This window comes from Shewanella sp. 125m-1, from assembly GCF_052977065.1.
Genome location: NZ_JBRILT010000010.1, coordinates 57,672 through 108,505 on the forward strand (window position 1 = coordinate 57,672; position 50,834 = coordinate 108,505).

Below are 50,834 nucleotides of genomic sequence, written 5' to 3' on the forward strand. Positions count from 1 at the left end.
CAGGGTAACTTTGAAGTCGGCTATCAACTGCCAGTGCACGCTTGGGGTCAAGGTATTGCCACTGCGGCCTGCAAGTTTTTAACTCATCTTGCCTTTAGTGAGCTCGATGCCCATAAAGTGACTGCCGATTGCCACATTAGTAACACCGGCTCATATAAAACCATGCAAAAGTGCGGTTTTGTGCATGAAGGTACCCAAAAAGATTATTTCAAAATGGCGCTGGGGTTTGACGACCGCGTGCACTATGGCATCACCAAGGCGCAATTTCAGGCTTTATAAGCATGATTATTACCCGCGCAGTTAATGCTTCAGCGCTGCTATAAAGGCGCTTTACCAAAGTCGAAATCGGTAAAACTTGGCATACTGTCGATTTAGCTTGGTATAAAAACCGTGATGAGTGTTAAAATCTAGGCCTATTGATTTTAGCCAATATAAAGGTAATGCAATGAACCCGATTCTTGCGATCTTAAAAGAGCACAATGTAAGTGATGAACAAGCTAAAGAGCTGTTCCAAACTCTGACTGAAAACCCAATGATGGCTATGGCAGTGATTGGCCAACTTGGTATTCCACCAGAGAAGCTACAGCAGCTAATGGGTCTTGTTATGCAAAACCCAGCTTTAATTAAAGAAGCTGTTGAAGAGCTAGGCCTAGACTTTGCCAAAGTTGAAGCGGCAAAAGCCCAGCTGCAAAAGTAATAGTTGCAAAAGTAAAGCACCAGCTCTTGCAGTAAGCAGCTTGAATACTGCAACAGAAGTTATCCTAAACGCCTTGCGCAGCCTTTGCTACAAGGCGTTTTTGTTTCTAACGGCCATTCATTAGGCGTTGCTAAGCGATACACTCAAGCACAGATGAAAATGCTTATATCAAACCAATTATAATCATCAGTTTTTCCAGCGCTTTAATCATCAATCTTTTAACCACAAGCTTTTAATCATCAAGCTTTAATCACGCGCCATTATCTTAGGCTCTGCAAACTTAGGGATAGTCAAATCATTAGGAATTAGCGGTAGCACTGCACCAATCACATCGTGACCATCGCTGGCATCAACAAACTTCCACGTTTTACCAATATCGGCAGAGTATCCCAATAAAGCAGAGTTCCTGAATATCTTGCCTTCTGCAGTTTGTGTACTAATTGTCATCGGCAAATAAGCGCAATATTCATCACCATCAATAAACATTTGGGTGGGCTCAGTAAATGTCGCTGAATCTTGACTAAAAGCGCCTGACTTCATCTTTTCGGTGAACTGCCAAATAATACGTTGATAAGCGACCCTTGCACCTTCAAACATTATCTCTTCATCGAGAATAAAGCCCATAAAGGTATCAACATCGTTATCTGTAATACTTTGCTGAAACAGCTTGGCGGCGGCGAGAGCCTTGGCAACCATTCGCTGACCTTGAAGGTCGTAATACTTCTGCTCACCACTGGGCTGCCCATTAATAACCGCCGTGTCCCACTTCAGTTGCCCGTTAGGCCAAAACTCTTGTAATGTGCCATTACCTTGAGCATCGAAATTGGCTCGTTGATCTAGTGTTCCATCCTCTGAATAAGATTCAGCGAAGCCGACTATCTGGCCATCTTTAAAGTTACGCTTAGCTCTAAGGCTGCCGTTGTCGTGGTAATCTGTAAATTCGCCCTGCTCTAGCCCTTCATCAAAAAATCCCTCTTGTGCGAGCAGACCATTTTCATGAAAACGCTTTCTTATTCCCGCAGGGTAGCGCTCGTCATAATGTAGTGTGCCGTCCTCATAAAAAGTCTGCCAATGACCCACCCTATCAATTCCTAGCTCATAGCCGCGGAGCTTCAACTGGCCATTATCAAAGAAATATTCAACTAACTCAGGTTCTAGTTCGACTTTTGGCTCAACGGGGAAATCGGCTGTTTTCATAATAAAGTCTGTATTGAATGACTCGCCTTTCTCTTGTTCCTCTTCAGAAAGTGTCGCCAAAACAGGCAATAATGCTTCGATTGAACCTTGTAACTCCTGCTTAGCAAGTGCATCAAATGTCGCTGAACCGCTCGACTTTTTAACCTTAGTTTGTACTTCAGTACTTTTACCAACGTCATAATCTACTGCAACCACTACTTTGAGCTGGCTAAACTCAGTGTGGCTTTGCAGCGCTTCTTCCCCGGCTATCAAGCTCAATACATAGCAGCGCTCAAAGGTATTGCACTCAATGGGTTTACGCTTTGCTTGATCGCTGCAACCCACAAATAATAAGCTGATGAACATAAAGCCAAGAGTAATAATAGATTTAATAAAATTCATAGGGTTACAACTAACAGCGATAGATGCTGTGCATCCTAAAGTAAAAATCAACCAGGCGAAAGTACAGTATGTAAACTGAGAGGGATAGCTCGCTATAAGTGGCTAGTACGGGACTTATTGTCATATGTGTAAAACAAGGCCAACAACTTTGCAGGCCTTGCGGTGCAATAAGCTTGGGATGATTTATCATCTTTAATTCGCAAGACGTAAACCTGAGAATAAATCTAAGGCATTAAATCTAATTGGTTACCCCCTCTCCAGCGCCTTCAAACCCTGCTAACCAGGTTTTCAACAGTAGGTTTAGCGCGGGTTGTTCAGCATCTGACAACTGTTCAACTAATTTGTGTTGGATCCGCACATGGTCTTCAATGGCTTTATCTATGGTGTTAAAGCCTTTTTCAGTTAAGCCCACCGATACACTGCGGCGATCTTGTTTACTGTGCACTCGCTCTATTAAGCCTTTGGTTTCAAGCTTATCTAAACGGTTGGTCATGGCTCCCGAGGTGAGCATCATCGATGACAACAAGGCTGATGGTGTGAGATTAAACGGTTCTCCTGAGCGCCTTAATGTCGCTAAGACATCGAACTCGCCCATGGTCAGGCCGTATTGTTTATGACAAGCTGCAATCTCAGCCTCGATGTGTTTTTGCAAACGCATAATACGCCCGAAAATAGCCATCGGCAGCGTATCTAAATGCGGCTTCTCTTTGGCCCACTGTGCTATAACCTTATCGATATCTTCCATTTTTCACCTTTAATTTGCGTCAAGCAGGCACACCACTAATAAACTTAACGCTCAGATACTTTATGAAAAGATACTTTATAAGAAGAGACTTTACAAAAATAAACTATCGGTCCACAATGAAATATATCTTTACATAAAGATACCTAATACAAAGGTAGTTTATGAATGTGTTTATTGCCATGATCCCGGCATTTTTTTGGGGCACAACCTACGCCATGACGCAGCTTACTCTGCCCGACTGGCCGCCACTGCTACTAGGAGCGATTCGTGCCTTGCCTGCTGGATTAATTTTACTGGCAATTAAACCTAGCCTACCGAATAGAGCTGACTGGCCAATTTTAGTTAAACTCGGTGCCATCAATATTGCCATCTTCTTCAGCCTCATTTTTGTAATGGCTTTGACACTGCCCTCGGCATTATCAGGTGTAGGTATGGTTTCGGTGCCCGTATTTGCCATGCTATTTCATTGGCTGATTAATAAAAAACGCCCTAATCTACTACAAGCTATATCCGGTCTCGTTATTGTGATCTTGGCTTGGCAGCTGTTTGACCCAAGCTCCATCAGTTTAAACCCTGTCGGGCTGTTCGCTATGTTGGCCGCAATAAGCTGCATTATTGTTGGCAGCACCATGACTAAAGAACTCGGCACACGTATTCATTGGTGGACGGTACTGACGTGGCAGCTCATTATTGGCGGCAGCTTGCTACTTTTGGTCTCAGGCATTGAGGCTTTATTCTCAGCAGATAAGTATCTAGCTATAGCCTCTGGATTTAGTCTAATGAATAGCTTTGGGATTGGCTGGATTGTGCTGCTAAACACAGTGCTCGGTTACGGCTTATACGTATGGTTATTACAGCGTATGAGTGTGGTCGACTTTACCTTTGGCAGTATTGCGAATCCAATAGCAGGGATTATCAGTGGCATTTTGTTAGTCAATGAATCTTATAACTCACATCAATATCTACTGATGGCAGGGATGATACTAGCTTCAGTTTCCCCCGCGTTAATCCAAATGCTTAGGCGACGCTTTACGCTGGCATCGACAACTAATAAGTAAGGCTGCCAAGTAATAAGGTCAGCCTTTGCCGCTGACCTTGTTACTGTTGTTTTTGTTATCGCTCTTATTGTTATAGCTGTTTTTGCAAAAAAGCATGATCTATTGCACATTTCCCCCCGTCTTGCTTGCGCCCCACCAGCAGCTGCGTACAATCCGCGCCAACAATTTATTGTGCTGTATATCGCTGGAAATTTGGTCCAGAAGTCTCTACCACAAGACCTAATCTTGTGACTACAGCCCAATCACCGTCCGTTGCCAAACACTTGGCAGCCCAGTGGTATCTGCCAATAAATTTATTGAATTTCTAATGTAAGAAGAATACGTGAGCGCTGCATAGAGCCTCATGTATGAAGAACGCATTAATAACGCATCAATAAAATAAGGCATCACTGTGGCGATCTCTAGCTTACTTCTACGTACGGGGCAGTCCCGTTTTATGGAATCGACGTTCCAACTTTCACAGCGCAATGCCAATGTTGGCACCGAGCTCTACGCCGGTTTTATCACCTTTTTAGCCATGAGTTATATTTTGGCGGTGAATCCGGCGATCTTGGGCAGCATAGAGGGAATGGATAAAGGCGCGATCTTTACCGCCACCGCCTTAGCTGCCGCGTTAGCCACCTTGATAATGGGTTTTTTCGGTAACTACCCAGTCATGTTAGCGCCCGGCATGAGCATGAATAGCTTCTTTAAGGGCATGTTAGCGTCGAGCTCAGTTGGGCTAATTTGGCACGAAGCCCTGTTCGGTATTTTTCTGTCCGGCATCGTCTATCTGATCTTTTCCATGACTAAGATCCGCAAACAGATGATCGAGTCGATCCCAGAAGATCTTAAGCTCGCAATCACGGTTTCATTGGGATTATTTATCGCTTTTCTCGGCTTAAAAAATGCAGGCATTATTGTCGCCCACCCAGCCGTGCTCGTCAGTATGGGAGACATTACTCAGCCTCAAGTTGCAATAGCCTTTATCAGCCTTTTTGTCGCGGTAGGTTGTATGGTGAGAAACATCAAGCTGGCCACTTTTATCGCCTTTATCGCCTCTATTGCGCTCACTCTCATCAGTGATGCTGTGCTCGGTACTCAGTACGCGCCGATCCCCGAAACCTGGTTTAGCGCACCACCAAGCATAGAGCCCAGTTTTGGTAAGGTGTTTAATTTTGAGTTTCTAACCGCTGACAAGTTATTTGATCTGCTGTTTATCGTGATCATCTTTTTTATCGTTGATTTCTTCGATGGTTTATCGACCATTGTCGGTGTGGGTAAAGATGCAGGTATTATCGATAAAGACGGTAAAGTACCTAACGCTCGCGCCGCATTAGTGGCTGATGCTGGCGGCACCGTCATTGGCAGTGTATTAGGCACCACTTCCATTACCGCTTTTTCAGAGTCAGGCATCGCCTCGGCTCAAGGGGCGAAGACGGGGCTAGCTGCGGTTGCTACTGCGTGTTTATTCCTATTGGCACTCTTCTGTTATCCGGTATTTTCAATGTTCTCAACCGCAATTGTTGCCCCTGCGATGATTGTTGTCGGTATTTACATGGTGGGACGTTTAGGCAAAATTAATTGGGATCATAAGCCATCATGCATTGCAGCCTTCTTTACCATCATGTTCACGATTTTAAGCTTCTCACCAGCCAACGGCATGGCGATGGGCTTTATCAGCTATGCGTTCTCCATGGTAGTTGCAGGTAAAGGCCGTGAAGTGCATCCGATTATCTATGTTTTATCGATCATTTTTATCGCTTATCTGGTGATGCTCTAAGCTAACACCTGCAAGAATAGAAAGGCCTGTGCAATTAAGCTATGGCCTTTTATCCTTGCTGCAACACACTTAAATAAAAAGCACATAAATAAAAAGCACTCTAAAAAGAGTGCTTGTTATTTAGCTATAAACGCAAAAATGAAGCGTCAACCTTAGGACTTATCGCAAGTAGAGCTATAGTGATTAAGCTCAATAAGGCCACGTAATATAATGCCGTGATAGCGGGCTTTAACCAATTGATAATCCATAGAAGGTGCAAAGTAATAAGTCACCTCTTCGCTGCCCGTTTGCTTAACCGGAATGACGCTTAACTCACCCCAAGGGGCAATATTTGTTGTCAGCGGTTCTTGTACATAATATTGATACGGCTCTATTGCATCGGATGCCTGCCTGATTAAGCGAAATTGTTGTCGCCCTTGTAGCAAAAACTCACGCATCTGAATGGCCAAGGTATCGACATCGCGGAGCGGAATATCAGTAGAGTCGTAACGCTCGATATCACCACCAATATCCACCTGAGAGCTCAGGCCATTAGCGCTAAAGCTGGCCCGCATATCTCGGGCGCGAAACCCGGTCACTTTTTGATGAAACTGGCTGGTAAGCCACTGACGGGTTAGGTTCGACCAAGCAAGCGTTGCAGTTTGATGGTATTGAGTACCAATACCTAGAATACTGGCCTCACTTTTAGTAATCACCTGCGCGGTTTGGCCTTGCCAATTCTCCGTACGATCCATCGTGCCTGTATGGATGCCACTGACGTAAATATCGTATTTAGCGTTACGGCTACACTGCTTAGGCTCTGCGGCCATTACTGCGTCTTTTGCTGCTGCATCACTAGCAAAAACATTAGTGCTAGCGACACCAAAGAGTCCGTACAGGCTTATCATGATGGCAAGATTACGACTCATGATTAAAAGACTTCGTTCACATTAAGGTAGAAGTTAGTTTCGTTCTCACCCACACCAATATCTAGGCGTAAATTAATATTGTCTTTGATTTTAAAGCGGAAACCAGTGCCGTATGAAGTCATTAACTCTTCATTAAGATCGCTCACCTTTGATGCTACGCTACCCACACCGCCCCAAAACACCATGCCATAACGCTGAAAAATAGGTAAACGGTATTCAACTTGGCCCATCATCATCTGCTCGTCGCGGTAACGGCCTTTGATATAGCCACGCATCGCTCCTGAGCCACCGAGGTCTGGCAACATGTTCCAAGGCACATCGCCATTGGTAAAATGCCCCTGTACCTGCCAAGCGATAAGACCTGGCGCCGAACTCAGCAAAGAGGTTGAGCTCAAGTCGATATAATTTGCTAACTCAAGATTGTAAGTCGAGAACGTCGAATATTCGCTGTTTTGATACAGACCGGCATCGATTTGGAATAACCAACCTTTAGTGGCATTTAAGCGGTAATCACGCGAATCATAGATACTGGTTACCACCACTCCCGAGCTAAAATTATTTGGCAGAAGTGTATCTGAATCTACTGGCATCTCTGTTTCGACCAGCTCTAATTTTTCAGCACTGGCGTAAGTGAAATCTGCGCCCACACCTAGAAAGTAGTTATCGGCAATTTCCGTCATCCAGCGTGGTTTAAAACTATAAACTTGCTCTTCAAACTCATGGTGATTAGCGTCGATATTACCTTGTTCGATACCCTGTCCATAATAAACAGCCGCTTCGTTATGTAGCTCTAGCCCCAGCTGTAAACGCTGCTTACCACCGTTGAAAAAGGTCATATTTTCAACTTCAACACCATAAGAGTTGTTCATCGACACAAACGAATTCAATACTAACGACGAAGGCTGCTCATCACTCGCGGCGCCGTCTGTTTTATATAAGCCCACCATCAGCAAACCCACACCAAACTTCTTCTCTGGTGTGTAATACGCGGTAGGTAAGTAGCTCATATCGATAGGCTTACTCTGATCAAACTCACCGTCAGCACCAAACACAGACAAGATATCGTCGACCCAAGTCGGCTCCATATCTTTAGGCGTTTCAAATAAAGGTTCTACAGCGACAGCTTGATGAGATAAGGCCAGCAGGGTTAACAGCAAAATCCGTTTCATAAATACTCGAATTAATAGTGAAGAAAATAGACGTTTATAGGCGATATGCGGTGAAAGAAACGTGATGACTCTGGTCGCGATTCGCCGAGCGCGCATTCTACCACTACAGCCACATTCAACAATGACTTTTTTTGCTTAAGGATTGGTCAGCACGGAATTGGAGGTCACTTTTCTATTTCGTGATAAAAACAGCCAAACTCTCACAAAAGTAGAGCTTGGCTGCCGAGGCCGTAATAGCGGGTTTAGGCGCTTTTAGTGATCGGCTCTGGCTGTAGATACTTGGCCATATCGATCTCATTTATCTGAGCCGAGTCCAAAAATTTATGCGCATATTCAAGATAGATCCCGCTCGATAAAAATAGCTTAAAGATATCCATATCTAAGTGCTCATCGAGTGCCATCTTATACAAGATATCGATAGCAACGCTTAGTGGCTTAGCCTTTTTATAAGGTCTATCTGCAGCGGTTAGCGCTTCGAATATATCGGCAACCACTAAGATCCGCTCGGGGATCGATAAGTCTTCAGCGCTGAGCTTACGTGGGTAACCCGTGCCTTTTAAGGTTTCATGGTGAGTAGAGGCGTAGCGCGGTACGCGTGCAAGCTCTGGGGGGAACGGTAGGTTCTCTAGCATCTTAATGGTACTGGTGACATGCTCATTAATTTTAAACCTGTCTTCAGTGGTCAAAGTGCCTCGTGAGATAGAAAGATTATACAGCTCACCTAAGTTATATTGATATTCAGGGATCGCCATTTTAATACCAAACTTAGGATCAAACTCCACCTTATTGATCCGCTTGATAATATGTTCAGGTTTATCGCGCAGCAACGGCTCTGTGACCGGATAAACGTCCTCGCCTTCTCGTTCACTAAGATTAAGTTCTTCGACTGGTGACAGCCCTAGCCTATCGTCAAAATGACGCTGCCAGCTGATTTTAGCAAGCTCGGCGAGGCGATCTGTCGACTCTTGATCCATAAACTCGCCGCCAACATTGGCCTTGGCGATAAATTTAAAGTCCTCTAGCAATTGCGATCGCTGCTGATGGAGCTCTGCAAGAAGCAGTTCTTCTGACTGCTCGCCCGACGGCTTAGCGTCTTGCTTACACAATATCGTTTGCTTTAGATATTCAATCTCGGCGTCTCTCCACAACACCTCAAAGCGCATCCTAACCTCATGAATACGGTTATAAACGGCTTCAAGCTTACTGCCCTTATCGACGATATATTCTGGGGTGGTGATCTTGCCGCAATCATGCAGCCAAGCGGCGATTCTAAACTCGCGCTGCTCATCATCGGAGTTAAATTTAAAGTCCTTAAAAGGGGCTAGTTCTGAGTTTTCTGCAGCCTGAGCCAACATCAGGCCAAGCTCTGGCACTCGATTACAGTGTCCTGCGGTGTAAGGAGATTTATCATCAATAGCTTGCGCTATGAGTTTGATAAAAGACTCCATTAACTCCTTTTGATTCTCCTCATGCGCCTTAATCGCACTCGACATATCCATCATAGAGTGCGCTAATTCATCAAGCTCGGTGATGCTTGACTCAACTCGCTTCACTGCATCATATTGACGGTTTTTAATCTTGTCATTTTCAATCGCCAATAATTTAATAGGTCGAATAATAGGAGATGAAAACAGCCAGGATACGGGCAAGATAATCAATAAGCAGATGCTGGTGAGCAAAATAGATTGCTGTACTTTCTCAATACTGGTCGCAAGTAACTGCTCCATTGGCACCACAATCGCAAAATACTCTTGATTCCCAGCTGAAGGCTCTTCACTTCCAGCCGATGCATCACCAAAAGGGGTTACATAAACAAACTCCTCAATCCCATTTAACTCACGACGAATTAAGTTTTGTTGGTTTTCCGGCTCAGCCGCTAGATCAATAAGGGCTTCAAAAGGCACTGTCCCTTGCGTTAATAAAGTCTGCTTTACTCCTTCACCAAACCACTTAGCCCTCAGAGCTTTGATTTGAGCCGGGGTGATATTAGCTAAAGCCTGATTAATGATTTCAATAATATCTGCTCTGTGAGCAGGCATCACAACGTGTAAACCGGTATTCAGTTTTATCGGAGAGAAATCTAGCTGCTGATGATATTGGATGTGCTTAACAAAAAACTGATTAGCTGTGTAATGCAATATGATGTTGCTATCGAGCGCAGCAAAAATCTCCCCCTGTTCAACCGCATGCAATATGGCATAGGTGGAAGGCATCTCGACTATCTCAATCTGCGGATAATTTTGCTTAATAACCTCAATAATCGACCAACCAGTCGGTATCGCAACCTGCTTACCATTGAGTTGCTCGATATGCGTGATCTCTGGCGTTCCTTGCTGGGTTGCTATCGCGTAGGGAAGCTCAAGAAAAGGCTCGCTAAACTTTCCTAATAAACGTGTCTCATCGGTTTTAATCACAGAGTGCAGCATGTCTAGTTCATGATCTTTATAGCTTTCAGTTAATTCACTCCAGCTAAAACCATTGACATAGTTCAACTCTAATCCTGTCATATCGGCAACCAGATTGAGTAGATCGACACTATAACCCTGAGGCATGCCTGATATGGCAAAATCAATAGGCGCCCAATCGGTTTCATTGGAGACTAACAGCGGCTCAGTATTTTCTACCAGGGCGCGTTGTTTTGCAGTCAAAGCTAACTCTTTAGACTTAGGTATTTCAATCGCCGTCTTTTGTACTTGGTTCGATGCGATTAGCTCACCACTTTGCTTGTAGAGATAAATATTTTTCTCCGTGATCCCCTTTTCACTCTCCCCCTGCATAATCAGATAATCTGAAAGTGATGACAGGGCGATATCTAAGGCAAGCACGATTTCGGAGTCTGCGAGCTTTATCGAATAAGTTTGCCCCGGAGATTGCAAATGCTGAAACAGATAAGGCTCTGTTTTAGAAACTGCATGAGTATGAGCATCAACAAACCAAGGCCTAACTCTAGCGTCATACTCACTGGGCTCTGTTTGCATCACGCGTAAATTAAACTGCTCATCGAAATAGGACTGCTCTTTTCGCCGTAATGTCCCCTCACCACTGATGGTAATCATCACCCAACGATCTAGATGGGATGCATTAAGCTGCTTTCTTATTATTGGGTGTGCATCCAAATTAATCAGCTCATAAAAATCCCCATTAGGCATGCCTACATAAATGCCATAAAACAATGGGTTAATTTGCATGACGTCAGCAAACGCCTGCCTGACTTCAGGATTAAAGGCACCATCTATCACAGGCGTATCAAAGTTTGACAGTAAGTGAGTGGTATTAATCGCGCGATTATCGACTTGAGTAAGGTAGCTACTGGTATTTTTAGCGGTAAGATTGTAGAGCTTAACAGCGGCATCTGTAGCCATGTTTTTACTAAAGTAATATTGCAAACTAATGGCAATCGCGGCGGTTAGAATAGTGGCTAAGATAAAGATCCCAACCACGGTAACACGAATGGTAAACCGTTTATTACTCATCTTGGCTAAGTCGCCCATAGTATCCTAACTCTGTCATCCAATCCTTGAATCAACATCTTACAACAAGGCTGTAACAAATAAACAGCTTGAAATGAAAACAAAGTTCCCACTCACTCCAGGTGACTAAATTAAAGCAAGCTAGAGAATAGTCTAAACCTTGAGCAAGCACTGATTGCATGGGGTTATTAGCCCATATTATGCTAAAATAGCTGATCAGCTTTATGAATGTGCAGCAACTCTCATTTGTGTAACTGAACGTAGTAAAGCCTACCGTGATTAACTGATGAGGATACAAGATATGAGCAAGCTAAATGCTGAAGAGCGTAAAGCACGAGATAACGAACGTTTCGCGCAACGAGTAGATGAGCGTAGAGTGAAAGGCGAAGATGTGGTTGCGTACGCGCTTGCCAATAAAAAAGCCTTTAAGTTTCTGACTAAATCAGAAAAACACAGCCTTAAACAAAGACAAGCTGCGCTTCTGGAAGAAGCGAATACAAAAGCGACACAAGAATATAAGCTGAAAGAGCAGCAAGAATTAGAAAAGATTGAAGCGGCATTTACTGAACAGTAGAGCCCGATGAACAGCCATAATCACTGTGGCTGTTCTCCCCCTCCCCACACACAAAAAAGCCGATTTTATTGGGACTTATATTTGCACTTATGCTGCAAACAGCCAAATTGACATCGATACTTCTCGCCTAAGTGCTCACCCAACCTTTGTTCTCTTCGATAAAGTAATTGCGTTCATTAAGACTTATACCAATTGGTATTAGCCCGCACTAATAGATAGCACTGATAGATAGCCCTAATTAAAACGCCGCTCACATTTAATCGATAAACTCAGGCAGATTTTATTTTGGGACTTATACAATTGATATATTATCCCGCCGTTGAGTCACTCAGCCCCAAACTTAGGTTGATTAGCCTTAGATTCTCAGAGTAACCAACACACTAATCACGAGGAATTATAATGCTAGCTGTTAATGAATATTTTGCAGGTCAGGTTAAGTCTATCTCTTTTGAAGGTGCCGACAAACCCGCATCTGTTGGCGTAATGGAGGCTGGTGAGTATGAATTTGGTACTGCGGCGCCTGAAGTTATGCAAGTGATCTCTGGAGCGCTAACGGTAATGCTTCCAGGCCAAGCCCAGTGGCAAACATTTAATGCCGGTGAACAGTTTAATGTTATCGGTAATGCCAAGTTCCAGGTTAAAGTCGAGAGCCAAACTGCCTACCTGTGCATCTACGGCTAACTCAGAGCTGGTCAAAATAACCATTCAAAAAGTGTAGCCGTTAAACAAGTAAACCATCCACTGACTGTTCCATAACGACGCTGTTGAACAGCTCAAACTGGATGGTTTTTTGCTTATGTTATTGAATCCACCGCACAAGTTCATCAGCTGTTTTCAACGCATACTGCCTTTTTACCAAGCGACCAGATGGATCAAAAAGTAACAGCTCTGCTGAATCAGCGCGATGCTTGGCTATCAATAACTCTCCTTCAGGGCTGCCGGTAGTCGCAATCAAAAAGTACGCTTGGTCACCAAGCTGGTCACGCGCGTCATTCATTTGCTCGGTCTGACTATTACTCACAGCAAGGCCATTGTCGTAAACAAACACGACTGTAGGTTTACCGCTGCCGATCTGCTCATGTGTTGCCTTAAACCCTTTAGGCATGACCATGACTAGCACGGCAAACAACACCACTATGGAAGCTATTACCCCCAAAGCAATCCAAGGCTTACGACGAGTTGAGTTTGTATTATGTGTATCCAAGGTACAAATCCTTCTTTTAACGATTGAAATACAAAATAAAGTCACCCATTGTAATCAACTAACCTGAGGCGGATCTTAAAATTTGCAGATAGTTTTGCTCGGAAAAATCTGGGTTTCATGCGCTGTTAGCTGCTTGGTAAGCTGGCTATTTTACTACAATGACTGATTAACCTTACAGTTTTGAAACTGACTTTGAATACAGCGTTGACTGTTAATCTGTGCTTGCTGTAATTGCTGCTCATTGAGTTTAGCCATCATCTGTTTAAGCCGCTGCTTAGCAAGGTCGTTACCTTGAAAGCTCGCCGCATCTAACCAGACATAAACCTGTACTAAATCAGACTCGTCATTAATACCGTTATACTCCAGAGTCGCCAAATCGACTTGCGCCTCTGGTGAGCCCTGAGTCGCCGCTTGCCATAACCATTGTTTCGCTTTTAACGTATCGACGGCTCCCAACCTGCCCTCGATATAAACCATACCGAGCCGATGCATAGCAGGAATATAACCGCGTTCAGCACTGAGTCGATACCAATCGACGGCTTGCTGTGGATTAGCGTATTCATCTAAATAGAGATTACCAAGCACAAATGGCGCTTCGTTGTGGCGATTATCACTACTTAGCTTTAGCCAACGCTCAGCAATAGTGAGATCTTTCTCGCCGCCATTGCCCTCCATGTACATAAGACCCAACATAAACTGCGCCTCTGCTTGATATCTAGGCTGTTGCTGACTCTGCTGCTGATGTTGTAAAGAGTGGCTTTGATTCGCCACTTGTTCGTACCAATAGCGTGCCAATTGCGGCTTTGCGCGACTTGATGCCCCGCTTCGATACAACTCAGCCAAAGAATACTGCGCCCCCAGTGAGCCTTGCTCCGCCGCCACCCGATAAAGAGCCATTGCGCGGTTAATGTCGGCCTTTACTAGCATTCCCTTGGCGTACAAATATCCTAGATTAGTCGCAGCATCTACGTCCCCCTTAGCTGCATTTTCAGTGCATTCAGGTGATACAGCATCAGCCTGCCCCGCCACGGCATATTCACACCAAGGGTCAAATATCTTTGCAGCTAACTGAGTTTGTTGCTGGCTACCGCAACCAGCCAGAGCAAGGTTTGCGACTAAAATAGTCAATAATATACGCATAGGGAAGACCTGAAATCTGAATTTATGATTGTAAATAGTGCTGCAACTAAAGCGCATTATTTTGGCCTGTGATGATACAACAAGCCGCAGCTAACCGTTTGCTTTTGCATAAAATAGCCATGCCTTACAAGCGCTAATCCATGTAATGACTCAACCAAGAGTTTTTTTTCGCCTAAAAGCCCCCATAGGAACGATAGCTGTCGTTTATATCGCCAATAATGGCTATAGTGGTGTTAAATTGACCTAGCGCAATAGCCAGTTACTGTCGATACCAAAAACAAAGGAGCTGTACCATGAGATGGATTTTCACTGTAGCAATATTATACTTACTATCTGCTTGCTCAAGTGTTCCGCCACAGCATTCGCAAAAACTGCCTGAGTTGCCACAAACCAATCATCAGCTTTTTAACGTATCGGGCCATAGCGTCCCAACATATGAAGATCTAGTGTCACTGACAAAAATACAAGTTGATGACATTCATCAATTCGTGAGTCAAAAAGCTATCGCCATGCTTCCCAGACATAAGCAGGTATCAGAATATCTATCTAAAAGGTTAGTTAATTTTAATTACCAAGGTGCTAACTATTCCGCCAGAAATGCCATGGATAAGGTGGGTGGAAATTGCATGTCATTAGCTTTATTGAGTTACGCCGTAGCAAAAGAGCTTGGTGTAGAGACTGTATTTCAAGTTATGCATACCGAGCCACTACTGTTAGATATTACCGCTGATTTCGCTGTAACATCGAATCATGTACGCACTTTTCTTTATGAAAAGAGTGGCAGCGAAAAAGAAAATAAGGGCTTTTATTTTTCGACTAGAAACTACCTAATACTGGACTATTTCCCAGGTCGTTATGATCGCGTCGGTAAAATTGCCAATAACAGTCAATTTATAGCGATGCTTTATCGGAACCTCGCGGCAGACGCCTTACTCGATAGTGATCTTGATTTAGCCTATAGCTTATTAAGCGAAGGAATTAAATATGATGATAAATATGCTCCCTTGATCAATATGATGGCGATTGTACATCGCCGTAAGGGAGATGTAGTAACATCTGATGCACTTTATCGTTATGGGCTCGCTGTGTCTGACTCAAAAATAAGCTTACTCAGCAATTATCATTATCTGCTTTCAAAACAGGGAAATACTGAACAAGCAAGGAATGTAAAACAACAGCTGTTGAGCCTACAAGACTCTTCGCCTTATGACTGGTACCTGATAGGGCAAGATGCACTTGCCAATGACGACTTTAAAAGTGCGGAAATTTATCTCCGTAAGTTTTTAAAGAACACTCCGTATTACCACAAAGCCTATTTTGACTTAGCAAAAGCGCAATATGCGTTAGGCCAAAACGTGTCGGCCAAAAACTCTATCAAGCTCGCTTTAGAGTATGCCGAGTTGCCGCAAAACCAGCAGCAATATCTAGCAAAGTTAAACTGGCTCAAGCAGAAGTAGTTTTATCTAAGCAAACTAGGTTTAGGCAAGAGGTAGAAGCTCTACGCGCTGACGTTAAAAAATGAGTTTACTGAGGTTCGATTATTAAGCGCATTTTTATCAAACTCAACTTGGTCTGTGATATTTGCGCTATGGAGAATATTGCCAGAATAGATCACTAACCGATTAGATTTAGCCTCAACAGAAAACACCTTTTCAAACAGTTCATCAGACTCATTAATATAGCCCGAACGCGCAGCAGCTGATTGCTCCACCTTCTCCACCATGTCCAAAATCATCTCTTTATCATCAAATGAGAGATTTAGTTTTTCGCTATGTTTATAGCGGTAAAAACTCGTTCCCCCCAGATGGTTACCTTTGAGGTAATGTACCGCCGCCATTGAATGATCAGCCAAAGAATCAAAATGAGGCATCTTTTGCTTTGAGGTTAATTGCTGCGGAGTCAAAGTGACTTTAGATAGCCAGCATTTAGCAATCTGGTGTTGCTTAAAACACTCACCTTGAGGTTGCAGCGCCAACAATTCTAGTAGAGCTGATAAAGATTGATAATAGCTAGCGGGCATTTCATCACGCACACCAGGAAACAGCGTTCCGTCGGCGCCCTGCGGGTTAAAATATGCTTTGTTCTCGCAGTAATCGACTAAGGACTCAAAATCAGCGATAAAATCATCAATAACCCAAATCAAATGCTCAGAGTCTGCTAACTGCAGCACCTGAATGTGCGCGTCCGGGTTGATTACCATCTTGTTGATTTCTGAGATTACAGCCATAGTGATATCGTTCCTTTACATCAATATTTAAACTAGCTTCAATCGCTAGAGAGCCTGTTGCCTTCTAAACAAATCAACAACATACCCACTTACCAACATAAAATATACCTGCTTACGGCTAAATATTCGACTCCTTCCTCTGAAACAGCAACATATTACACTATCGATTTTCAATTTCGCGATAAAAAAAGCCCGACACTATTAAGCATCGGGCTTTAAAGTAAAAATTGACTCAGGCTGACTTTGCCGCATTTTTGCGAATGACTTTATTGGTGCATGATTAGCGAGAGCTTAGTGGTGCTTTACCAAATTGTTGCTCCGCCATCGCTTTAGCCATTTTGGGTGCTTGCCACAGCGAAGGTAACAAGACAAATGACACCGGAACGGCGGTGATCACAATAAACGATTGCAAGGCAGAAATTCCACCAGCTCCCATTGAAATCAATGCGATAGCAACGAGTCCCATCAATATCCCCCAAAATGCACGCATCGCGCCACTCGGCTCGGTAGACCCCGTAACAACCACACTAATGGTATAAGTCATCGAGTCACCCGTGGTGACAATAAAGGTAGTGGTTAAGATCAAAAACAAAATCGCAATCAGCGTTGGCATCGGTAACTGCGAAGTAATCGCTAGCAACACGCCCGGTAAGTTAAAACCTTCAAAAGCATTCGCAATAACCCCTGGGTTAGTCAGCTCAAACGCAAGGCCAGAGCCCCCCACAACACTAAACCAGAAACAAGTGATAAGCGGTGCAATAACCGATATAGAAAGGATCAATTGACGTATGGTTCGTCCGCGAGAAATTCGTGCAATGAAGATTGCCATCATAGGACCATAGCCAATGAACCAGCCCCAGAAAAACACCGTCCACCAACTGAGCCAGTTAGCATCGCCTCGGTAGAGAGACATAGGCACAAAGTTATTCACCATTCTCGCCATGCCCTGCATGTAACCATCAATGATGAAGCTAGTAGGGCCAAATAATAGAATGAAGATGATCAGTGCAACAGAAAGTAAAATATTGTAGCGGCTGATAAGTTGAATGCCGCGGCTTAGGCCACTTAATGCCGACAAGGTATACATGGCGATGGCAAACAGTACCACTAGACTTTGAGTGATTAAGGTATCTTGCACACCAAAAAGTGCATTGAGCGCATAGCTAATTTGCAGGCCAAGAAAGCCAATTGGGCCAATCGTGCCCGCAGCCACAGCAATAATACAAAATGTATCGGTTAAGGTACCGATCCAACCATTAAGCGCTTTGTCACCAAAAATGGGGGACAGCAAAGTACGCGGTTGCAATGGCAAGCCTTTGTCGTAGTGCAAGTGCATCAACACGATCGCCGCTAAGCTGCCGAGTATCGCCCACGCTAAGAAGCCCCAATGGAGGAATGATTGTGATAACGCATTGATTGCTAATGTGCGACCTTGTGCTTCACCATAAAAAGGTGGCGAAGAAACAAAGTGGGCAATCGGCTCTGCTGCCGCCCAAAATACACCGCCACCCGCTAATAAGGTACATAGAACAATGGCCAACCATTTGAAGGTATCAATTTCTGGGGTGTTGCGATTACCGAGCTTGACGTCGCCAGTTCTGGCGAAAGCTAAGTACAGACCAATAATAAAGTTAGCCAGCAATAAAATTTGCCAAAACGGGCCAAACCATTGAGTCACTTTTGAGAATCCAACTTGAATAATGCTGGATAGAGCTGAGGTATCGAAAACAGCAAGCAGTACGAACAGAACGAGAAAACCGCCACTTAACCAGAGTACTGGGCTGGCAAAGGCGTTAGAAGTAGATGAAACGCTGCGCTCAGGTGGATGAGCCGCAAGGTAATTTTCATCTGTTGATTTTCGATCGACAGATTGTGTCAAATTCGACATGTAGTGTTCACTTTTATCGTCGTCAGCCATTAAATGAGCACCGTTTAGTGCGGCCTATTTTAAGCTGATTCGGTGAATTTTCCTCGGCTATTGCAAAGACTTATAGCGACTTTGTAAAGGTTGAGGCTGTAAAAGGGGCGATATTTTAACACATACGAAAGTAGGAATAAAATCGAGACAAGTAATAGGAAAGTAGCAGTAAGTATTAGGCAATAGTGAATTATTTCAATTTGAAAGTAATTTCAAGCAGTTAATCTGTATTTGTGAATAACAAGCAAGCCCCTCGAACGACACGGCGATTAAGGATAATATCAACGTTCCGATGAAATAATGCGTCCAAGCTAATAAGCTTAGTTAATCTATCCTGGTTAATATATCTCTGGGTTAATTGACTTTGGATTATGCCAGTTGATAGAAGGGTGACTCTGCCACGACCGCTTTTAGTCAATGAGATCGTCAATTAATGCTTTCGCCCGCTCCTTGTACTCATCTTCGGTAATCATAGCGTCATCGAGCAACTGCTTAAGCTTCTTAAGTTTATCATCGGCTTCTTTTCTTTCACTTTCAGACTTATGTTTCCAAGCTTCCCAGGCTTTAGATATCGCTTCATAGGAGAAGGTACCTCCAGTCACCGCATACACAATAATCCACCCCGTAGCACCAACCGTACCAATAGGAGCAAAAGCTGGCACCGATAGTAAAATACCAATTGCCGTGGCACCAGCAAGCAGGGATTTAATGAAAATATTTTCTTGAATCGATTTAGGGATGAATTTCATAACAACATCATGTATTTGTGATGATAATAACTTAGCCATTACTGAGTCCTAAATGAAGATAAAAGCCTAACTTAAAGAGTATGACGCACTATAAGAATATTTCCCAATCACTCGCAGCGCTAGGCTGTTGGCTCCCGAGCTAAGGAGCTTAATAAAAATCTTATATTGAGAGTCAAACCCGGCCCCACTCTGCTAACCATTCGCCCACTTTGTACTATGCAAAAGGGTTCACTATTTGTTAAAGTCACGCGAATTATCAGCTTAAGAGGTTACAGTCTTGTTTAGAGAGCGCTTTAAGGATGTTAGTGTTAAAGGAGATCTATTTGGTGGTGTAACCACAGCGATTATCTCGTTACCTTTGGCCTTGGCGTTTGGTGTTGCCTCAGGAGCGGGTGCAGAAGCAGGCCTGTGGGGGGCAATTTTAGTTGGCTTCTTTGCAGCCTTATTTGGCGGTTCATCAACCTTAATCTCTGAGCCTACCGGTCCAATGACGGTCATAATGACTGCCGTGTTAACCAGTATGGTGGCAAAATATCCTGAATCAGGGATGGCGATATCTTTTACCGTCGTCATGATGGCCGGGGCATTTCAGTTTTTGATCGGCACCCTTAAATTAGGCAAGTACGTCACCTTAATGCCTTACAGCGTCATTTCTGGTTTTATGTCTGGCATTGGCGTTATTTTAATTATCTTGCAGCTATCACCACTGCTTGGACACGCCGCTCCTACTGGCGGAGTGATAGGCACACTCACATCGCTGCCGACCACCTTAGCCAACGTCAAATTCAGCGAACTATTTTTAGGTGTACTGACCCTAGCAACCTTATTCTTTTTTCCAAAAAAATATCGCAAATACGTCCCAGCACAGCTTGTTGCTTTAGTCGCGGTCACCTTATTATCAATAATATTATTCGACACAGATAGCATTCGCCGCATTGGTGAAATCCCAGCGGGCTTACCCTCTTTAGTCCTGCCTCACATCAATTCAGACATCTTTATGACCATGGTGATTGATGCGTTAGTGCTTGGCACGCTCGGCAGCATCGATACCTTACTCACCGCCGTTATCGGTGATTCACTAACCCGTAAAGAGCACGACTCTGACAAAGAGTTACGTGGTCAAGGGTTAGCAAATATGATTTCAGGTTTGTTCGGTGCGCTGCCAGGTGCTGGTGCAACAATGGGAACCGTGACCAATATTCAAGTCGGTGCACGCTCACCGCTATCAGGCATGACCCGTGCAGCAGTATTAGCCTTAGTAGTACTGGTCGCAGGCAGCCTAACAGAGCCTATTCCCATGGCGGTATTGGCGGGTATTGCCGTTTATGTCGGCTTTAATATTCTCGATTGGAGCTTCATTCAGCGCGCTCACAAAGTCAGTATGCAGGGCATGGCGATCATGTACGGCGTGATGTTATTGACCGTATTTGTCGACTTGATTGTGGCAGTGGGATTAGGCGTGTTTATCTCTAATATTCTGATCATTGAGCGCTTAAGCCAAGAGCAAGCCCGCCAAGTTAAAGCAATAAGTGATGCCGACCAAAATGATGTCCCCCTCACGCCAAGTGAACGCGATTTACTTGATCAAGCCAATAATAAACTGCTGTTTTTATACTTATCAGGCCCAATGATTTTTAGTGTTTCAAAGGCCATTTCGCGTCAACATGCCAGTATTGGTGATTACCAGGCCATGATCCTCGATCTAACCGACGTCCCTATGATAGATGTCACCGTAGGGCTAGCACTGGAAAATGCGATTAAAGATGCGCAAGACGCTAATTGTGAAGTGTTTCTACTGTGCCCTAACCCGCAAACACAAGAGCAGCTTAATAAGTTTCATGTGATTGATTCGCTGCCAAACGCCAATACCTTCTTATTCCGTTATGAAGCCTTACAAGCTGCACTCAAACATGTGCAGAGAAATAGCTAACGATAACTTGATGTAAAAAAAAGGAAGTAACACAAAATGCTCATGGACAGAGGCACGCTTGTTCGTTGGAATGAAGAGAAAGGTTTTGGTTTCATCAAGCCAGAGAGCGCCAGTGCTCACGATATATTTATTCATATATCGGTATTAAAGCATATGGCGCGCAAGCCCATTGTGGGCGACCAAATCAACTATGTCTCAGAGTGGCAGCGCGACGGAAAAATCAAAGCCGTAAAAGCCAATATTGAAGGCGTGGCTATCGTTGCGAGCAAATCAGCTAACAAGCCTATTAATAACCAGCATAATCAGTACAACACACATAGAAGCCACTCGCCACAGCAAAACCAACGCCCAATTAAACCCAGCTTTTTGAGCAAGCTAGCTATCCCACTCATTATCGTTGTAGCAGCTGTCGGTTACAGCAAGTATCAGCAGATGAATGAAACCATAGTGCTCACCAATGATGATATTGAAAACATGCAGTGGGAGTTACCCGCAAAACCATCGAGCACTGGACTAAGCACTAGAGTAAGTGCTGCTGAAAATAAAGTTATCAGCCAGCCACAGTTTCGCTGTGAAACAGGTAAAACCCATTGCAGCCAGATGCGCTCATGTGCCGAAGCCACGTTTTACATTAAAAACTGTCCCGGCACTCAAATGGATGGCGATAATGATGGCGTTCCTTGTGAAAGACAACATTGCAGCTGGTGATAGCTAGATAAGCTTGCGTTGTAGCCAGTGCGGTGAATCAGACAATTATACTGCCATGCACAACATGGCAAATCTATACTCTCAAGAGATAGGCGCTTCAACAGTAAGCGGTGCACTAAAAACACGCCAATGACACAAGCCTAGCAACTATGCCGAAATAGAAAGCTATAGTAAGAATACGCGGCTGAAGAAACGTAACACCGCCTAGGTACTGAATAGCTAACAGTGACGGCGGACAGAGGGGTTATTTAGCGCTTATAGCAAGTTTACCCTTACCTGTTTATCTGTAATAAAAGTCATTCACTATGTCTTAAATAGGTTAGACCAGAGTACCCACCAAGAATCAAGAATACGGACACCACTAACGCTCATGAGACTATTCCAACGCTTGATTCTGTCGCTTGCAACTTGCCTTATGGCTTTCAACTCTTATGCTAACGATCCCGTACCGGCATCTTATGAATTTAAGCAATTATTGCCTGCATCTGCTTTTAAATCCCCCAAGGCAATACTGGATTACCAGCAAGCGTTAATCTCACTGCTCACCTCCTTTGGAGAGGTATCAGGTCAACTAGCCCTTAGCGATCATGGACTCATCAATTTTTATGATACTAAAGGGTGTCACTTGAAGCAAAATGGGCTAATACTGCGCCACCGTCGTCATCATGAACAGTGGCAGTTAACCTTAAAACTCCGCAGTAACAACGAACAATCACTCTATCAATCGCCATTAATGATGGCTGGTGAATTTCAAGCTGATGTCATAGCGAAACCAAAGCTACGTACTATCTATAGCATCGCCTCTTCTAAGGCTATTAACGCGGTGCCCAACAACCTCAATTTACTAGCACAATTATTCCCAGCCTTAGCTCAGCGGCCTCAGTTTGAAGTATTAGGTGCGCTGGAGTTAAAACCACTAAGCCAGCAACAAACGCAGCAAGCCGTGTACGAAGGACTCAAGCTTAAACTTGGTAAACACAAGCTGAAATTTAGCCTTACCATCTGGAGTCGTCCTCCCGAAAATACACCGGTAATAGCCGAGATATCTTTTAAAATTGGCAATAAGAAACATCCTCTTGATGATGAACAATTGCAATCGGTGTACAAAGTGTTAGATAACATATCCAAAATGCCTGCCTGGCAAAGCACCGTTGATAGCACTAAAACGCAATGGTTTTACCAACAAGCAACCCGCTTATGTCAGTCGCTAAATCATTAGCACACTAACAACCGAGCAATAGCCGTTAAATATCAGCCAAGTATTATCAGCCGATTGCAGCGTAAAAGGTACAGAAAGTAAAGACAGCGCCACCTTCAATTACCATGAATACGAGTGTGGTTCTGGTTCTAGTTGTAGTTGCGGTTGTAGTTGTAAGTGTGAGTGTGGTTGTGAGTGTGGATAACGAGTGCGTTAGAGACGAGGCGATTTACTCTGCCCCTATTATTACCAATATTTATTACCAATATTTAAATTAGCTTAAAAGTTATGATTAAACTAAGCCCCCTACTTAGCGATAAGTAGAGGGTTTGACATGCTCAAATTTAGGCTTATGCACTTATGTAATATGGCTCAGTGCGCAACCAATTTAAAGTGTACTCACTTCCGTTAACGCTTTAAATTGTTCCAGTAATGAACGCTGCTGTTCAGTTAGATCCTGCGGGATTTCAACTTTAATTTTCACAAACAAATCACCAGTCGCCCCCTTACGATCCGTAACACCTTTACCCTTTATCTTGAACTTACGTCCCGGTTGAGTCCCTGCAGGCACTTTAAGCTTAAAACGCTTATCTAATACGTTAACTTCAAGCTCGCCACCCAATGCCGCCATCACCATATCGACGCTAGTGGTATAAATTAGATCGTTGTTTTCGCGCTCAAGAAACGCATGTTCGCGGGTTGCTATAGTCAGCAATAGATCACCAGCGGGCCCACCATGCAGACCAGCACTACCTTTGCCGGTGAAACGTATTTTTTCACCGTCTTTAATACCTGCAGGGATCTTAACCTTTATCTTTTTAGTTTCGCCATTAACCGGTAATTCAACGACTTTCTCAACACCTTGCACCGCATCAACAAAGTCTACAGTGAACACAAACTCTTTATCTTGGCCTTTTTGAACTCGACTTTGTCCGCCTCTTGATTGAGAAAACATATCTTCAAAATCAAAGCCATCAAAGCTTTGGCCACCAAATCCACGTTCACGCTGACTAAATCCGCCACCAAACATGTCGTTAAATCCATCTTGACTGTAATGACGCCCACCCTGGCCACTGTTTTCAAGCCCGGCATGACCAAATTGATCATATTTGCGACGCTTATCTGTGTCGGTCAGTACTTCATACGCTTCTTTAGCACTTTTAAATTTTACTTCTGCTGTAGCATCATCAGGGTTTTTATCGGGATGGTACTTCATCGCTAACTTTTTATAGGCTTTTTTTATCTCTTGATTTGAGGAGGCCTTTGAAACACCTAGCACGCTGTAATAATCTTGTTTAGACATGCTAAACCCTCACTAATGTATATCTCAAAAAAGGGCCATGAGTTTATCTACGCCCTAAAAATTAACAAGCTTATGTATCTATACCCAAACAACCTGAGAATATGAGCATAAGTGACTATTTAGTCCAACCTTGTCTTGCGCCGCTATTGTAATCCCAAAAGCCATTGCCACACATTAATAATCAATAATGCAAAAAGTCATCGCCACCCATAAGTAACCAATAACTTCTACTTTGTGCTAAAACCCTGCCACCCATTATTAATCAATAACATAGTTAACCGTCCTAAAAATGCTACTTGCAGGGCAAGTCAGTTGTCATCTGATTCAGATAAAATGGGTGAAAAGTCTTAAAAGTTATTGTTTAGTCGCTAAAATGATGAAATTTGGACGAAGAAAGACAACATAGAATATTAGGCTGCTAATAACATGGAATTGCTGAGTTTAACGGATTTACTTATCTGAGGTCGTAACAACTTCCGACAAAGTGCCGTCGCCTTTTTTCGAGATGTTCACAGTAGTCAGTTAACTCCTGTAACGAACCAACTGGCCCATGGAACAACTTACCAAAATCTGTAGCAAGCTTGACCCAGTTCTCACTTGGAATATTAAGTCTATTCAATAGCCTTTCAGCACTAGGAGAAATAGCACCGGGTTTATCATCACGAATGATTCGGCCAGTCTCATCTACAAGCATTAAATAATCTTGCAGCGAGAAATGAATGCCTTTTGGTTGGCGCTTCCTCTCATTACCAATAAACGACAATAACTTATCGGGTTGTTTTCCTTTAAGAGCAGCATTAACTCTTAACTGCAAACTGGTGTAATCAGACTCTTCCGGGCTCCTCGCCATTTTGGCCCGAATAGGATTGAGTTCTACATAAGCCATACAAGCTAGCACAGCAGCCTCATCCAATAAGGCTTGGCTCTTAAATCGTCCTTCCCAGAAATGCCCAGTGCAATTGTCTTCGAAGTTGGCTTGTCTAGCGATAGGTTCGTTGAGGCAGCGCATAAACCAGCTGATATCACTCAGACGTGAGCGATAAGTCGCGATAAGGTGTTTGAGTGCGGCTACCATGCACTCCTCTATCACATCACCTTTAGCAAACTTCTGTGTTAAATCAGTACCATTAAACAGTTTGTGCCACTGCTCAACGACCTCTCTATCTGACCAACTGTTCACCATTTCAAGGTCAATATAAAGCACTACATGCAGATGGTTACTCATCACTGCATAGGCCGCAACATCTATCGCAAAAACCTCCGTTAACTTGAGTATTTGCGCTTCAATCCAACCACGACGATGGTCATAATTCTTACCTGTATATTTATCCTCACCACACAGGTAGGCACGGCGAACAACTCGGCTACAACAATGATAATAAGGCGTATCTTCAAGACTAATTAAGGTACTTCTTGCACGGGGCATAACAACCTCCTACTTAAGCAATACCTAAAGCCTAGTAAGAGGCTGCAAAACATGCCATTAAGAATGGGTGTCTTCGATTGGCTATTCGATTGGCTTCAATAGACCAGCAGACATTTTGGCTAATTTTGCGCCTGATAAACCGTGTTAGAGCAAGGCGAACTACAACTCAATCTCTTTGATTTCAGGCGCCATAGCTAAATAGCGTTCACACCTTGCCAATAGCTGCTTTCTATAAGCATCGACAAAGGCTTGCTCGGCCTTATCAAGCGCTGGCAGCATAGCGATAACCTCATCTATGGTTTGGGTTATCTTGGTGGCCATTTGAGTCAAATTATTAACTAGCAACGCCCTTGGCAAGCCGATGTCTTCGATAAACGAGGCTAACTGATAGGCATAGATCTTATTTGGATCGAATTCATCATCGATCGCCATTGCTAACTCTTGCTCAAATTCATCGTATAGCGCGACACATACCAAGTCGTACCACGGCGTAGGCACGAGGCCTGTGGGCGTCATAAAGAATGAGTAGTTTTTACCGTGAGCATCGGCATTGCCGGTAAGTAAGTTAAATAACGTCCATTGCAGCATATCTTGTTTAGCAGCCGCAGGATTACTGCACTGACTCGCTAAACCAAACAACCTTGCAAAGCTAACGCCCTCACGGATATCTTTTACATCACGGCCAGTACCGAAGTTACGCTCATACTTTTTGTTAACGCTAAAGCCGAGTGTTTGGCAGCTATCAATAATATGCCGTCTCAGCACTTTTTGCTCATCTGGCAAATAGCGGCGATCAAAACGCTCAACACAAAGCGCTTTATATTGGCCAAAGTAACTGATATCAACATTGGCTACATTCATCGATATAGCTTTAGCTAAGCGCATGGTCAGAAACTCATTAATGACTAAATGCTGATGCTTTTCAAACTTCAAAATGTGCGTAGACGAAAGCGCGCCATCAGCAAAGCCGAATGCCTCACCGTTATAGAACAGATTCAGTTTTGACTGCACACCAGCGACCGACAACCTTGGCTTACCATCCCACACTTCCATTGGCCAAACATCTGGATCTTCGAGGCGCTTAATAACTTCAGCATCGCTTATCTCTCTGAATGACGTCTGAGGTAGTAATGTTCCTTTGAGGGAAAAGGCAATTGCACCTGCGGTATCTAAACCAATGCCACGAATAAGCGCAAAGGTGTTGCCCCTAGACACACCTAGCGATTCAACCAGATAGTCGAGCCCTTTGTTCTCGGGCAGCAAGTTAACCAAGAACATTGAGATTTGATTACTGCTGCCTGTGCCATTAAGTGGGATCATTGGGGAAATTGGAAAGCCATCTTGTTGCCAAGCATTACTGTAGCTAACCGAAAATACCTCAGTTGCGGTATCGAACGACAACTCACCGATAATTTGCTCACCAAGGTGCATGTCTAAAACAAGCTTGTTAGCCGTGGCCATCTGTTAGTACCACCCACTCGCGTTGTCACTACTGTTTTGCTTCGCAACAATCGCAATACCTAAACCATCGAGGATTTTAAACACTGTAGAGATATAAACATCTTCACCTTTTTCTACTCGGATAAAGGTCTTTTTAGTGACACCACACAACATGGCCGCCACCTCTTGAGTCAGCCCCGCTTGCTTACGGCTTTGTTTAACCTGTAAGCCCAATGAGTGTTGATCGAGTGAAAAGCCCATAACTAAATTCCGTAATGCTAACTAAAAGTGTACCTTGCTACACTTTAGCCCTGAATGTTCGATTATTCAACATAGAAGTGTAACAACATACACTTTAATCAGGTTTATACATCGAACAACACCAAAGGTGTAGTTTCATACACTATTGAGCAAGGCTTGCCATCAAACACCCTAAAAGTGTAACTGACTACACTTTTCTGCTTAACCTCGCCCGATAGCTTATCCTGCTAAATTTCATGCATTAAAAAACCCGACACTGTTGCAAGTCTCGGGTTTTTCTATTCTTTTACAAGAAGTGGCTTTAAGTTTTTAGGCTATAGACCAACATAGGCTTTACGTTCTAACGCAGGAAAAATCGCTTTAGAGCAAGGCTTCTTGCCACGACGTTTAGCTTTCTTAAACGAGTGGCAAGGTAACGCAGCTATAAACGATTTTAACCAGTTAGATTACATGCCCATGCCGCCCATACCGCCCATACCACCCATACCGCCCATGCCGCCCATATCAGCTGCATCGTCTTTAACTTCAGCAACCATACACTCGGTTGTGATCATTAGACCGGCAATTGAAGAGGCGAACTGTAGCGCGCTACGAGTTACTTTAGTTGGGTCAAGAATACCCATCTCTAGCATGTCACCATATGTGTCGTTACCTGCGTTGTAACCGTAGTTACCCGTGCCGTTCTTCACATTGTTAGCAACAACTGAACCTTCTTCACCCGCGTTAGTAGCGATTTGACGTAGTGGCGCTTCCATTGCACGTAGTGCGATGATCACACCGTGCTTCTGGTCTTCGTTAAGTACTTCTACTTCACCAATTTTGCTTGCTACGCGTACTAGTGCAACACCACCACCAGCAACCACACCTTCTTCAACCGCTGCGCGAGTTGCGTGTAGTGCGTCTTCTACGCGTGCTTTCTTTTCTTTCATTTCAACTTCAGTCGCTGCGCCAACCTTGATTACGGCTACGCCGCCTGCAAGTTTAGCCATACGCTCTTGAAGCTTCTCTTTGTCGTAATCTGACGTAGATTCTTCAGCCTGGATTTTGATCTGTGCTACGCGAGACTTGATTTGAGCCTCTTCACCGTTACCGTCGATAATGGTTGTGTCATCTTTAGTAATGATAACGCGCTTAGCAGTACCTAGATCTTCTAGAGTGGCTTTTTCAAGCTCTAGACCAATCTCTTCAGCAATAACAGTACCGCCAGTTAGGATAGCGATATCTTGTAGCATTGCTTTACGACGATCGCCAAAACCTGGTGCCTTAACAGCAGCAACTTTAACGATACCGCGCATGTTGTTTACTACTAGTGTTGCTAGTGCTTCACCTTCAACGTCTTCAGCAACGATAAGCAGTGGCTTACCTGTTTTAGCTAGACCTTCAAGGATTGGTAGCAATTCACGGATGTTAGATACTTTTTTGTCTACTAGAAGGATGAATGGGCTTTCTAGTTCAACGCTGCCAGTTTCTGGCTTGTTGATGAAGTATGGAGATAGGTAACCGCGGTCAAACTGCATACCTTCAACTACGTCTAGCTCGTTCTCTAGTGCTTGACCTTCTTCAACAGTGATAACGCCTTCTTTACCTACGCGCTCCATCGCAGTTGCGATGATTTCACCAATTGACTCGTCTGAGTTAGCAGAGATGGTACCAACTTGAGCAATCGCTTTAGTGTCTGAACACTCTTGAGATAGGTTTTTAAGCTCGGCAACAGCAGCGATTACCGCTTTGTCGATACCGCGCTTAAGATCCATTGGGTTCATGCCTGCTGCAACGGCTTTTAGGCCTTCAGTTACGATTGCTTGCGCAAGTACTGTTGCAGTTGTAGTACCGTCACCGGCTGCATCGTTGGCTTTAGAAGCAACTTCTTTAACCATTTGTGCGCCCATGTTTTCGAACTTATCTTCTAGTTCGATCTCTTTTGCTACTGACACACCATCTTTAGTGATAAGTGGAGCACCAAAGCTCTTGTCTAGTACAACGTTACGACCTTTTGGGCCTAGGGTAACTTTAACTGCGTTAGCTAGAACGTTAACGCCTGCTAGCATTTTTACGCGTGCGTCATTACCAAATAATACTTCTTTAGCTGCCATCTTTAATGTCCTTTAAATTCTTTTGAAATGACTAATGCGTTGTTGGCCAGTCGCTCGATCACGCATCAGTATTGGAAAATGTCTAAATGGAGTGAATTAGCTCACTACAGCCATTAGATCTGATTCAGAAAGGATTAGCACTTCTTCACCATCAATTTTTTCTTTCTTTACACCGTAACCTTCGTTGAAGATAACGATGTCGCCAACTTTAACGTCAAGTGGCTGAACAGTACCGTTTTCAAGAATACGTCCGTTGCCTACAGCAAGAACTTCACCGCGGCTAGATTGCTCTGCTGCGCTGCCTGTTAGCACGATGCCACCCGCTGACTTTGATTCAACTTCTGAACGCTTAACTATGACACGATCATGTAATGGACGAATATTCATCGATGGATACTCCAATTGTTTTTATGCCTAACTTATCTGCAGGCTTTTAAAGATAGTAACGACTTTACTCGATTTCACTTAAGTAAAACCAAAACTGTCGCTTGATGTTCGATACATGGGGGTTAATGTGCTCGGTTCCAAGCCCCATTTACAAAATAAATCCGATTTTTTTGACCCAGCCGGATAAAATTTGTGGCAATCCTGATAGAATTCGCCCTCCGAGTAAAGACTAGGCAAGAGTTCCCTATGAAAGACAGACACGGGCTGCTATCTCAGCCAATTGGTCGTGTACTGCTAAATATGAGCCTTCCAAACCTGATTGGTATTTTAACCATTCTCGGGTTCAGCCTCGTTGACACTTTTTTTATCAGCCAATTAGGCACCGAAGCCTTAGCGGCGATCAGTTTTACCTTTCCCGTGACCTTGATTATTTCAAGTATTGCTATCGGTATTGGCGCTGGAGTATCGACTAACCTAGGGCGCTTGATTGGCGGCGGACATGCAGATAAAGCAAAGGTGTTTTTACACGATGCATTAATGCTGACCTTCTTGTTGATTGCCTTTATCGCTCTACTCGGCAGCCTGTGTATCGACCCGCTATTTAGCCTGCTTGGTGCCAACCAGTCCAGCTTACCGCTTATTCATGACTATATGTTTATCTGGTACTTAGGGGCGCCACTACTGGTGCTGCTAATGGTGGGTAACCAAGGCCTGCGCGCCACAGGGGATACTCGTTCTCCAGCAAAAATCATGATGCTCGCGGCATTAATCAACCTTATTCTCGACCCATTACTGATTTTTGGTATTGGGCCATTCCCACGCTTAGAGATTGAGGGTGCGGCGATTGCGACGGTGATCTCTTGGGTGGTGGCGCTGTCACTGTCGACTCATCTACTGATTTTTAAGCGCCACTTAGTCGGCTTTGTTGAACTCAACATTACTCGCCTGAAATGCAACTGGAAGCAGCTGGCGCATATTGCTCAACCTGCAGCGATGATGAACTTACTTAACCCGTTAGCCAATGCCATTATTATGGCGATGCTGGCGCGTATCGACCACAGCGCGGTGGCGGCCTTTGGTGCCGGAACTCGCTTAGAGTCGGTAATGCTGATTGCAGTAATGGCGTTGTCATCTAGCCTAGTGCCATTTGTGGCGCAAAACCTGGGCGCGGGGCAAACCATGCGTGCCCGTAGCGCGCTATTGCTGTCACTTAAATTTGTATTGGTGTTCCAAACCTTGCTGTATTTACCACTGCTGTTTTTAGCCAGACCATTGGCAGAGCTGTTTAGTAGCGACCCGCAGGTGATTGAATGGCTCAGTTTCTATATTTTAGTTATGCCAGCTGCTTATGGTCCGCTTGGGGTGGTGATTTTAGTGGCGACCTCACTTAATGCCTATCACAGGCCGATGAGCTCACTTATCTTAAACGTGTGCCGTCTGTTTTTAATCATGCTGCCGTTAGCGGCGCTGGGCTCATATTTAGGTGGAGTGAAAGGTTTGCTCTTAGCGCTACCTATTACTAACGCGATTATGGGTATTGCCTGTTATATTTTGGCGACACGGATCTCGGAGCCAGAGAAAACCGATATCACTGTTAGCCAAGCTTAACGCTAATGCTAAATGCCAATTGCAGAGGCTATCGTTAATGCAACGTTTACCGCTAAGGAACAGCTCATGCACGCCGTTGACCAAATCTTTAATGATGAAGACTTCTCTGATCAGGACTTGCAAGATGCGCGCTTTGAGCGCTGCAGCTTTTATCAATGCCGCTTTAATCATAGCGACTTAACTGATGCCCAGTTTATCCACTGTAAGTTTATTGTGCCAGGTGAGGATAAGGGCTGTGACTTTAGTTACGCCACCCTGACCAATGCCAGCTTTAAGCACTGTAATTTGAGTATGGCGATCTTTAAAGGGGCCCGTTGTTACGGCCTTGAGATGCGTGAGTCTAACCTACAAGGTAGCGACTTTAGCCGCGCTAGTTTTGCTAATTACATCACTCCGAAAAGCTATTTCTGCTCGGCCTATATCACCAACTGTAACTTAGCCTATGCCGATTTTGGCGGCATGTTACTGGAAGAGTGTGAGCTATTTGATAATCGCTGGCGTGGCGCTAATTTAACTGGCGCATCGATGAAAGGCAGCGATTTAAGCGGCGGCGAGTTCTCGCCAGAACAATGGGGCAGCTTTGAGTTACAAGGTGCGAATATCACCCGAGTTGAACTCGATGGACTCGATCTGCGCGTAGTGAGCCTTGAAGGTGTCATGATTAATCAGTGGCAACAGGAGCAGCTACTTGCGCAGTTAGGCCTGATTGTGACGCCCGATTAGGCAGTCGTCGCTCACAACAACTAGCCTGGCATATCGCTGCACAGCAAAAATTATTCTGCATCAACTTGAGCGCAATAAAGCCTGCTACCGCTCCAGTTCCCCTTCGCTTAACACACGTTATTTAGCAGTAACAACTATAGTTAAGGTAACTGTAAACTCGGCTGTGAGTCGGCTTTATATTACTTTTGTATTTAAGGAGGTCATTATGACCGCCCTCAAAATCCTCTTACTGTCTGCATTAATTTTTCTGGTGTTTTTTTTAGGCCTGACTCCTAATGTCAGCTTTAAACATCAAGTGCAACCTATCTTCCAAGCATCTTGTATTGAGTGTCACTCAGCCACGGGTGAAGGCACACAAAGCTCAGGATTAATACTCGATAGCTACGCGAGCCTAATGCTAGGTACAAACAAAGGGCCTGTGGTTGTGGCTAACAGCCCTACATCGAGCACGCTCTATCTCGCAATCGATCATCAGCTCGACTCGTCTATCCAGATGCCACCGCATCATGAAGATCACGCCAGTCAAGGTCAAAGGAAACCCCTGACCAGCGAGCAGATTAAAGTGATTAAAGATTGGATTGAACAAGGCGCCATGGATAATTAAACACCCTGTGCCAGCCGTTATTGATGCAACACCCATAAACAAAAATTTATGGGTGTTCCCTGCTATTGCCTGTTACTGTTACTGTTACTGTTACTGTTTATGCCCATCACGATAAGAAAGAGCGCTCATAAAATGAATGTTACAGCCTTATTTTCACTCGTAATTAAAGTAATGCGGGTCCCTGTCATAGTTACAGTCTTAGTTGCAGTCATAGCCACCCCAACGATGGCCAGTGAGCCGTTGCAGTCTGAAGAGTATGCCATTGGCGTGATGGTAAAATCCCTCGATAACGCCATACAACATCCCTCAGCCGACGCTCTAGAATTGATTAGCCAATACGGCACAGATTCGCGTTACTATGTCATGATCCGTGGTTGGTTAGTTCAAGAGCTGCAAGGGGCCAACAGTCAGTTAGCAGCCAATCGCAAAGAGGATATGCATAAAGCTAAGCTGCAACAGAGAGTCGACTTTTTGCAGCAAGCGATCCGCCGTATCGATCTAGAATGATCGCTATTGGGCTCATCCATTAAGTCCTGTTCAAAACACGACGAAACAGACAAGATACATCATGAAAACATCCATAAAAGCTGCACTTCTATCTGCCTTTATTTGCCCTGGCAGTGGCCATTTTTATCTTAAGAAATACGCCATGGGTAAAGTGTTACTGGTCACCACTGTAACCAGTCTATGTTTTTTACTCTGGCACGCTTATCAATGCGCGCAGATCATCTCTCAGCAAATATTAAATGGCGAGATCCCACTTGAGCTTAATGCGATCTACAGTGCGGTAACCCAGGCGCCCCTTGGTAATGAAGCGCTTTATATCAATATTGCTACCATGGGATTTATTCTGGCATGGGTCATTGGGATTATTGACTCCTACCGTCTTGGCAAACAGCTCGATGATGCAGAACATAAGCACTAATCAGTAAGAAATAAGTAAGAAATAAGTAAGTAAGAAATAAGTAGCAAATACTAAGCAGTATCAAGAGCTGAGCCTCGGCTAAAACTCAGCCACAAAAAAGGGCTACTGTTCAGTAGCCCTTTTCATTGCTGTTAAGCCTAACGCTTACAGCGTCCGGTCTAGCAATGCCTCTGTTTTAGAGAAGTCATGCTGACTCGATGAGTGCTTATGCTGAGTCACTTTAGCATATGGATTCTTATCGAAATCATATTCATTCATTGCCGCTAGTGGCTTTGAAAAGTCATGACGCGTTGAGCCACGCTGAATATTATTTTTTTGGTTAGCTGGAATATTCTTTGAAAAATCATAATCGGCACTTGCCGCTATTGTTTTTGAGAAATCTGGTCGCTCAGCCATTGCTGAGGTGGAAATACAGCTAATCGCTACTGTTAAGGCTACGCTGGTTAACTTATTCATTTACAACTCCAATCTTACTTGCCTACATTCGATTAACAATCAGTCTACGTGATCCGACTGTTTTAGAGAACAAAAAAGAGGCAAATATTGCATTTTGATACAAATGAAACATAAAAGGCTAAATCTGAGTTCAGCTTTTATCAGATAGGATGACTTTATAACCTTCTGAGGTAATTAACTTTTTATGACTGGATTGGTATAACTCGCTTGCTCATTGACAGTTTTGGCTTAGCAATAAAAAAGACGCGATAATTCGCGTCTTTTTTATTGCTAAGCCTTAACCTGAGAGCAGAATCTTAGGCTTTAACCTTATAGTCAGCCTTAAATCGGTGAGCCAGGCGGCAATGCCAACGGCTTAGTGATTAACTTAGCCTTAGCATCGGTTAGTCCCTTCTCGACACCATGCTGCAACCATGCAAAGTGCGCCGATTCATAAGCACTCACACGCTTAGCTTTGCGTTTAAGCTGCTTAACCGTATAAGTTAGGCGCTCTGCTAACTGCGCTTTGACTTCAGGGCGAGTTTTGTCGTTATGATAAGCACTAAGTAAGCTATCAAGCGTGACAGCATTAACGCGCATCCACACCCCTAGCTCTGGTCCTGTAGGGATATCGCTAAACAAGGTTGCAGCAAGCACCTTGTCGGTCAGCTTGGTCACTGATAACTGCTCTTTATCGCTCAAATACGCCTGATTGACGCGGTTGAGTCGCTCTGGAGTGTAAATCTGTGACACGGTCAAGCGGCTCAGTACTTCAGCCATTCCCACAGGATCGGTAATCACCCCTAGACCTGAGTCGAAGCTCTCACGAGTTTTGTAATAGTTACCCGCCTTAGGCACCAATACTTCTTGCAGCTTTTCAGACACAACTAACGCTTCTGGTGACAAGCTTGCTAGCAAGACTTCTAGCGCTTGTTGCTGAATCGCTGGCGCAACATAGTGCCACGTTTGTCCATCGATACCATCGCCATAACTGTATGTGGTGCCACCGATCATTTTGGCTGCTGCAGCAATCTGGAAACGGGTCAGCAAGTAGATAGGCACAAATGCGTCTTGAAGCTCGCCTTGAGGCTGCTCAGCAAGTAGCGCCTCGGCAGAGAAATCATTAATTGCCTTGGTGCGCACTGCTGCAAGTCGCGTTAATTCGGCAACGGGATCATTACCATTGTCCCAAAGGCTAGCATAGGCATTACTCGCTCCCGCTGTACGGGAGTCTGCCTCGCCGATATACCTTAGGCCTTGTTTAGCCACATCATCACGTAGCTTGCTAAGCCCTTGAGCCTCGCTGCCATCGGCAAATTCACCGTAACCATAAGCCACGGTGTATTTATCCCACGCTCCAATACCTTCGTCGTAGGGTTTACTGATATCGATTTTATCACCATTGATTGCCACCATAGGGTGCGGGTAATCCATCACCGAGGCATTACTGTTACTTGAGGCGGCAAAGTTATGATCGAGCCCTAAGGTGTGACCCACCTCATGAGCTGACAGCTGACGAATACGTGCCAGCGCTAACGCCATTGCCGCATCGCCGGCGGCGGCTCTGTCTTCCCAACCCGCGGTTAAACCACGGGCAATAAGGTGATCTTGTCGTACGCGCTGACTGCCTAAGGTGACATGACCTTTAATGATCTCACCGGTGCGAGGATCGGTAACCGCTGAACCATAAGACCAGCCGCGGGTTGCGCGGTGAACCCACTGGATCATGTTATAACGCACATCCTGTGGATCGGCATCTTCTGGTAGCAACTCAACTTTGAAGCCATTAATAAAGCCTGCATGAGTAAATGCATCTTCCCACCAGCTCGCCCCTTCTAACAGTGCCGTTCTAATTGGCTCTGGAACGCCAGGGTCGAGATAATAAGTAATAGGTTTAACCACCTGACTCGGTGCACTGCCAGGGGTGACTTTTTCTAAACGGTGGCGCAATAAAAAGCGCTGACGAATATCTTCATCAACACGAGTACCATAATCTAAATACTCATCAGACAGGTAACCACTTAAAGGGTGATAAGCGCGTGCTTGATAACCCTCTTCTGGTAGCGCGATAAATGAATAACGCAGGCGTACCGAAAGGTGCTTAGCATCAGGGGTGACCTGGGCAACATAATCACCGCCTTTGGCAGCGTCGAAGGTGAGTAACACATCGATATCGCTGTTACGTTCAAAGGATTTAACCCCTTCAGGCAAAATAAGTGACTTGCTCTTGTCGAGCTGATAACTGCCTTGCTTGGTTTGCTCTAATACGTCACTGATCCCGTGTAGATCGTTAAGCACTAAATCGTTGATCGCAACAAGATTACGCTTCCCCGTAACCAACTTGCCACGCCACAACACTGACTCGGCAAAAGCTTCTTTAACGGCGCGCTGCTCGGCGACGTTGTCAGTGTTAGCGCGATAGGCTGTATTGAGCTGCTTTAAAATAAGGTAAGGGCCATGGCGCTCAAATTGCACCATGCGAGTTCGACCAAGCTGGCCTCTGTCTAGACCAATATCATTAGAGCCTACGCCATGGGGGAGGCTGGTTAGCATTAAAAATGGCTGGTTGAGCTTATTGGCTTCGAGGTAAAGATCCCCTGATGATGCGTCATAAAACAGATTAATGAAACCTGTTGCTGCCTGGCTTTTTTTAATCAGTGTTGCAGTGTTTGTAGTGGCAGCCACTGCACTGGTCATAGGCACTACGGCGAGTGCAATTGCCAGCGCGAGTTTGTAGGGTCTCATTCGATCTCCTTGATCTTGTTGATCGCTATCGCATTCGGTTAAATACAATAATCTTTATTTTTATTATTAAGATTGATTAGCTTAATAAATAGGCTTGCACTTTAGCAAGCCTATCTTGTTCTATTTGAGTAACTATCACTTAAGCGACTATGTTTGTCACATCAGTGTTTGTCACATCAGTGTTTGTCACATCAGTGTTTATCACATCAGGGTTTATAGCATCAGTGCTTATGGCATTCGCCTTTAGGACTTCCTGCCACACACAGCTATCCAATGGCTCAAGGTATCGAACAGCTCATTGAGCACTATCGGCTTGGTAATATGGGCATTCATCCCCGCCGCTAAGCTCTTTTCCCTATCACCAGACATGGCATGTGCCGTCATAGCGATCACCGGTAGCTGTTCGGTTGAGTAGCGTTTACGTAACTCTTTAGTCGCCGTAAGACCATCCATCACCGGCATCTGAATATCCATTAATACCGCATCGTAATTGGCTTTATCTATCATATCTAAGGCGATCTGCCCGTTTTCGGCAACATCGACCGTGTAGCCCGCGCTTTTAAGTAACTCGGTAGCCACTTGCTGATTAATAAAGTTATCTTCAACCAGCAGAATATAACCAGAGTCTTGTTCGCCCACCTCTTCAATCACATCTGGCAGAGGGTTCAGACTTGGCTCATCGGCAAAGGCTGAGATAATCTCATCGAATAAAGATGATGCTTTAAATGGCTTTTGCAGCAAGGCATACACGTTCGCGTCGGCGACATCTTTTTGCATCGGCTCTGCAGTGTATGCGGTCATCATGATAATGATCGGCCGCTTGTCCAATCGACCATCCGCCACCATGGCATCGATCTCTTTAATCACCTCAAGACCATCCATCTCAGGCATCATCCAGTCGAGCAACAGTAGATCGATAGGTTTTTTACTTAGCTTATATAGGCCTTCTGGCCCACTTGCTGCCGTGTCGACATTGAAATGGAAATCCCTTAGTACGCTCGAATAAATCTGCAGCGCCGTTGGGTTATCATCAATAACTAAGGTTTGAAGGTTACCTAAGGTTTCAGGCACGACAAGCGGCAATACCTCAGCCTCCTCGGCAATCTCAAAGCTAATGGTGAAGCTAAAGGTACTGCCAACCCCCATTTCACTTTCAACCTGCATGGTACCGCCCATCATCGACACTAAGTGTTTACTGATTGAGAGCCCAAGACCTGTACCACCATACTTGCGGGTAGTGGACCCGTCAGCCTGAGCAAAGGCATCAAACAGGGTCGCCTGCTGCTCTTTACTAATACCAATACCGGTATCACGTACCCAGAATTTAAGGGTAATGCGGTGATCGCGCTCGCCCACATCTTCACAGCCAAGCTCAATCTCACCCGACTGAGTAAACTTAACCGCATTAGACAGCATATTAATCAGGATCTGCCCTAAACGCAGTGGATCACCTTCTAAAATAAGTCCAGCGGTAACAGGTGCGTACAAGAGCAGCTCGACTCCCTTTTCTTGTGCCTTAAGTCCATTTAGATCAAGCGCATGATCTAATACCTTATCTAGCGGGAAGGCGACGCGTTCGAGCTCTAGCTTACCTGCTTCAATCTTAGAGAAATCGAGGATGTCATTGATGATCCGCAGCAGCGAGTGCGCCGAGAAGCCGGCTTTCTCAAGGTAATCTTTTTGCTTTGGCGTGAGCGAAGTGCGCTGCGCCAACTGCAACATACCGATAATGGCGTTCATTGGCGTACGAATTTCATGACTCATGTTGGCCAAAAATTCACTCTTGTACAGGTTAGCCATTTCCGCGTCTTGTTTAGCTTCTAGCATCGAAACTTCGTTACGCTTATGGCGAGTAATATCTTTGTGAGTCCCCACCATACGCTTTGGCTGATTATTCGGGGTGAACTCTACCACTCGGCCACGAGACAATAACCAGTGATATTCACCGCTCTTGCCAAGCATTCTAAATTCGATATCGAAGGCACCAACAGGATTGGCAAGGTATTGCTCGCGATACTCTTGCACACGAATGCGATCGTCCGGATGGATCAGCTCATCAATGGTTGATGCTAAGGCTGGGAACTCATTGACCTTATAACCAAGCATTGAATAGTAGGCTGGGTTACAAATAATCTGCTCAGAGTCTAAATACCAATCCCATAGACCATCTTCCACCGCGTCCATGGCTAAGTGATAACGCTCTTCCGATAAACGCAGCTGCTCCGCCGACTCATATTCTCGCGTCACATCACGCCATACGGCAATAAGGCCTAACAGCTCACCACGGCGGTTATAGAAAGGGATTTTTAAGGTATCGAGTAGCACAGGTTTACCCGCAAGCTCTACCTTTTCCTGATAACGTAGCGGCGTTCTATCTGTGAGTACCCGCTCATCTTCGGCGCGAATACGCAACGACTGCTCGTCAGGTGTCAGTGCATCTGAGAACTGGCCAATAATTTCACTCTCGCTAAAGCCCAGCATACGCTCAGCTGACTTGTTACAACCTAGGTAACGACCCTCTTTGTCCTTAAACACAATCGCTTCGGGGATCGAGTCGAGCAGTGAACGTAGCAACGCATATTCTTGTTCGCGGCGCTCAGTGGTCTCTTTTAGTCGCTCGGTGCGCTGCGCCACCAGCTTATCGAGTCGCCGATTTTGCTCTGCCAAATGCCGGGTATATTGTTTGTTCTCTTCAAAAATCCGGCTCACCAACTGGAACCAGGGCGCCCATCCCACGGTAATTTTCTCGGGAGGTTTGATAGGTTCCGCCGAACACTCCTCTAGGTGAGTCAGCAATCGAGATGCCGGGTTAACGAATGAGCGGCGAGTCTGCCAGTGTACTATGGTCACCAAAATCGATAATGCTAAGACAACTAACACGAATGTCATCTCCAGCTTTTCCCATGAGTCTTTAAACAGGTCGTCGACATCTTGCAGATACAGTAGGCGCCACGGTGCGTTATGTAACGCAACAGAGTGAATATAATAACCGTTTCGGATAATGCCTTCGTGGGCATCAAACAGCTCCGACTCTGGGATCGAGTGCAGCTCAGACGGGATCTTCTGGCTAATATGATAAACACGATTGATATCAGAGTTGTCGATATCGCTATGGGTCAAAATATTATTATTTTGATCCAGCAAAATAACCGTGCCGGGCATTTTAAAGTACAAGCGGATCTGCTTTCTCAGCGAGGCCAGCGTCATGTCTAAGTTGATCGATCCGATAAACTCATCTTCGAGATATATGGGTACCCCAAGCGTAGTTAATAGGCCTTTACCGGTCGCTTCAACATAAGCGGGGCTCCAGGCAAAGCTGCGCTGCGGGTTATTCGAGGGAGTGACTAACTGAAACTGTTTCTTGTTAAGCAGTTCATCACGAAAGCGTTGCTCATCTGACGGCCACGGAAAATAAGACATGATGCGGCGTTTAGAGATGTAATAGATAGAAGAGGCTTTAGGCGCGGCTTCGTTTGCAACCGGAAAAGACAGCGAAAGCTCAAACAGCATCTCCAGTTCTTGATAAAACTGTTCGCTGCGACCATTAAGCGAACCCGCACCAGTGATGCGTCCCATGTTGGTGAAAGGATCACCACTTTTGGCGTAGCTGGGCTCTAAGGTAAAGAACTGGCCACTCTCGTTAAATTTTTCATACTGAGGTAAGCGGTCCTTACGCACCAGCTCCCCTAATCGTAAATGATCGACGGCAACGTTGCGTAGACTCTTAACCGCACGAATACTCGACTCCAGCAGCAAGTCCACCTGTAGCACGTGACGTTCAACTAACTCTTCGGTTTGGGCGATTAACTGGGCCTTCTGATTGTCGAATGAAATCCAAGCGGTTCCCAAAGCCATGATGATTACGCCGATATAGGTGTAAAAAACGGCTCTATTATAGTTTTTCTGAATCGTTGACTTTAGCTGAAGAGTCGGCTCAATCCGTTTCATTTACAACCCTTGGTATACTCTTTACGAGATTATTCAAATGCGCCCATTTTAAAGACAGGACTTTGGCGTTAATAATATCAGTAAGATAGCTTTCAATAATAGCTTAAAAGTGTAACTTAGAAGTTAAAAAGGCCTCAACAAGTGTGAGGCCTAATCCATTTATCAACCAAAACAGAGCTGGTTACAGGTTTTCTTCGGCAAACTCAGCAAGACGTGAGCGTACAACGCCATTGAGGTAGATGTTTGCACTGCCATCGAAGTCTTTAAAACGTTCCACAATATAAGTTAAACCTGAGGTCACAGCAGTTAAATAATTAGAATCTATTTGCGCAAGGTTACCACTACAAATCAGCTTAGTGCCTTCACCCATTCGAGTGATCATGGTTTTGATCTGTGAAGCCGTTAAATTTTGGCACTCATCGAGGATAACGACCGAATTTTGAATCGAACGGCCGCGCATAAAGTTAATCGACTTAAACTGGATATTGGCTTTATCCATGATGTAGTTCATGCTGCCACTCGGGTTGACATCATTCTTATGCAGCACCTCTAAAGTATCGGTGATTGCTGCCAACCAAGGGGTCATTTTTTCCTCTTCGGTGCCGGGTAAGAAACCAATAGACTCGGCAATTTCAGGCGTATTACGGGTCACGATGATTTTTTCATATTTACCACGTTCAACCACCAACTCTAACGCTGCAGCCATCGCGAGCAAGGTTTTACCACAACCTGCTGGGCCCGTTAAGATCACCAGATCGATATCTGGATCCAGCAATGCTTGCATCGCCATACCTTGGTAAATATTTTTAGGCTTAATTCCCCAAGCTTCGAGGTTCATCAGCCTTTCTTGACTTAAGTCTAAAAATTTAAGATCAGTAGGAGTCTTCTCGACAATGCGTCCACAAAACTCACTACTTTCATCGAGTAAATATTGATTGGTGTAAAACAGATCATCGCCGAGCTTATCGATCGGTACACTATGCACAGTATGGCGACCATCACTCTGGGTTTTCACCTCATCGGTCTGCTGCCAAAAATCCCCTTCGAAGCGATGAAAGCCTTTAGTTAAAAAGCGAATATCATCGATAAGCTGATCGGTACGGTAATCTTCTACCTGCTCAATGCCCGCACCTTTGGCTTTAAGGCGCATATTGATATCTTTGGTAACCAGTACCACCTTACGAGGTTTATGTAACGCCTGCAGATGCAGCGCAGTATTAATGATACGGTTATCGTTATTGTCACCTGGCATACTGCCAGTGGTAAACTCGATTTGATGGTCGGGGAAAATTGATAAGGTGCCACTGACATCGGCATGGTCTTCACGTCCTGGCAGGGGAACCCCTTGGACGATTTGCTCGGGCGTGGTTTTGCCACCCAAAATATCTTCTAATGCTCTAATCGCAACTCGAGCATCACGGCTGACGTCTCGTTTTCTATCCTTAATCAGGTCCAGCTCTTCCAGAACTGTCATTGGTACGACTACGTCATGTTCCTTAAATGAATAGATAGCTAAAGGTTCATGCAGTAATACGTTGGTATCCAGTACAAACAACTTTCTGTCGTCTTGTTCCATGGCGCCTCCAATTGTGTATTAGTGTCAATTACAAGATCGGTGCAGCTCCTTTTGTTGGTTACTAATTTGTTAACAACAATTCCATACTGCCACCAATAAGTTCCGGCTTCAATGCTCTGTGTGAGTTTTTAGCCGCCAACTAAGCTTTTTAAGCCCTCACCATTGATATCGAGCTGATGTGACAGAGCGATGACACAAAAAAATACTTCGGTGCAACTGATTATTTAGTACACTATTACTTCCGATTAGGGCGATTATTCGCGGGTTCAATTTTCAATATGCTCGCGATTGGTATAACATACGCGCCCCTTGTGATTCACCCAGTATATGAGAGTTTTAAATGCCGTTTTCCTTAGGTCAACGTTGGATCAGTGACACTGAATCAGAATTAGGTTTAGGTACTGTTGTTGGAGTTGAAGGCCGTATGGTCACCGTTCTTTTCCCTGCAACTGGCGAGAATAGATTATTTTCTCGAACCGAAGCCCCGCTAACACGTGTTATTTACAACCCAGGCGACACTGTAGAGAGCCATGAAGAGTGGAGCATTACGGTCACTGAGGTTGAAGAAAAAGATTCACTGATTATTTACCACGGCACTCATAGCGAAACTGGCGAGCAAGTTAGCCTGCGCGAAACCTTGCTAAATCACAATATCCGTTTCAATAAGCCACAAGATCGTCTATTCGCCGGTCAAATCGATCGTCTCGATCGGTTTAATGTGCGCTATCTGTGTCAGCTATTGAGAAATAAGCTCGCCACATCTGATCTGCTTGGACTACAAGGGCCACGCGTTGGATTGATCCCACATCAACAATGGATTGCACACGAAGTGGGTCAGCGTTTTGCACCCCGCGTTTTGCTAGCCGATGAAGTGGGTCTAGGTAAAACCATTGAAGCGGGTTTAATTATTCATCAGCAACTACTGACTGGTCGTGCTGAGCGTATCTTAGTTATTGTGCCTGATACACTGCGTCACCAGTGGTTGGTTGAAATGCTACGTCGCTTTAACCTGCGTTTCTCTGTATTTGATGAAGACCGCTGCGTTGAAGCCTATGCCGATAACGACAACCCTTTCTACACTGAACAGTTAGTGATTTGCTCACTGGAGCTGCTGCGTAAAAAGCGTCGTTTAGAGCAAGCGCTAGATGCCGATTGGGATCTAATGGTTGTCGATGAAGCGCATCACTTAGAATGGTCTGAAGACGCCCCAAGCCGCGCTTACCAAATTGTTGAAGCCTTAAGTGAAGTCGTGCCTGGCGTACTACTGCTAACCGCGACACCTGATCAACTAGGTCACCAGAGTCACTTTGCGCGTTTGCGTCTATTAGATCCAGATCGTTTCTATGACTATCAAGCCTTCTTAAAAGAAGAAGATAGCTACAAAGATGTCGCAACCGCAGCCGATGCACTCGCCAGCGGAGAAGCGCTGTCGGATGAGTCGATTAACGGCTTAACCCAGCTGCTTGGTGAAAAAGATATCAGCGCTACCATTAGCCTTATTCAAGATGAAGCAGCCAATGCCGACGCTCGCTTCCAGGCGCGTGATGAGCTATTACAAGATCTGCTCGACCGTCACGGTACAGGCCGCGTGCTTTACCGTAATAGCCGCGCGTCAGTTAAAGGCTTCCCACAACGTAATCTGCATGTGCATCCACAAAAGATGCCTGAGCAATATGTTACCGCTTACCGCGTTAGCGCGATGATGAACAAGCATTTAGACACCAATGCTAAAGTGCGCCAAGTATTAAGCCCAGAGAAGATCTACCAAGACTTTGATAGCGGCAGTGCTAGCTGGTGGAAGTTCGACCCGCGTGTGGATTGGCTCATTGATTTCTTAAAGACCAACCGCAGCAAGAAAGTACTGATTATTGCTAGCCAAGCGGAAACCGCTTTGAGCTTAGAAGAAGCATTACGTACTCGCGAAGGTATTCAGGCAACGGTCTTCCATGAAGGCATGTCGATTATCGAGCGCGATAAAGCGGGTGCTTACTTCGCACAGGAAACCGGCGGCGCACAGGCGCTTATCTGTAGTGAGATTGGTTCAGAAGGCCGTAACTTCCAGTTCGCCAGTAACTTGGTATTGTTCGATCTACCGTTAAACCCAGATCTACTTGAGCAGCGTATTGGTCGTCTCGATCGTATCGGTCAGAAGAACGATGTTGAGATCCACTTGCCATACTTAGCTAACACGGCGCAAGAAAGATTGACCGAGTGGTATCACCAGGGCTTAAACGCTTTTGAGTGTACTTGCCCAAGTGGTCACATTCTATTTAACGAGTTCTCTGGTGAGCTGCTAGAAACCTTGCTAAATAATGACGATACAAGCCTAGAAACGTTACTGGATAACACTAAAGCGCGCTATCAAGAGCTAAAGCTTGCGATGGAACAAGGGCGCGACAAACTGCTTGAGATCAACTCTCACGGCGGCGAACGTGCTAACAAGTTAGTACAGAGTTTGGCAGACAAAGATGGTGACACTCAGCTTATCGGCTCGGTGATCCGCCTTTGGGATATTATTGGTGTCGAGCAAGAAGACAGCGGCGAGAACGCCATTGTATTGCACCCAAGCGAACACATGATGTTCCCGACTTATCCTGGTCTGCCAGAAGATGGTATTACCGTGACCTTCGATCGTGAGATGGCCCTGTCTCGTGACGATATTGCGCTGATCACTCAAGAGCATCCACTGGTACAAACGGGTCTAGACTTAATCACGTCTTCAGAAACCGGAACCACTAGCGTAGCAGTACTAAAAAACAAGGCGTTGCCAGCAGGTACCGTCTTCCTTGAGCTTATCTACTTAGCCGATGCGTCTGCACCTAAGTCAAGCCAGCTATACCGCTACCTACCGCCAACACCTGTACGTGTGTTACTGGATAAGAATGGCAATAACTTGTCTGACAATGTGACTTACGAAAGCTTTAACAAGCAGTTAAGCGCGGTGAACCGCCATATTGCCAGCAAGCTAGTCAATGCATCACAGGCGATTTTACACCCGCTATTTGCTAAGGCTGAAACGTTTGCCAATGCCGAGCTACAAACGCTAACAGATTGTGCTCGCGAGAAGATGACCAGTCAGTTGTCTGGTGAGCTTGAACGCTTAAAAGCGCTAAAATCAGTTAACCCAAACATTCGTGATGAAGAGCTAACTCACCTTAGCGATCAGATGAGCGAATTAAACCGTTACCTAGACAGCAGCAAGCTACAACTTGATGCGGTTAGACTGGTATTAGTTAGCCACGCATAACAAGTCACAGTAATGGGTATCATAAGGCCTCGATAATTCGAGGCTTTTTTTTGCCGAATGTTGACCAATTATGTATATACTGCGCAAGATTTTATTCGCTTCGATGTTTTAGCGTAAAAAGGCTGCAGTCCAAGATGAAGTTTTCTCGATGTTTTTCTAAGTCCACTCCCCTATTGCTCCTAGTCTGCAGCACTTGCCTGCTAGCCAACTCATGTATAGCCGATACCGTGCCCACACATGAGCGGGTGGATTACAGCTATCTTCCTCCAAGCGAGCTCAAACAACTGCAGGTGGAAGGCAAAGATGTCCCTGCTCTTTTGCGTCCTTGGTTAGGCAAGCTGCAACTCGGGTTAACCATTATCGTGCCTGCTTTTTCAGAGCGAGCCGATGCACCTGGTTTCGTTAGCAATCTTAGACACGAGTTAAACCACTCAGGGTGGGCAACACTCGCACTGACTCCCCCGAGCCTGAGTAAGACGCCATATTTCGTCACTCACGCCGAAGAAGTGATTAAAGCGGGCGAGCAGCAAAGCTCAGTACCAGCTAACCAAGAAACACCTGACTTTAGCGCCGAACAACTGGCTCAAACTCAACAGCAGCAGCGAGACTTTATGCTAAGCGCTATGGCGCAGCTCGATAGTTTGGGCAAGGACTTTGCCGGTAAACGTATGCTTATTGCTATCGGTGACAGTGCTAATTTGGTCATTGAGTTGTTAGCGGCTAAACACCTGCCGATGCCTGACATACTGGTAGTGATAAACCCATACAGCGATATAGCCACAGTTAATAATGCACTACCACAAAAGCTGGCTGCGCTATCGATACCGGTACTCGATATACAATCAAACGATGGCGGCTCGGCTTCGCTCGCGACCCAAACGCAGCGACGCGTATTATCACCAGCCAACGCACCAACACGATATAGCCAGCAGTTATTATCACTGGATCTATCACTGCAAGTCTCTTGGAATAATAGCCTTAAGTTTATTGAAGGTTTTGCCAGTAGGATCAATAAAGCCTATCCAAATGGATAGGCTTTATCTAATCAAACAGCTAGTCAAACCGCTAGTCATACCGCAGGCTCAGCCATCGTTTTAATGATGGACTTACGCGCTCGATATTAGTCTTTACTGAGCTTGAGCGCTCCGGCAATGAGTAACACCGTTATCCCCATATACAGCAGATCTAACATAGACGTAGGCTTCATATCGGTAAAGAAAGAGAACACCTTGATGATCAGCATCATTAAGATCACTTTGCCGAGCTTACTCTTGAGCGAATCGATACTACTAATGATGAGGAGCTTACCGCCCGCCTCACTTTGGCTGGCATGCTTAAGGTTGCTAATAAACAGTTCATACAGACCAAATGCAAAAATAAGCAGTACAGCACCTAATAGGAAGGTGTCTAAGATCTCAACCACAACCATCACCAGATCATTACGTACCGCATGGCTGCCGCTGAATATATAACCGAGAATAAGCTCAATCATATGCACCACATCTCTGAGCCCCATAGCAAAAACAACGAAAGCAGCAATGATGCAGGAAAGCACACCAAACATCACAGAAAGACGACTGCTCCATAAAAAACGTTCAAAAAGTTCGCGCATGAGTAAAGAGTTCCAATTGGTTGAATGGAATATGGTTTCGCTAAATCGCTGCCAAACCTAAGCGAGCAAACAAAGCGGTGAATTAGCGAGGAGTGTAAAAGAAGCCACTGCCTACTACATAAAATTCATAGCAATTCGTGAATCTGATCACACTTCATCGTTTTACCCAAAATTACCAACCTGAATCTCGGTTTCGATAGGCTTTTTCAGGGCTTTTAGTTTGTCTTAATGCGGCAATGATTCGATTTTTCCCCAGCAGTAATCGTAGCTGATACCAAGACTCACGCCTGAGTAATTGACGAACAGAAGCCGACCAATTCTTGTTAATACTTCGCTTGATAGCGGCATTAGCATCGGGCGAGGTTTGCGATAATTTAGTCGCTAGCGCAGTCGCTGTGGCCATCGGGTCATCAGCGACTGCGGTGACCAAATTGCTTGCTAACGCCTGCTCTGCAGTTAACACATCCGCCGTCATCGTCAACATAAGTGCTTGATCTTTTGGCATCAACTCTCGTAAACCTGCAAGTCCAGCCATATCAGGTACTAAACCCCACTTGGCTTCCATAATTGACATTTTGCAATCGGGAGCCGCAATTCTAAAATCCGCCCCGAGAACGATTTGCATGCCGCCACCGTAACACACGCCCTCAAGGACCGCGATAACGGGTACCGGTAATCTGCGCCAACCAATAGAAACCCTCTGCGCCAAATTTGCATTACCTGGCAACCACTTAAATAATAACTTAACGGCGTCTAACGGCGAGTTCATCACACTTTTTACATCTAAACCTGAGCTAAAATTACCGCCTTCACCGAACAGCACCACAGCGGTAAGCGAACGGTCTTTCGACAAGGTTTTTATACAGTGTTCTATCTCAGTAAAAAGCTTATAACTCAGTGCATTATATTTTTCTGGTCGATTAAGGCTCACATAAGCTATGCCATTTTTTTGGGTCAAACGTAATAAATCATAAGTCATCTTGGGGCCTTTCTTGGCAAGTGGTCTGTCCAGATTGGCAAGTTAACACATTTGGATTATTTCGTTAATAGCTATAACATGTGTTTGAATTATGACAAACGTCATTTTATTGTCATAAAATAAGCCTATCTATTAATTAGTTGATAATTAATAATCTGGCCGTAGCGCATGCCCTTCTCATAAGGGACAATGTTATGGAAGCTACCGAGAACCATTTCTCTTCGAAGGCATAAGCCAAGGATGCACCGCTGAAATGCAATTTATTGTATTACAGTGGCGAGTTATTGATCCCAAAAAATGACAGAGGCTTCATGAACGGGGCAATAGACTAATTAAAATCACAAAAAAGCTGTTGATGGATAATAGGAAAAATAATAATAATGCCGCTCCCCATACTCATTTGTGATGACTCTGCGCTAGCCAGAAAACAGATGGCTCGCACACTCCCAAAAGACTGGGATATTGAAATAACCTATGCCACCAATGGCTTAGAAGGAATAGAGGCCATTCGCGAAGGCAAAGGCGAAGTCGTGTTTCTGGATCTCAACATGCCCGTAATGGATGGTTATCAAGTCTTAGAAGCCATTCAAAAAGAAGATCTTCCAGCATTAGTTATTGTGGTTTCTGGTGATATTCAAATTAAGGCTCACGAACGCGTTAAAAGCTTAGGCGCACTCGATTTTATTCAAAAGCCTGTGAGTGCCGGCTCAATTAGCCATATTTTGCAAGAGTACGGTATTTTAGAGTTGGCCCAAAGCGGTGGTGAAAATCAAGCGCCGATGATCCAGGTCGATCTGCGCGATGCCTGCCAAGAAGTCGCCAACGTTGCCATGGGGCGCGCGGCCGATCTCTTATCTAAGTTACTCAACGTATTTGTAAAGTTGCCTATTCCTAATGTGAACGTACTTGAGGTCAGTGAACTGACCATGACACTTAAGGCCACTGAAGAATACAGCACGGTATCGGCGTTATGCCAAGGCTTTATTGGTGCAGGTGTCGCAGGAGAAGCCCTATTACTTTTCCATGACTCTTCATTTAAAGATATGGCTAAGCTGATGAAGCTTGAACACCCAGAAGATGAACACACCGAACTCGAAGTCATGATAGACACGGGTAATGTGTTGATTGGTGCCTTCCTCAACGGCATATCAGAGCAGTTACACATGAAGTTTAGCCAAAGTCACCCCGTCGTTCTTGGCAGACACTGCAGCGTTAACAGCCTGATTAGTGAAAACGCGGATAAATGGAGCCGTACATTGGCGATGGAAATTAACTACCGTATTGAAGATCATGATATTCAATGTGATCTGCTGTTACTGTTTACCGAAGACTCACTGCCAACGCTCAACTATAAGCTCGGCTACTTGCTCGATTGAAATGGATATTAGGATGGCAACAGATCAGAAAGCTGTAGACAACAGTGCAATGAACGAACTCCACTGGCTAATCGATATGGTACAGACCATAGAGGTAGGCTTAGTGGTACTCGATCGTGATTACAACATTCAACTGTGGAATGGTTTCATGGAAAACCACAGCGGTGTAACCCCCAATTCAATCAAAGATAAGAATCTATTTGAGCAGTTTGAATACCTACCCGCACAATGGTTAAAGCAAAAAATGGAGTCGGTCTATCTATTAAAGAACCGCGCTTTTATCAGCTGGGAACAACGCCCTTTTATATTCGAATTTAAAAATTATCGGCCTATTACAGGCAGAGCTGACTTCATGTACCAGAATGTCACCTTGCTGCCGTTATCATCACTCTCAGGTGAAGTGACTCATATTAGTATGATTGTTTACGATGTCACTGACGTCGCCATCAATAAATTACAACTAAAGTCGGCTAATGAACGCTTAGAATACTTAAGCCAAATTGATGGTCTTAGCCAGCTATTTAACCGTCGTCATTGGGAGTTATGCTTACAGAAAGAGTTCGATCGCCATACTCGATATGGCAGTGAAACCAGCCTAGTGATGATAGATATCGACCACTTTAAAGTAATTAACGATACCTATGGCCACCAAGCCGGCGATCGAGTCATCCAAAATGTCTCTCATACCATTCGAAAATCACTGCGAGAAACCGACTGCGCAGGACGCTATGGTGGTGAAGAGTTTGCAGTGGTGCTGGCCAATACTCCTGCGGTCAATGCCCGCTTTTTTGCAGAGCGTCTGCGCAAGAAAGTTGAGCAATTGCAAATTGCCTACGAAGAACAGCTTATCAAGGTCACTATCAGCATCGGCATCTGTGAAATTAAGCCAGAGGTAAACGACTGTGAGACTTGGTTATCTCAAGCCGACCAAGCACTTTATCAAGCGAAAGAAGCAGGACGTAACTGCTGTATCACTCATGAGTAGCCTATACCCATCACTATAAAACAGACACAAAAATGCCCATCACTAGATGGTAATGCCGATCATTTAGCAGTTTATTGATCGGTTGACCGATCTTTATAAGATGGCAAAATCCGAGTGTTTTTAAAC

At 44.7% G+C, this 50,834-nt stretch carries 41 protein-coding genes and 1 riboswitch (1 of these 42 only partly in view); of the genes, 19 read left to right on the top strand and 22 right to left on the bottom strand.

All coding sequences use genetic code 11. The annotated features are described in order from the left end of the window. Nucleotides 1-279, top strand: partial view of a GNAT family N-acetyltransferase gene (locus ACVBIK_RS07015; RefSeq protein ID WP_447159679.1) — the 3' portion only. Its footprint begins 303 nt before the window's first position; the window shows 279 of its 582 coding nt (coding positions 304-582); the start codon falls outside the window, past its left edge; it ends in the stop codon at nucleotides 277-279. 166 nt (nucleotides 280-445) lie between these two features. Next, nucleotides 446-697, top strand: coding sequence for a DUF2999 family protein (locus ACVBIK_RS07020; RefSeq protein ID WP_248471200.1), 252 nt, complete (start codon nucleotides 446-448; stop codon nucleotides 695-697). Between the two features lie 246 nt (nucleotides 698-943). Here ACVBIK_RS07020 and ACVBIK_RS07025 read toward each other — a convergent pair whose 3' ends face one another. Both ACVBIK_RS07025 and ACVBIK_RS07030 read right to left on the bottom strand, forming a co-directional pair. Further along, complete coding sequence (locus ACVBIK_RS07025) at nucleotides 944-2,275, bottom strand: toxin-antitoxin system YwqK family antitoxin (RefSeq protein ID WP_447169363.1); 1,332 nt, start codon at nucleotides 2,273-2,275, stop codon at nucleotides 944-946. A 238-nt stretch (nucleotides 2,276-2,513) separates the two neighbouring features. Next, the gene (locus ACVBIK_RS07030) at nucleotides 2,514-3,020 is read right to left on the bottom strand and encodes a MarR family winged helix-turn-helix transcriptional regulator (RefSeq protein WP_447159681.1); all 507 of its coding nucleotides are present in this window, start codon (nucleotides 3,018-3,020) and stop codon (nucleotides 2,514-2,516) included. Nucleotides 3,021-3,181: 161 nt separating this feature from the next. On the opposite strand from ACVBIK_RS07030, the gene ACVBIK_RS07035 reads away from it, so the two are divergent. Then, nucleotides 3,182-4,078 carry a DMT family transporter gene (locus ACVBIK_RS07035; RefSeq protein WP_447163251.1) on the top strand — a complete coding sequence of 299 codons (897 nt, stop codon included), beginning with the start codon at nucleotides 3,182-3,184 and terminating at the stop codon, nucleotides 4,076-4,078. 154 nt (nucleotides 4,079-4,232) lie between these two features. Then, nucleotides 4,233-4,332, top strand: a riboswitch (purine riboswitch). A gap of 137 nt (nucleotides 4,333-4,469) precedes the next feature. Further along, on the top strand, nucleotides 4,470-5,840 hold the full coding sequence (locus tag ACVBIK_RS07040; protein WP_447163252.1) for an NCS2 family permease: 1,371 nt from the start codon (nucleotides 4,470-4,472) through the stop codon (nucleotides 5,838-5,840). Nucleotides 5,841-5,992: 152 nt separating this feature from the next. On the opposite strand, the gene ACVBIK_RS07045 is transcribed toward ACVBIK_RS07040, so the two are convergent. The 3 genes from ACVBIK_RS07045 to ACVBIK_RS07055 form a co-directional block, all read right to left on the bottom strand. Beyond that, on the bottom strand, nucleotides 5,993-6,748 hold the full coding sequence (locus ACVBIK_RS07045) for a hypothetical protein (protein WP_447169364.1): 756 nt from the start codon (nucleotides 6,746-6,748) through the stop codon (nucleotides 5,993-5,995). Nucleotides 6,749-6,750: 2 nt separating this feature from the next. Next, the gene (locus tag ACVBIK_RS07050; RefSeq protein WP_447169365.1) at nucleotides 6,751-7,917 is read right to left on the bottom strand and encodes a BamA/TamA family outer membrane protein; all 1,167 of its coding nucleotides are present in this window, start codon (nucleotides 7,915-7,917) and stop codon (nucleotides 6,751-6,753) included. A gap of 242 nt (nucleotides 7,918-8,159) precedes the next feature. After that, nucleotides 8,160-11,408, bottom strand: a complete 3,249-nt coding sequence (locus ACVBIK_RS07055) for an HD domain-containing phosphohydrolase (RefSeq protein ID WP_447169366.1) — start codon at nucleotides 11,406-11,408, stop codon at nucleotides 8,160-8,162. Between the two features lie 280 nt (nucleotides 11,409-11,688). Between ACVBIK_RS07055 and ACVBIK_RS07060 the strand changes: the two genes are divergently transcribed. Together ACVBIK_RS07060 and ppnP are read left to right on the top strand one after the other, a co-directional pair. Then, on the top strand, nucleotides 11,689-11,961 hold the full coding sequence (locus tag ACVBIK_RS07060; protein WP_447159687.1) for a DNA polymerase III subunit epsilon: 273 nt from the start codon (nucleotides 11,689-11,691) through the stop codon (nucleotides 11,959-11,961). Between the two features lie 399 nt (nucleotides 11,962-12,360). After that, a complete protein-coding gene (gene ppnP / locus ACVBIK_RS07065; protein ID WP_447169367.1) occupies nucleotides 12,361-12,642 on the top strand; it encodes a pyrimidine/purine nucleoside phosphorylase in 282 nt (93 codons plus the stop codon). A 118-nt stretch (nucleotides 12,643-12,760) separates the two neighbouring features. Here ppnP and ACVBIK_RS07070 read toward each other — a convergent pair whose 3' ends face one another. Continuing rightward, entirely contained in the window at nucleotides 12,761-13,165 is a 405-nt protein-coding gene (locus ACVBIK_RS07070; protein WP_447163259.1) for a hypothetical protein, read from the bottom strand. Nucleotides 13,166-13,318: 153 nt separating this feature from the next. Then, nucleotides 13,319-14,305 carry a tetratricopeptide repeat protein gene (locus ACVBIK_RS07075; RefSeq protein WP_447169368.1) on the bottom strand — a complete coding sequence of 329 codons (987 nt, stop codon included), beginning with the start codon at nucleotides 14,303-14,305 and terminating at the stop codon, nucleotides 13,319-13,321. A gap of 293 nt (nucleotides 14,306-14,598) precedes the next feature. Here ACVBIK_RS07075 and ACVBIK_RS07080 point away from each other — a divergent pair, with 293 nt between their 5' ends. Further along, entirely contained in the window at nucleotides 14,599-15,762 is a 1,164-nt protein-coding gene (locus ACVBIK_RS07080) for a tetratricopeptide repeat protein (RefSeq protein WP_447163261.1), read from the top strand. Between the two features lie 41 nt (nucleotides 15,763-15,803). Here ACVBIK_RS07080 and ACVBIK_RS07085 read toward each other — a convergent pair whose 3' ends face one another. The 3 genes from ACVBIK_RS07085 to ACVBIK_RS07095 form a co-directional block, all read right to left on the bottom strand. Then, entirely contained in the window at nucleotides 15,804-16,532 is a 729-nt protein-coding gene (locus ACVBIK_RS07085) for a DUF6445 family protein (protein WP_447169369.1), read from the bottom strand. 280 nt (nucleotides 16,533-16,812) lie between these two features. Next, complete coding sequence (locus tag ACVBIK_RS07090) at nucleotides 16,813-18,420, bottom strand: BCCT family transporter (protein WP_447169370.1); 1,608 nt, start codon at nucleotides 18,418-18,420, stop codon at nucleotides 16,813-16,815. Nucleotides 18,421-18,860: 440 nt separating this feature from the next. Next, entirely contained in the window at nucleotides 18,861-19,238 is a 378-nt protein-coding gene (locus tag ACVBIK_RS07095) for a hypothetical protein (protein WP_447159694.1), read from the bottom strand. Nucleotides 19,239-19,476: 238 nt separating this feature from the next. Between ACVBIK_RS07095 and ACVBIK_RS07100 the strand changes: the two genes are divergently transcribed. The 3 genes from ACVBIK_RS07100 (at nucleotide 19,477) to ACVBIK_RS07110 (ending at nucleotide 23,056) form a co-directional block, all read left to right on the top strand. Further along, nucleotides 19,477-21,129 (top strand): SulP family inorganic anion transporter, encoded by a 1,653-nt coding sequence (locus ACVBIK_RS07100; RefSeq protein WP_447163263.1) that lies wholly within the window; start codon nucleotides 19,477-19,479, stop codon nucleotides 21,127-21,129. A 36-nt stretch (nucleotides 21,130-21,165) separates the two neighbouring features. After that, entirely contained in the window at nucleotides 21,166-21,837 is a 672-nt protein-coding gene (locus tag ACVBIK_RS07105) for an excalibur calcium-binding domain-containing protein (protein ID WP_447169371.1), read from the top strand. 415 nt (nucleotides 21,838-22,252) lie between these two features. Continuing rightward, nucleotides 22,253-23,056: a hypothetical protein gene (locus ACVBIK_RS07110; protein ID WP_447169372.1), complete on the top strand. Its 804-nt coding sequence runs from the start codon at nucleotides 22,253-22,255 to the stop codon at nucleotides 23,054-23,056. A gap of 367 nt (nucleotides 23,057-23,423) precedes the next feature. Here the strand turns inward: ACVBIK_RS07110 and ACVBIK_RS07115 are convergent, their stop codons facing one another. From ACVBIK_RS07115 to ACVBIK_RS07140, 6 genes are all read right to left on the bottom strand, one after another. Continuing rightward, entirely contained in the window at nucleotides 23,424-24,338 is a 915-nt protein-coding gene (locus tag ACVBIK_RS07115) for a DnaJ C-terminal domain-containing protein (RefSeq protein ID WP_447169373.1), read from the bottom strand. A 454-nt stretch (nucleotides 24,339-24,792) separates the two neighbouring features. After that, a complete protein-coding gene (locus tag ACVBIK_RS07120; RefSeq protein ID WP_447169374.1) occupies nucleotides 24,793-25,764 on the bottom strand; it encodes a transposase in 972 nt (323 codons plus the stop codon). 159 nt (nucleotides 25,765-25,923) lie between these two features. Then, nucleotides 25,924-27,225 (bottom strand): HipA domain-containing protein, encoded by a 1,302-nt coding sequence (locus ACVBIK_RS07125; protein ID WP_447169375.1) that lies wholly within the window; start codon nucleotides 27,223-27,225, stop codon nucleotides 25,924-25,926. A 3-nt stretch (nucleotides 27,226-27,228) separates the two neighbouring features. Then, nucleotides 27,229-27,465 (bottom strand): helix-turn-helix domain-containing protein, encoded by a 237-nt coding sequence (locus ACVBIK_RS07130; RefSeq protein ID WP_447169376.1) that lies wholly within the window; start codon nucleotides 27,463-27,465, stop codon nucleotides 27,229-27,231. Between the two features lie 446 nt (nucleotides 27,466-27,911). Then, nucleotides 27,912-29,558 carry a chaperonin GroEL gene (gene groL, locus ACVBIK_RS07135; protein ID WP_447159709.1) on the bottom strand — a complete coding sequence of 549 codons (1,647 nt, stop codon included), beginning with the start codon at nucleotides 29,556-29,558 and terminating at the stop codon, nucleotides 27,912-27,914. A 96-nt stretch (nucleotides 29,559-29,654) separates the two neighbouring features. Then, nucleotides 29,655-29,945: a co-chaperone GroES gene (locus ACVBIK_RS07140; RefSeq protein WP_220782516.1), complete on the bottom strand. Its 291-nt coding sequence runs from the start codon at nucleotides 29,943-29,945 to the stop codon at nucleotides 29,655-29,657. 246 nt (nucleotides 29,946-30,191) lie between these two features. On the opposite strand from ACVBIK_RS07140, the gene ACVBIK_RS07145 reads away from it, so the two are divergent. The 5 genes from ACVBIK_RS07145 (at nucleotide 30,192) to ACVBIK_RS07165 (ending at nucleotide 33,805) form a co-directional block, all read left to right on the top strand. Continuing rightward, the gene (locus tag ACVBIK_RS07145; protein ID WP_447169377.1) at nucleotides 30,192-31,553 is read left to right on the top strand and encodes an MATE family efflux transporter; all 1,362 of its coding nucleotides are present in this window, start codon (nucleotides 30,192-30,194) and stop codon (nucleotides 31,551-31,553) included. A 66-nt stretch (nucleotides 31,554-31,619) separates the two neighbouring features. Then, nucleotides 31,620-32,276 carry a Qnr family pentapeptide repeat protein gene (locus tag ACVBIK_RS07150; RefSeq protein ID WP_447169381.1) on the top strand — a complete coding sequence of 219 codons (657 nt, stop codon included), beginning with the start codon at nucleotides 31,620-31,622 and terminating at the stop codon, nucleotides 32,274-32,276. A gap of 205 nt (nucleotides 32,277-32,481) precedes the next feature. After that, nucleotides 32,482-32,880 carry a c-type cytochrome domain-containing protein gene (locus tag ACVBIK_RS07155; RefSeq protein ID WP_447159711.1) on the top strand — a complete coding sequence of 133 codons (399 nt, stop codon included), beginning with the start codon at nucleotides 32,482-32,484 and terminating at the stop codon, nucleotides 32,878-32,880. 132 nt (nucleotides 32,881-33,012) lie between these two features. Beyond that, on the top strand, nucleotides 33,013-33,387 hold the full coding sequence (locus ACVBIK_RS07160) for a hypothetical protein (RefSeq protein ID WP_447159712.1): 375 nt from the start codon (nucleotides 33,013-33,015) through the stop codon (nucleotides 33,385-33,387). Between the two features lie 61 nt (nucleotides 33,388-33,448). Further along, nucleotides 33,449-33,805: a DUF6677 family protein gene (locus ACVBIK_RS07165; protein ID WP_447169378.1), complete on the top strand. Its 357-nt coding sequence runs from the start codon at nucleotides 33,449-33,451 to the stop codon at nucleotides 33,803-33,805. 144 nt (nucleotides 33,806-33,949) lie between these two features. Here the strand turns inward: ACVBIK_RS07165 and ACVBIK_RS07170 are convergent, their stop codons facing one another. The 4 genes from ACVBIK_RS07170 to ACVBIK_RS07185 all read right to left on the bottom strand — a co-directional run bounded on the left by ACVBIK_RS07170 (nucleotide 33,950) and on the right by ACVBIK_RS07185 (nucleotide 42,509). Further along, the gene (locus tag ACVBIK_RS07170) at nucleotides 33,950-34,261 is read right to left on the bottom strand and encodes a hypothetical protein (RefSeq protein WP_447159714.1); all 312 of its coding nucleotides are present in this window, start codon (nucleotides 34,259-34,261) and stop codon (nucleotides 33,950-33,952) included. Nucleotides 34,262-34,582: 321 nt separating this feature from the next. After that, on the bottom strand, nucleotides 34,583-36,985 hold the full coding sequence (locus tag ACVBIK_RS07175) for a zinc-dependent metalloprotease (RefSeq protein WP_447163268.1): 2,403 nt from the start codon (nucleotides 36,983-36,985) through the stop codon (nucleotides 34,583-34,585). Between the two features lie 243 nt (nucleotides 36,986-37,228). Then, nucleotides 37,229-40,933 carry a response regulator gene (locus tag ACVBIK_RS07180; RefSeq protein ID WP_447159716.1) on the bottom strand — a complete coding sequence of 1,235 codons (3,705 nt, stop codon included), beginning with the start codon at nucleotides 40,931-40,933 and terminating at the stop codon, nucleotides 37,229-37,231. Nucleotides 40,934-41,114: 181 nt separating this feature from the next. Then, nucleotides 41,115-42,509, bottom strand: a complete 1,395-nt coding sequence (locus ACVBIK_RS07185) for a PhoH family protein (RefSeq protein WP_447169379.1) — start codon at nucleotides 42,507-42,509, stop codon at nucleotides 41,115-41,117. A gap of 340 nt (nucleotides 42,510-42,849) precedes the next feature. On the opposite strand from ACVBIK_RS07185, the gene rapA reads away from it, so the two are divergent. Further along, entirely contained in the window at nucleotides 42,850-45,756 is a 2,907-nt protein-coding gene (gene rapA, locus ACVBIK_RS07190; protein WP_447169380.1) for an RNA polymerase-associated protein RapA, read from the top strand. 227 nt (nucleotides 45,757-45,983) lie between these two features. Next, nucleotides 45,984-46,790 (top strand): DUF3530 family protein, encoded by an 807-nt coding sequence (locus ACVBIK_RS07195; RefSeq protein WP_447159719.1) that lies wholly within the window; start codon nucleotides 45,984-45,986, stop codon nucleotides 46,788-46,790. Nucleotides 46,791-46,876: 86 nt separating this feature from the next. Here ACVBIK_RS07195 and ACVBIK_RS07200 read toward each other — a convergent pair whose 3' ends face one another. Both ACVBIK_RS07200 and ACVBIK_RS07205 read right to left on the bottom strand, forming a co-directional pair. Beyond that, nucleotides 46,877-47,368 carry a YqhA family protein gene (locus tag ACVBIK_RS07200; protein ID WP_447159720.1) on the bottom strand — a complete coding sequence of 164 codons (492 nt, stop codon included), beginning with the start codon at nucleotides 47,366-47,368 and terminating at the stop codon, nucleotides 46,877-46,879. A 172-nt stretch (nucleotides 47,369-47,540) separates the two neighbouring features. Further along, a complete protein-coding gene (locus ACVBIK_RS07205; protein ID WP_447159721.1) occupies nucleotides 47,541-48,347 on the bottom strand; it encodes a crotonase/enoyl-CoA hydratase family protein in 807 nt (268 codons plus the stop codon). Nucleotides 48,348-48,727: 380 nt separating this feature from the next. Between ACVBIK_RS07205 and ACVBIK_RS07210 the strand changes: the two genes are divergently transcribed. Both ACVBIK_RS07210 and ACVBIK_RS07215 read left to right on the top strand, forming a co-directional pair. Further along, nucleotides 48,728-49,723 carry a response regulator gene (locus ACVBIK_RS07210; protein WP_447159722.1) on the top strand — a complete coding sequence of 332 codons (996 nt, stop codon included), beginning with the start codon at nucleotides 48,728-48,730 and terminating at the stop codon, nucleotides 49,721-49,723. A gap of 13 nt (nucleotides 49,724-49,736) precedes the next feature. Beyond that, on the top strand, nucleotides 49,737-50,708 hold the full coding sequence (locus ACVBIK_RS07215) for a GGDEF domain-containing protein (RefSeq protein ID WP_447159723.1): 972 nt from the start codon (nucleotides 49,737-49,739) through the stop codon (nucleotides 50,706-50,708). Nucleotides 50,709-50,834 lie beyond the last annotated feature (126 nt).

Coding starts and splice junctions, on each gene's coding strand:
- ACVBIK_RS07020 (WP_248471200.1), top strand. CDS start 446: ATGAACCCGATTCTTGCGATCTTAAAAGAGCACAATGTAAGTGATGAA.
- ACVBIK_RS07025 (WP_447169363.1), bottom strand. CDS start 2,275: ATGAATTTTATTAAATCTATTATTACTCTTGGCTTTATGTTCATCAGC.
- ACVBIK_RS07030 (WP_447159681.1), bottom strand. CDS start 3,020: ATGGAAGATATCGATAAGGTTATAGCACAGTGGGCCAAAGAGAAGCCG.
- ACVBIK_RS07035 (WP_447163251.1), top strand. CDS start 3,182: ATGAATGTGTTTATTGCCATGATCCCGGCATTTTTTTGGGGCACAACC.
- ACVBIK_RS07045 (WP_447169364.1), bottom strand. CDS start 6,748: ATGAGTCGTAATCTTGCCATCATGATAAGCCTGTACGGACTCTTTGGT.
- ACVBIK_RS07050 (WP_447169365.1), bottom strand. CDS start 7,917: ATGAAACGGATTTTGCTGTTAACCCTGCTGGCCTTATCTCATCAAGCT.
- ACVBIK_RS07055 (WP_447169366.1), bottom strand. CDS start 11,408: ATGGGCGACTTAGCCAAGATGAGTAATAAACGGTTTACCATTCGTGTT.
- ACVBIK_RS07060 (WP_447159687.1), top strand. CDS start 11,689: ATGAGCAAGCTAAATGCTGAAGAGCGTAAAGCACGAGATAACGAACGT.
- ppnP (WP_447169367.1), top strand. CDS start 12,361: ATGCTAGCTGTTAATGAATATTTTGCAGGTCAGGTTAAGTCTATCTCT.
- ACVBIK_RS07075 (WP_447169368.1), bottom strand. CDS start 14,305: ATGCGTATATTATTGACTATTTTAGTCGCAAACCTTGCTCTGGCTGGT.
- ACVBIK_RS07080 (WP_447163261.1), top strand. CDS start 14,599: ATGAGATGGATTTTCACTGTAGCAATATTATACTTACTATCTGCTTGC.
- ACVBIK_RS07085 (WP_447169369.1), bottom strand. CDS start 16,532: ATGGCTGTAATCTCAGAAATCAACAAGATGGTAATCAACCCGGACGCG.
- ACVBIK_RS07090 (WP_447169370.1), bottom strand. CDS start 18,420: ATGTCGAATTTGACACAATCTGTCGATCGAAAATCAACAGATGAAAAT.
- ACVBIK_RS07095 (WP_447159694.1), bottom strand. CDS start 19,238: ATGGCTAAGTTATTATCATCACAAATACATGATGTTGTTATGAAATTC.
- ACVBIK_RS07105 (WP_447169371.1), top strand. CDS start 21,166: ATGCTCATGGACAGAGGCACGCTTGTTCGTTGGAATGAAGAGAAAGGT.
- ACVBIK_RS07110 (WP_447169372.1), top strand. CDS start 22,253: ATGGCTTTCAACTCTTATGCTAACGATCCCGTACCGGCATCTTATGAA.
- ACVBIK_RS07115 (WP_447169373.1), bottom strand. CDS start 24,338: ATGTCTAAACAAGATTATTACAGCGTGCTAGGTGTTTCAAAGGCCTCC.
- ACVBIK_RS07120 (WP_447169374.1), bottom strand. CDS start 25,764: ATGCCCCGTGCAAGAAGTACCTTAATTAGTCTTGAAGATACGCCTTAT.
- ACVBIK_RS07125 (WP_447169375.1), bottom strand. CDS start 27,225: ATGGCCACGGCTAACAAGCTTGTTTTAGACATGCACCTTGGTGAGCAA.
- ACVBIK_RS07130 (WP_447169376.1), bottom strand. CDS start 27,465: ATGGGCTTTTCACTCGATCAACACTCATTGGGCTTACAGGTTAAACAA.
- groL (WP_447159709.1), bottom strand. CDS start 29,558: ATGGCAGCTAAAGAAGTATTATTTGGTAATGACGCACGCGTAAAAATG.
- ACVBIK_RS07140 (WP_220782516.1), bottom strand. CDS start 29,945: ATGAATATTCGTCCATTACATGATCGTGTCATAGTTAAGCGTTCAGAA.
- ACVBIK_RS07145 (WP_447169377.1), top strand. CDS start 30,192: ATGAAAGACAGACACGGGCTGCTATCTCAGCCAATTGGTCGTGTACTG.
- ACVBIK_RS07150 (WP_447169381.1), top strand. CDS start 31,620: ATGCACGCCGTTGACCAAATCTTTAATGATGAAGACTTCTCTGATCAG.
- ACVBIK_RS07155 (WP_447159711.1), top strand. CDS start 32,482: ATGACCGCCCTCAAAATCCTCTTACTGTCTGCATTAATTTTTCTGGTG.
- ACVBIK_RS07160 (WP_447159712.1), top strand. CDS start 33,013: ATGAATGTTACAGCCTTATTTTCACTCGTAATTAAAGTAATGCGGGTC.
- ACVBIK_RS07165 (WP_447169378.1), top strand. CDS start 33,449: ATGAAAACATCCATAAAAGCTGCACTTCTATCTGCCTTTATTTGCCCT.
- ACVBIK_RS07170 (WP_447159714.1), bottom strand. CDS start 34,261: ATGAATAAGTTAACCAGCGTAGCCTTAACAGTAGCGATTAGCTGTATT.
- ACVBIK_RS07175 (WP_447163268.1), bottom strand. CDS start 36,985: ATGAGACCCTACAAACTCGCGCTGGCAATTGCACTCGCCGTAGTGCCT.
- ACVBIK_RS07180 (WP_447159716.1), bottom strand. CDS start 40,933: ATGAAACGGATTGAGCCGACTCTTCAGCTAAAGTCAACGATTCAGAAA.
- ACVBIK_RS07185 (WP_447169379.1), bottom strand. CDS start 42,509: ATGGAACAAGACGACAGAAAGTTGTTTGTACTGGATACCAACGTATTA.
- rapA (WP_447169380.1), top strand. CDS start 42,850: ATGCCGTTTTCCTTAGGTCAACGTTGGATCAGTGACACTGAATCAGAA.
- ACVBIK_RS07200 (WP_447159720.1), bottom strand. CDS start 47,368: ATGCGCGAACTTTTTGAACGTTTTTTATGGAGCAGTCGTCTTTCTGTG.
- ACVBIK_RS07205 (WP_447159721.1), bottom strand. CDS start 48,347: ATGACTTATGATTTATTACGTTTGACCCAAAAAAATGGCATAGCTTAT.
- ACVBIK_RS07210 (WP_447159722.1), top strand. CDS start 48,728: ATGCCGCTCCCCATACTCATTTGTGATGACTCTGCGCTAGCCAGAAAA.
- ACVBIK_RS07215 (WP_447159723.1), top strand. CDS start 49,737: ATGGCAACAGATCAGAAAGCTGTAGACAACAGTGCAATGAACGAACTC.